The organism is Haemophilus parainfluenzae, from assembly GCF_014931375.1.
GTDB lineage: Bacteria > Pseudomonadota > Gammaproteobacteria > Enterobacterales > Pasteurellaceae > Haemophilus_D.
In genome coordinates, this window is record NZ_CP063117.1 from 1210280 (window position 1) to 1267950 (window position 57671).

Annotated in this window: 52 protein-coding genes, 4 tRNA genes and 1 pseudogene (1 of these 57 cut by a window edge); 33 read left to right on the plus strand and 24 right to left on the minus strand. The window is 40.3% G+C overall.

Translation table 11 applies throughout. The annotated features are described in order from the left end of the window. Positions 1–9: 9 nt before the first annotated feature. Both pth and INP95_RS05980 read right to left on the minus strand, forming a co-directional pair. A complete protein-coding gene (pth, locus tag INP95_RS05975; RefSeq protein ID WP_014065080.1) occupies positions 10–594 on the minus strand; it encodes an aminoacyl-tRNA hydrolase in 585 nt (194 codons plus the stop codon). A gap of 60 nt (positions 595–654) precedes the next feature. Continuing rightward, positions 655–1071 (minus strand): EamA family transporter, encoded by a 417-nt coding sequence (locus INP95_RS05980; RefSeq protein ID WP_197560316.1) that lies wholly within the window; start codon positions 1069–1071, stop codon positions 655–657. Positions 1072–1152: 81 nt separating this feature from the next. On the opposite strand from INP95_RS05980, the gene INP95_RS05985 reads away from it, so the two are divergent. The 6 genes from INP95_RS05985 to miaB all read left to right on the plus strand — a co-directional run bounded on the left by INP95_RS05985 (position 1153) and on the right by miaB (position 7204). Further along, positions 1153–1479 (plus strand): RnfH family protein, encoded by a 327-nt coding sequence (locus tag INP95_RS05985; protein WP_197560317.1) that lies wholly within the window; start codon positions 1153–1155, stop codon positions 1477–1479. A 4-nt stretch (positions 1480–1483) separates the two neighbouring features. Next, positions 1484–2695 (plus strand): ribosomal protein uL16 3-hydroxylase, encoded by a 1212-nt coding sequence (locus INP95_RS05990; RefSeq protein ID WP_197560318.1) that lies wholly within the window; start codon positions 1484–1486, stop codon positions 2693–2695. Next, positions 2695–4014 carry an exodeoxyribonuclease VII large subunit gene (xseA, locus tag INP95_RS05995; RefSeq protein WP_197560319.1) on the plus strand — a complete coding sequence of 440 codons (1320 nt, stop codon included), beginning with the start codon at positions 2695–2697 and terminating at the stop codon, positions 4012–4014. The genes INP95_RS05990 and xseA overlap by 1 nt, the downstream gene beginning before the upstream one ends. A gap of 159 nt (positions 4015–4173) precedes the next feature. Then, positions 4174–4797, plus strand: a complete 624-nt coding sequence (nudF, locus tag INP95_RS06000) for an ADP-ribose diphosphatase (protein ID WP_197561032.1) — start codon at positions 4174–4176, stop codon at positions 4795–4797. A 7-nt stretch (positions 4798–4804) separates the two neighbouring features. Continuing rightward, positions 4805–5629, plus strand: coding sequence for a 3',5'-cyclic-AMP phosphodiesterase (cpdA, locus tag INP95_RS06005; RefSeq protein WP_197560320.1), 825 nt, complete (start codon positions 4805–4807; stop codon positions 5627–5629). Positions 5630–5779: 150 nt separating this feature from the next. Further along, complete coding sequence (gene miaB / locus INP95_RS06010; RefSeq protein ID WP_197560321.1) at positions 5780–7204, plus strand: tRNA (N6-isopentenyl adenosine(37)-C2)-methylthiotransferase MiaB; 1425 nt, start codon at positions 5780–5782, stop codon at positions 7202–7204. A 140-nt stretch (positions 7205–7344) separates the two neighbouring features. On the opposite strand, the gene INP95_RS06015 is transcribed toward miaB, so the two are convergent. The 5 genes from INP95_RS06015 to INP95_RS06035 form a co-directional block, all read right to left on the minus strand. Beyond that, positions 7345–7420, minus strand: a tRNA-Lys gene (locus tag INP95_RS06015). Between the two features lie 18 nt (positions 7421–7438). Then, positions 7439–7525, minus strand: a tRNA-Leu gene (locus INP95_RS06020). 4 nt (positions 7526–7529) lie between these two features. Further along, positions 7530–7605 (minus strand) — tRNA-Gly (locus INP95_RS06025). Between the two features lie 155 nt (positions 7606–7760). Beyond that, positions 7761–8318, minus strand: a complete 558-nt coding sequence (pgsA, locus tag INP95_RS06030) for a CDP-diacylglycerol--glycerol-3-phosphate 3-phosphatidyltransferase (RefSeq protein WP_197560322.1) — start codon at positions 8316–8318, stop codon at positions 7761–7763. A gap of 90 nt (positions 8319–8408) precedes the next feature. After that, positions 8409–9011: a peroxiredoxin C gene (locus INP95_RS06035; RefSeq protein ID WP_197560323.1), complete on the minus strand. Its 603-nt coding sequence runs from the start codon at positions 9009–9011 to the stop codon at positions 8409–8411. A 141-nt stretch (positions 9012–9152) separates the two neighbouring features. On the opposite strand from INP95_RS06035, the gene metC reads away from it, so the two are divergent. From metC to INP95_RS06050, 3 genes are all read left to right on the plus strand, one after another. Beyond that, entirely contained in the window at positions 9153–10343 is a 1191-nt protein-coding gene (gene metC, locus INP95_RS06040) for a cystathionine beta-lyase (protein WP_197560324.1), read from the plus strand. A 90-nt stretch (positions 10344–10433) separates the two neighbouring features. Then, positions 10434–11789 (plus strand): UDP-N-acetylmuramate:L-alanyl-gamma-D-glutamyl-meso-diaminopimelate ligase, encoded by a 1356-nt coding sequence (gene mpl, locus INP95_RS06045; protein WP_197560325.1) that lies wholly within the window; start codon positions 10434–10436, stop codon positions 11787–11789. A 74-nt stretch (positions 11790–11863) separates the two neighbouring features. Then, complete coding sequence (locus tag INP95_RS06050) at positions 11864–12370, plus strand: DUF2301 domain-containing membrane protein (protein ID WP_197560326.1); 507 nt, start codon at positions 11864–11866, stop codon at positions 12368–12370. Between the two features lie 114 nt (positions 12371–12484). Here the strand turns inward: INP95_RS06050 and INP95_RS06055 are convergent. Continuing rightward, a tRNA-Met gene (locus INP95_RS06055) sits at positions 12485–12561 on the minus strand. Between the two features lie 191 nt (positions 12562–12752). Here INP95_RS06055 and mltA point away from each other — a divergent pair. From mltA to rlmKL, 4 genes are all read left to right on the plus strand, one after another. Continuing rightward, positions 12753–13880: a murein transglycosylase A gene (mltA, locus tag INP95_RS06060; RefSeq protein WP_049384451.1), complete on the plus strand. Its 1128-nt coding sequence runs from the start codon at positions 12753–12755 to the stop codon at positions 13878–13880. Then, positions 13880–14641: a tRNA cyclic N6-threonylcarbamoyladenosine(37) synthase TcdA gene (gene tcdA / locus INP95_RS06065; protein ID WP_197560327.1), complete on the plus strand. Its 762-nt coding sequence runs from the start codon at positions 13880–13882 to the stop codon at positions 14639–14641. Before mltA ends, tcdA begins: the two co-directional genes overlap by 1 nt. A gap of 168 nt (positions 14642–14809) precedes the next feature. Further along, positions 14810–15796 (plus strand): zinc ABC transporter substrate-binding protein ZnuA, encoded by a 987-nt coding sequence (gene znuA / locus INP95_RS06070; RefSeq protein WP_070868870.1) that lies wholly within the window; start codon positions 14810–14812, stop codon positions 15794–15796. 119 nt (positions 15797–15915) lie between these two features. Then, positions 15916–18051: a bifunctional 23S rRNA (guanine(2069)-N(7))-methyltransferase RlmK/23S rRNA (guanine(2445)-N(2))-methyltransferase RlmL gene (gene rlmKL, locus INP95_RS06075; protein WP_197560328.1), complete on the plus strand. Its 2136-nt coding sequence runs from the start codon at positions 15916–15918 to the stop codon at positions 18049–18051. A 35-nt stretch (positions 18052–18086) separates the two neighbouring features. Here rlmKL and INP95_RS06080 read toward each other — a convergent pair whose 3' ends face one another. Then, positions 18087–19991 (minus strand): monovalent cation:proton antiporter-2 (CPA2) family protein, encoded by a 1905-nt coding sequence (locus tag INP95_RS06080; RefSeq protein WP_197560329.1) that lies wholly within the window; start codon positions 19989–19991, stop codon positions 18087–18089. A gap of 133 nt (positions 19992–20124) precedes the next feature. On the opposite strand from INP95_RS06080, the pseudogene INP95_RS09945 reads away from it, so the two are divergent. From INP95_RS09945 to dcuC, 5 genes and pseudogenes are all read left to right on the plus strand, one after another. Next, positions 20125–20229 (plus strand): annotated as a pseudogene (locus INP95_RS09945) (divergent polysaccharide deacetylase family protein); the annotation flags it as partial. Positions 20230–20239: 10 nt separating this feature from the next. Beyond that, complete coding sequence (locus tag INP95_RS06085) at positions 20240–20692, plus strand: DUF441 domain-containing protein (RefSeq protein WP_197560330.1); 453 nt, start codon at positions 20240–20242, stop codon at positions 20690–20692. Beyond that, positions 20693–21082: a DUF423 domain-containing protein gene (locus INP95_RS06090; RefSeq protein WP_197560331.1), complete on the plus strand. Its 390-nt coding sequence runs from the start codon at positions 20693–20695 to the stop codon at positions 21080–21082. Next, positions 21079–24993 (plus strand): ATP-dependent RNA helicase HrpA, encoded by a 3915-nt coding sequence (gene hrpA, locus INP95_RS06095; RefSeq protein ID WP_197560332.1) that lies wholly within the window; start codon positions 21079–21081, stop codon positions 24991–24993. Before INP95_RS06090 ends, hrpA begins: the two co-directional genes overlap by 4 nt. A 220-nt stretch (positions 24994–25213) precedes the next feature. Then, positions 25214–26572, plus strand: a complete 1359-nt coding sequence (gene dcuC, locus INP95_RS06100; protein ID WP_197560333.1) for an anaerobic C4-dicarboxylate transporter DcuC — start codon at positions 25214–25216, stop codon at positions 26570–26572. 54 nt (positions 26573–26626) lie between these two features. Here dcuC and folK read toward each other — a convergent pair whose 3' ends face one another. From folK to dksA, 3 genes are all read right to left on the minus strand, one after another. Beyond that, a complete protein-coding gene (gene folK / locus INP95_RS06105; protein ID WP_197560334.1) occupies positions 26627–27130 on the minus strand; it encodes a 2-amino-4-hydroxy-6-hydroxymethyldihydropteridine diphosphokinase in 504 nt (167 codons plus the stop codon). After that, on the minus strand, positions 27130–28446 hold the full coding sequence (gene pcnB, locus INP95_RS06110; protein ID WP_080971717.1) for a polynucleotide adenylyltransferase PcnB: 1317 nt from the start codon (positions 28444–28446) through the stop codon (positions 27130–27132). Before pcnB ends, folK begins: the two co-directional genes overlap by 1 nt. A gap of 277 nt (positions 28447–28723) precedes the next feature. Continuing rightward, positions 28724–29161: an RNA polymerase-binding protein DksA gene (gene dksA / locus INP95_RS06115; RefSeq protein ID WP_049370154.1), complete on the minus strand. Its 438-nt coding sequence runs from the start codon at positions 29159–29161 to the stop codon at positions 28724–28726. 262 nt (positions 29162–29423) lie between these two features. On the opposite strand from dksA, the gene INP95_RS06120 reads away from it, so the two are divergent. From INP95_RS06120 to INP95_RS06150, 7 genes are all read left to right on the plus strand, one after another. Next, positions 29424–31826 carry a DNA internalization-related competence protein ComEC/Rec2 gene (locus tag INP95_RS06120; RefSeq protein WP_197560335.1) on the plus strand — a complete coding sequence of 801 codons (2403 nt, stop codon included), beginning with the start codon at positions 29424–29426 and terminating at the stop codon, positions 31824–31826. 50 nt (positions 31827–31876) lie between these two features. Continuing rightward, the gene (gene msbA, locus INP95_RS06125; protein ID WP_070591245.1) at positions 31877–33625 is read left to right on the plus strand and encodes a lipid A ABC transporter ATP-binding protein/permease MsbA; all 1749 of its coding nucleotides are present in this window, start codon (positions 31877–31879) and stop codon (positions 33623–33625) included. Positions 33626–33678: 53 nt separating this feature from the next. Then, positions 33679–34659, plus strand: a complete 981-nt coding sequence (gene lpxK / locus INP95_RS06130) for a tetraacyldisaccharide 4'-kinase (protein WP_197560336.1) — start codon at positions 33679–33681, stop codon at positions 34657–34659. Between the two features lie 17 nt (positions 34660–34676). Next, positions 34677–34856, plus strand: coding sequence for a Trm112 family protein (locus INP95_RS06135; protein ID WP_197560337.1), 180 nt, complete (start codon positions 34677–34679; stop codon positions 34854–34856). A 9-nt stretch (positions 34857–34865) separates the two neighbouring features. After that, entirely contained in the window at positions 34866–35624 is a 759-nt protein-coding gene (gene kdsB / locus INP95_RS06140) for a 3-deoxy-manno-octulosonate cytidylyltransferase (RefSeq protein ID WP_197560338.1), read from the plus strand. Between the two features lie 9 nt (positions 35625–35633). Beyond that, entirely contained in the window at positions 35634–37460 is a 1827-nt protein-coding gene (uvrC, locus tag INP95_RS06145) for an excinuclease ABC subunit UvrC (RefSeq protein ID WP_197560339.1), read from the plus strand. 69 nt (positions 37461–37529) lie between these two features. Beyond that, positions 37530–38249 (plus strand): TerC family protein, encoded by a 720-nt coding sequence (locus INP95_RS06150; RefSeq protein WP_014065115.1) that lies wholly within the window; start codon positions 37530–37532, stop codon positions 38247–38249. A gap of 37 nt (positions 38250–38286) precedes the next feature. On the opposite strand, the gene INP95_RS06155 is transcribed toward INP95_RS06150, so the two are convergent. From INP95_RS06155 to INP95_RS06165, 3 genes are all read right to left on the minus strand, one after another. Further along, entirely contained in the window at positions 38287–39339 is a 1053-nt protein-coding gene (locus tag INP95_RS06155) for an ABC transporter ATP-binding protein (protein ID WP_070591231.1), read from the minus strand. A gap of 12 nt (positions 39340–39351) precedes the next feature. Then, complete coding sequence (locus INP95_RS06160; protein ID WP_070591229.1) at positions 39352–40872, minus strand: ABC transporter permease; 1521 nt, start codon at positions 40870–40872, stop codon at positions 39352–39354. An 88-nt stretch (positions 40873–40960) separates the two neighbouring features. Beyond that, positions 40961–41959, minus strand: a complete 999-nt coding sequence (locus tag INP95_RS06165; protein WP_049365385.1) for an iron ABC transporter substrate-binding protein — start codon at positions 41957–41959, stop codon at positions 40961–40963. Positions 41960–42165: 206 nt separating this feature from the next. On the opposite strand from INP95_RS06165, the gene gshAB reads away from it, so the two are divergent. The 4 genes from gshAB to INP95_RS06185 all read left to right on the plus strand — a co-directional run bounded on the left by gshAB (position 42166) and on the right by INP95_RS06185 (position 46896). After that, positions 42166–44439, plus strand: a complete 2274-nt coding sequence (gene gshAB / locus INP95_RS06170; RefSeq protein WP_197560340.1) for a bifunctional glutamate--cysteine ligase GshA/glutathione synthetase GshB — start codon at positions 42166–42168, stop codon at positions 44437–44439. Positions 44440–44537: 98 nt separating this feature from the next. Continuing rightward, on the plus strand, positions 44538–45626 hold the full coding sequence (locus INP95_RS06175; protein ID WP_197560341.1) for a PhoH family protein: 1089 nt from the start codon (positions 44538–44540) through the stop codon (positions 45624–45626). A 1-nt stretch (position 45627) separates the two neighbouring features. Then, a complete protein-coding gene (gene ybeY / locus INP95_RS06180; RefSeq protein ID WP_197560342.1) occupies positions 45628–46092 on the plus strand; it encodes an rRNA maturation RNase YbeY in 465 nt (154 codons plus the stop codon). A gap of 18 nt (positions 46093–46110) precedes the next feature. After that, positions 46111–46896: a Cof-type HAD-IIB family hydrolase gene (locus INP95_RS06185; protein WP_197560343.1), complete on the plus strand. Its 786-nt coding sequence runs from the start codon at positions 46111–46113 to the stop codon at positions 46894–46896. Positions 46897–46933: 37 nt separating this feature from the next. Here the strand turns inward: INP95_RS06185 and tpx are convergent, their stop codons facing one another. The 3 genes from tpx to serC all read right to left on the minus strand — a co-directional run bounded on the left by tpx (position 46934) and on the right by serC (position 49696). Continuing rightward, the gene (tpx, locus tag INP95_RS06190; RefSeq protein WP_197560344.1) at positions 46934–47431 is read right to left on the minus strand and encodes a thiol peroxidase; all 498 of its coding nucleotides are present in this window, start codon (positions 47429–47431) and stop codon (positions 46934–46936) included. A gap of 8 nt (positions 47432–47439) precedes the next feature. Continuing rightward, the gene (gene hisC, locus INP95_RS06195; RefSeq protein WP_197560345.1) at positions 47440–48549 is read right to left on the minus strand and encodes a histidinol-phosphate transaminase; all 1110 of its coding nucleotides are present in this window, start codon (positions 48547–48549) and stop codon (positions 47440–47442) included. Between the two features lie 64 nt (positions 48550–48613). Continuing rightward, complete coding sequence (gene serC / locus INP95_RS06200; protein ID WP_065243376.1) at positions 48614–49696, minus strand: 3-phosphoserine/phosphohydroxythreonine transaminase; 1083 nt, start codon at positions 49694–49696, stop codon at positions 48614–48616. Positions 49697–49874: 178 nt separating this feature from the next. Between serC and INP95_RS06205 the strand changes: the two genes are divergently transcribed. Next, positions 49875–50225 carry a DUF496 family protein gene (locus INP95_RS06205; protein WP_049362174.1) on the plus strand — a complete coding sequence of 117 codons (351 nt, stop codon included), beginning with the start codon at positions 49875–49877 and terminating at the stop codon, positions 50223–50225. Positions 50226–50301: 76 nt separating this feature from the next. On the opposite strand, the gene INP95_RS06210 is transcribed toward INP95_RS06205, so the two are convergent. Together INP95_RS06210 and rsmC are read right to left on the minus strand one after the other, a co-directional pair. Then, on the minus strand, positions 50302–50799 hold the full coding sequence (locus INP95_RS06210; protein WP_049362176.1) for a YbhB/YbcL family Raf kinase inhibitor-like protein: 498 nt from the start codon (positions 50797–50799) through the stop codon (positions 50302–50304). Positions 50800–50809: 10 nt separating this feature from the next. Beyond that, positions 50810–51802, minus strand: coding sequence for a 16S rRNA (guanine(1207)-N(2))-methyltransferase RsmC (rsmC, locus tag INP95_RS06215; RefSeq protein ID WP_197560346.1), 993 nt, complete (start codon positions 51800–51802; stop codon positions 50810–50812). 87 nt (positions 51803–51889) lie between these two features. On the opposite strand from rsmC, the gene INP95_RS06220 reads away from it, so the two are divergent. The 3 genes from INP95_RS06220 to rimI are packed head-to-tail and all read left to right on the plus strand — an operon-like array spanning position 51890 to position 53337. Continuing rightward, the gene (locus INP95_RS06220) at positions 51890–52483 is read left to right on the plus strand and encodes a hypothetical protein (RefSeq protein ID WP_197560347.1); all 594 of its coding nucleotides are present in this window, start codon (positions 51890–51892) and stop codon (positions 52481–52483) included. 3 nt (positions 52484–52486) lie between these two features. Continuing rightward, positions 52487–52891 carry a DNA polymerase III subunit psi gene (locus tag INP95_RS06225; RefSeq protein ID WP_197560348.1) on the plus strand — a complete coding sequence of 135 codons (405 nt, stop codon included), beginning with the start codon at positions 52487–52489 and terminating at the stop codon, positions 52889–52891. A 5-nt stretch (positions 52892–52896) separates the two neighbouring features. After that, a complete protein-coding gene (rimI, locus tag INP95_RS06230; protein WP_197561033.1) occupies positions 52897–53337 on the plus strand; it encodes a ribosomal protein S18-alanine N-acetyltransferase in 441 nt (146 codons plus the stop codon). Between the two features lie 55 nt (positions 53338–53392). Here rimI and fdhE read toward each other — a convergent pair whose 3' ends face one another. The 4 genes in view from fdhE to fdnG are tightly spaced (at most 60 nt apart) and all read right to left on the minus strand, a layout consistent with a single transcriptional unit that may run on beyond the window. Then, positions 53393–54301 carry a formate dehydrogenase accessory protein FdhE gene (gene fdhE, locus INP95_RS06235; protein WP_197544433.1) on the minus strand — a complete coding sequence of 303 codons (909 nt, stop codon included), beginning with the start codon at positions 54299–54301 and terminating at the stop codon, positions 53393–53395. Positions 54302–54361: 60 nt separating this feature from the next. After that, positions 54362–55078 carry a formate dehydrogenase subunit gamma gene (locus tag INP95_RS06240; protein ID WP_049365400.1) on the minus strand — a complete coding sequence of 239 codons (717 nt, stop codon included), beginning with the start codon at positions 55076–55078 and terminating at the stop codon, positions 54362–54364. Further along, positions 55071–56006: a formate dehydrogenase subunit beta gene (gene fdxH, locus INP95_RS06245; protein WP_049365401.1), complete on the minus strand. Its 936-nt coding sequence runs from the start codon at positions 56004–56006 to the stop codon at positions 55071–55073. Before fdxH ends, INP95_RS06240 begins: the two co-directional genes overlap by 8 nt. Position 56007: 1 nt before the next feature. Continuing rightward, positions 56008–57671, minus strand: the 3' portion of a protein-coding gene (fdnG, locus tag INP95_RS06250; protein ID WP_197560349.1) for a formate dehydrogenase-N subunit alpha. 1420 nt of this gene lie beyond the right edge of the window; the window shows 1664 of its 3084 coding nt (coding positions 1421–3084); its start codon lies beyond the right edge, outside the window; the stop codon is at positions 56008–56010.

Here is a 57671-nt window from a genome sequence, read left to right on the forward strand (position 1 = left end):
ACTTTTGAGTTAAATTTTAAAACTGTTTAAGCGATTGGTGGCTTTCACCATGCCTTCTTTGAAAAGCAATTCAATGCAATCGGTGGCTTCGTCTAACGCTTTATCGAGTGCTTCTCTTTCTGCAGGCGCAGGTTTGTTAAGCACAAAGCCTGAAACTAAATCACGGTGTCCAGGATGGCCAATACCAATGCGTAAACGATAAAAATTGTTGCTATTACCAAGCTGAGCCACAATATCTTTTAAACCATTGTGTCCGCCATGTCCGCCACCTTGTTTTAATTTTACGGTGCCTGGCGGTAAATCTAATTCATCGTGTAGCACTAAAATTTCTTCTGGTTTGATGCGATAAAAATTAGCAAGTGCACCCACTGCTTTTCCGCTTAAATTCATAAACGTCGTTGGCACTAAAAAACGGACTTCTTTGCCGTTAATCAGTGTTTTTCCTACATAACCGAAGAATTTATTTTCTGCATTAAGCGAAACATTAAAGCGACGAGCCAAACGCTCAATCAACCATTCACCTGCATTGTGGCGGGTTTCCGCATATTTATCGCCAGGGTTTCCCAGCCCCACGATGAGTTTAATTTCAGACATAGTTTTCTGCTTGAATAAAAATAGTGGCGTATTGTAGCGAAAAAGGGCTAATTTCTCAATCTATAAGGCTAAGACTAAAACGCCTGAGAGAATTAATAGACTTCCTATCACTAATTTCATACTTAAAGGTTCGCCTAACAATACCACGCCTAAAATAATGGCAATCACGACACTGAGTTTATCTATAGGGGCAACCCAAGAGGCGGGCGCCATTTGCAACGCACGATAATAACAAAGCCAAGATAGACCTGTAGCAATACCGGAAAGAATTAAAAAGGTGAGAGGTTTTGCCGCAATATGTTGTGGCAGTTGCCATTCGTTACGTGCGCTAATGATACCCGCTGTAACGAGTAACACCACAATTGTGCGGATAAAGGTCGCGAGATTGCTGTTAATGCCTTCAACCCCTAATTTTCCTAAAATAGCGGTAAGCCCAGCGAAAAAGGCTGAACCAATGGCAAAAAATACCCAATTCATGATGAACTCCTGATTTTATCGTTAATATTGACCGCACTTTTCCGCTATAATAACGGAAAACTCATCAAGACAGAATAAGACATGAACCAAATTAATATTGAAATCGCCTATGCCTTACCGGATCGTTATTATTTGAAATCCTTCAAAGTGGATGAAGGCACGATGATCCAAACGGCTATTTTACAATCAGGCATTTTGCAACAGTTTACCGAGATCGATTTACGTGAAAATAAAGTGGGGATTTATTCCCGTCCAGCCAAATTAACGGATCAGTTAAAAGATGGTGATCGTATTGAAATTTATCGTCCATTGTTAGCGGATCCTAAAGAAATTCGTCGTAAACGTGCAGCAGAACAAGCCAAAGCTGCACAAGAAAAAGCCCAACAAGAAAAAAAGGAAAAGGAGTAAAAAAATGACCGCACTTTCCAACCAATATTGTCTGCCTGATGGCATTACCCCTGAAATTTTCCTGCGTGATTATTGGCAGAAAAAACCATTGATTATTCGTAATGGTTTACCTGAAATTGTTGGCCAATTCGAGCCTGAGGATATTATCGAATTAGCACAAGGCGAAGAGGTGACCGCGCGTTTAGTGAAAACCTTTTCAGAGGATAATTGGAAAGTGTTTTTCAGTCCGCTATCCGAAGAAGATTTTGCAGATGTACCCGAAAAATGGTCGGTGCTCGTACAAAATCTAGAACAATGGAGTACAGAATTAGGTCAGCTTTGGAATAAATTTGGCTTTATCCCACAATGGCAACGCGACGATATTATGGTGTCCTATGCACCTAAGGGTGGTTCCGTAGGTAAGCATTATGACGAATATGATGTGTTCTTAGTGCAAGGCTATGGCCATCGCCGTTGGCAGTTAGGCAAATGGTGCGATTCTTCCACTGAATTCAAACCGAATCAGCCGATTCGTATTTTCGATGATATGGGCGATTTGGTGATTGATGAAGTGATGAATCCAGGCGATATTCTTTATATTCCGGCTCGTATGTCACATTATGGTGTGGCAGAAGATGATTGTTTGACCTTTTCTTTTGGCTTGCGTTACCCGAATTTAGCTGACATTTTTGATAACGTGAATAAAGCGTTTTGTCATCAAGATCCTGAATTGAATTTAAGCGAATTCCAATTACCGTTACGCTTAACGCAATCAGAGCAAAGTACGGGCAAATTGGCGGATGAAAATATTCAAGCAATGAAAAAGCAATTCTTAGCGAAATTGGCAGAGTCAGAAGCCTTTGATGCCTTGTTCAAACAAGCAGTAGCAGGCACAGTGAGTTCACGTCGTTATGAAATGTTGGTATCCGATGAAATGTCCGATCCTGACGACGTGCGGTCAATTTTAGAAGAGGAACAAGGTGTATTAATGCAGGACAATAACTGCAAATTGCTTTACACCGAAAATCCGCTCCGCATTTATGCGAATGGCGAATGGTTGGATGAAGTAAATGTCATTGAAGCAGAAGTGTTGAAACGTCTTTCCGATGGTGAAGCGCTAGATTGGGCATTCTTAAATAATTTAGTGAATGATACGGAAGATCCTGAAAGTACAATGGAATTATTGCTCGATTCGATTTGTAACTGGCTGGATGACGGTTGGGTGTTGATTGAATAATGTCTGAAAACATTTACTCCGTTTCCCAGCTTAACAGCGCCGCTCGCCAAATGTTGGAAGGGAATTTTTCACAGATTTGGCTTACAGGGGAGATTTCTAATTTCACTCAACCGGTGTCAGGGCATTGGTACTTAACGTTGAAAGATGAAAATGCCCAAGTCCGCGGTGCGATGTTCCGCATGAAAAATTTGCGGGTGGGATTTCGTCCGCAAAATGGTATGCAGGTCTTGGTGCGGGCAAATGTCAGTTTATATGAGCCTCGTGGTGATTATCAGCTGATTATTGAATCCATGCACCCTGCTGGCGAAGGATTATTGCAACAGCAATTTGAAGCACTAAAAATGAAATTGGCGGCTGAAGGGTTGTTTGCACAAAACTTAAAGAAAAGCTTACCGGAATTTGCTAAAGCAGTAGGTATTGTGACCTCTTCGACTGGTGCCGCGTTGCAAGATATTCTGCATATTTTGGCTCGCCGAGATCCAAGTTTAAAAGTGGTGATTTACCCAACGGCAGTGCAAGGAAAAGAAGCAACGGCTGAAATCGTCCAAATGATTGAACTCGCTAATGCGCGTCAAGAAGTGGATGTATTGATCGTCGGTCGAGGTGGTGGTTCCTTAGAAGATCTTTGGTGCTTTAATGAAGAAGAAGTGGCACGTGCGATTTTCCGTTCTAATTTACCGATTATCAGTGCAGTCGGTCATGAAACGGATGTTACCATTGCAGATTTTGTAGCTGATTTACGAGCGCCGACGCCGTCTGCAGCGGCAGAGTTAGTGAGTCGCAATCAGCAGGAATTACTTCAACAGTTAGCCTATAAACAACAGCGTTTGGAGATGGCGTTAGATCGTATTTTTAGTCATCAACAACAACGTTTACAACAGTTACGTTTACGTCTGCAAAATCAACATCCGCAAAATCAATTATTGATGCAGAAAGCCAGAACAGAACAATTACATCATCGTTTAGTTTTGGCAATGCAACGCCAAATGGATAAAACGCAACAAAAATTGACCGCACTTTCAGCGCGCTTAAAACAAAATCCGTTGCCTTATCGCTTGCAAAAACAATCTCAATATTTAGCCCAGTTACAAGTGCGGTTAAACTTAGGGGCGAATCGTCAAGTCACGGAACGTCAAAATAAATTAGCAACATTGTGTGGTAAGTTAGATGGATTAAGCCCATTAAAAGTATTAGCACGAGGGTATTCCATCGCAGAAGATGCCAAAGGACATGCCATTGTGAGTGTGAAGCAAGTCAAAACAGGCGATACCATTAAAACGAAAGTGGCCGATGGGGTAATTACCAGCCGCGTTTGTTAATTCAATAGATTCTTAATGTAAACCTATGATGAATAAGAAATCATCATAGGTTTTCTTTTTTTGTGACCGGCTTCAAAGTTTCGACAAAAAAATAGAGGGTTCAGTTTTTTTTATTTTTTTAGGGGAGTATTATGCGACCTCGATACTAGGAGAGTAATGATGTCAGAAATTCAACAGTTTAGTCAGCATGATATAGAAGTTCTTAATGAAGAAACTGTTTATAAAGGTTTTTTTACACTTAAGAAAGTACAGTTTAAACATAAGCTTTTTGCCGGTGGTGAAAGTGGTGTCGTGACAAGGGAGTTGTTGGTCAAAGGTGCCGCTTCTGCAGTGATTGCTTACGATCCGGAAGAAGATGCCGTGGTTTTAGTTGAGCAAGTACGTATTGGTGCATATCAACCTGAATCAGCTCGTTCCCCTTGGTTATTAGAATTGATCGCCGGCATGGTAGAAGAGGGTGAACAACCTGAAGAAGTCGCTTTGCGTGAAAGTGAAGAGGAAGCAGGCGTATCCGTTCAAGATCTCACACATTGTTTAAGCGTGTGGGATAGCCCAGGTGGTGTCGTCGAGCGTATTCATTTGTTTGTCGGTCGAGTAGATAGCTCGCAAGCTAAGGGACTTCATGGTTTAGCTGAAGAGAATGAAGACATTCGTGTTCATGTGGTGAAACGTGAGCAAGCCTATCAATGGATGTGTGATGGCAAAATTGATAATGGCATTGCAGTAATGGGCTTGCAATGGCTTCAATTAAATTACGCCCAATTGCAGCAATGCTGGCAATAGGAGTCCCATGAACAATAGATTTGAATACGAACCCGCGAGTGAAGTTGTCAAATTATTACAAATCACCGATCCTCATTTATTTAAGGATACAAGCAAAGACTTATTAGGTATCAACACGCACGAAAGTTTTTCTCAGGTGTTAAAAGAAATTCAGTTGGAGCCTTTTGAGTACGATGTCGTGCTTGCAACAGGGGATTTGGTACAAGATAGTAGCGACGAGGGCTATCTGCGATTTGTTGAAATGGTTAAACCGTTAAATAAGTCAGTATTTTGGCTTCCGGGTAACCATGATTTTCAACCCAAAATGGTCGAGCATTTAAGCCAATCGCCGATTAATGCATCAAAACATTTACTTCTAGGCAAACATTGGCAAGTGATTTTGTTAGATAGCCAAGTATCCGGTGTGCCTCATGGTGAATTGAGCGCTTATCAGTTAGATTGGTTAAAAACAAAATTAGCTGAAAATCCAGCACGTCATAGCTTAGTCGTATTGCATCATCATTTATTACCAACGAATTCAGCATGGCTTGATCAGCATAACTTACGTAATGCGCATGACTTTTCAGCCGTTCTTGCTCAATTCAACAATGTAAAAGGGATCTTATACGGGCATATTCATCAACAGGTTGATGGCTATTGGCAGGGGTATCAAACCATGGCAACGCCAGCGACTTGTATTCAATTTAAGTCAGATAGCAATCATTTTGCGTTAGATACCTTACAACCAGGTTGGCGTGAAATTGAACTACACCCAGATGGACGAATTGAAACGAGAGTAAAACGAATCAAACAAAAAACATTCCTACCCAATATGGAAGAAGAAGGATACTAAACAAAGTGCGGTTAAAATTTAGATGATTTTAATCGCACTTTTTCTATACCGAAATAGGTAAAAGTCCATTTTACACTAGCCAGAATTGCCACAAATCTGTACAATAGCCGACCGATTTTATCTTTTTACTAATCTTTATTTTTAAGCAATATGACGCAAAAATTACATATTAAAACATGGGGCTGTCAGATGAATGAGTATGATTCATCAAAAATGGCCGATCTTCTCTTAAATACACATGGTTTGGAATTAACTGATATTCCAGAAGAAGCAGATGTGTTACTTCTTAACACCTGTTCTATCCGTGAAAAAGCACAAGAAAAAGTGTTCCATCAGCTAGGTCGTTGGAAAGAATTAAAAAAACAAAATCCAAAATTAGTGATTGGTGTGGGCGGTTGTGTGGCTTCTCAAGAAGGTGAACATATTCGCCATCGTGCGCCTTATGTGGATATCGTATTTGGTCCGCAAACTTTACATCGTTTGCCTGAAATGATTAACCAAATTCGTGGCGGTAAAAGTTCGGTGGTGGATGTGAGTTTCCCTGAAATTGAGAAATTTGACCGTTTACCGGAACCTCGTGCAGAAGGCCCAACCGCGTTTGTATCTATTATGGAAGGCTGTAATAAATATTGTACTTACTGCGTAGTGCCTTATACTCGTGGTGAAGAAGTCAGCCGTCCTGTTGATGATGTATTATTTGAAATTGCGCAGTTGGCCGATCAAGGTGTACGTGAAATCAATTTATTAGGCCAAAACGTAAATGCGTATCGTGGCCCTACATTTGATGGCGGTATCTGTACATTTGCGGAATTATTGCGCTTAGTGGCATCTATTGACGGTATCGACCGTTTACGTTTTACCACGAGCCACCCCATCGAATTTACTGACGATATTATTGACGTGTATCGCGACACGCCTGAGTTGGTAGACTTCGTACACTTACCAGTACAAGCAGGTTCTGACCGTATTTTAACCATGATGAAACGTGGTCATACGGCGTTAGAATATAAATCGATCATTCGTAAATTACGTGCAGTGCGTCCAAATATTCAAATCAGCTCAGATTTCATTGTGGGCTTCCCAGGTGAAACTAAGGAAGAGTTTGAACAAACCATGAATCTCATCGCACAAGTGAACTTTGATATGAGCTTCAGCTTTATCTATTCCGCACGTCCAGGCACACCTGCAGCAGATATGCCAGATGATGTTACTGAAGAAGAGAAAAAACAACGTCTTTATCTTTTACAAGAGCGTATCAACCAACAAGCGGCACAATATAGTCGCCGTATGCTTGGTACAGAGCAACGTGTATTGGTAGAAGGTCCATCTAAGAAAGATATTATGGAATTAACAGGACGTACTGAAAACAATCGTATTGTGAATTTCCAAGGCTCACCAGATATGATTGGTAAGTTTGTCGATATCAAGATTACGGATGTTTATACTAACTCTCTACGTGGTGAAGTAGTGCGTACAGAAGATCAAATGGGATTACGTATTGCACAATCTCCACAAGAAGTGATGAATCGTACTCGTAAAGAAGATGAATTAGGTGTAGGACGTTATCACGGATAATCGTTTAAAGTGAATATGAATAAGTAACCGTACGAAAGTGCGGTTATTTTTTTTATGTGTTTTTTTAGAAAAGAGAGTGGGAAAGTCTTTATCTTAAATTTTAGGTATAAAAAAACACCCGTTAAGGTGCTGATTTAAAGTGGTGGGTCGTGAAGGATTCGAACCTTCGACCAACGGATTAAAAGTCCGCTGCTCTACCGACTGAGCTAACGACCCACTGGTATGATTTTAAAATGGTGCCCGAAGCCAGACTTGAACTGGCACGCCTCGAAAGGCGAGGGATTTTAAATCCCTTGTGTCTACCGATTCCACCACTCGGGCAAATTGGAGCGGGAAACGAGGCTCGAACTCGCGACCCCGACCTTGGCAAGGTCGTGCTCTACCAACTGAGCTATTCCCGCATTTGCTTGTTGCCAAACAACGGGGCGTATTTTACGGATTTATCTTATTGTGTCAAATAAAATTCGTAAAAAATTTTTTTGATTGGTTAAAAATAATTCAAAAACAAAAGGTGCGATTAAAATAACCGCACCTTTTATTTAAAATTTAGTCAATTCTATAATTCAATGTTATCTAACAAGCTACCTTTCGCTGCTTTCAAGTATTGGAGCATTGACCAAACCGTTAAAATGGCCGCTAAATAAAGCAGTACAATTGCCAGCGTTTCCATATAAACGTTATATCGCCAGAGTAATCCACCTAAAGCGAGCATTTGGGAGGTAGTTTTTACTTTTCCAAGCCATGAAACTGCTACTTTATTTCGTTCGCCTAATTCCGCCATCCATTCACGCAAAGCTGAAACAATAATTTCACGTGAAATTACAATAATAGCTGGAATGGTAATCCAGAAAGAATGTTGATATTCCACAATTAATACAAGCGCAGTAATAACCATCACTTTATCGGCAACAGGATCAAGGAAAGCACCGAAACGGGTTGTTTGTTTTAATTTTCGAGCGAGATAGCCATCAAACCAGTCGGTGACACCAGCAATAAAGAAAATAAGCGTTGTAATAAAAGGTGCTGAAGGGATGGGCAAATAAAATGCCACGACGAAGAATGGAATTAAAATCACTCGGAGAATCGTCAGGAAAATAGGAATATTATATTTCATAAAAATAACCGCACTTTGGTTAAAGATACGTTCATTCTAAAGGATCTACAAAAATAAAAAAAGCCACTTAATGTGGCTTTTTCTTAAAAATTAAAGTTTGTCAGCGTTTTGTTTCAAGTATTTAGCAACACCTTCAGGGCTGTCTTTCATACCTTCTTTGCCTTTTTCCCATTGAGCAGGGCAAACTTCACCGTGTTCTTCGTGGAATTGTAATGCATCTACCATGCGTAACATTTCATCGATGTTACGACCTAATGGTAAGTCATTAACCACTTGGTGACGAACAATGCCGTTTTTGTCAATTAAGAAAGAACCACGTAGTGCAACACCTTCTTCAGGGTGTTCGATACCGTATGCTTTAGCAATCTCGTGTTTAACGTCTGCAGCTAATGCATATTTAACTGCACCGATACCACCATTTTCAGTTGGGGTATTACGCCATGCATTGTGAGTGAATTCTGAGTCGATAGATACACCAACAACTTCAACACCACGTTTTTTGAACTCTTCGTAACGGTGGTCGAATGCGATTAACTCAGATGGGCAAACGAAAGTAAAGTCTAATGGATAGAAGAATAATACTGCCGCTTTACCATTGATGTGTTTCTTGAAATTGAAGTTATTAACGATTTCCCCGTTGCCTAAAACTGCAGCGCAAGTAAAATCTGGAGCTTGACGAGTTACTAATACCATAGTCATAATTCCTATATGAAAGTGAATAAAAATTTTGCGGATGCAAAAAGTCGCCGATTATTCTAAGAAAATTAATCGCACTTTAACAGCTGTTTTTATCTATTGAATTAATTAATATTGTCTAAGTTACAGGTGAAATATATGTCAGAACATCATACTTTATCGACCACACTGGTTCATGCAGGGCGTAAAAAACGTTTTACTCAAGGCTCAGTTAACCCCGTGGTTCAACGCGCATCTTCTTTAGTATTTGAGACCATTGCGGATAAAAAACATTGCACAAAAAATCGTTACAAAGGAGAACTTTTTTACGGTCGTCGTGGCACGTTAACGCACTTTGCTCTTCAAGATTTAATGTGTGAAATGGAAGGCGGGACAGGTTGTTATCTTTATCCTTGTGGGGCCGCAGCCGTAACAAATGCTATTTTATCCTTTGTGGAAACAGGCGATCATGTCTTAATGACAGGTGCGGCGTATGAGCCGACACAAGATTTTTGCAATGTGATTTTGAAAAAAATGCATATTGATACGACCTATTATGATCCCATGATAGGCGCAGATGTTGCTAAACTCGTGCAGCCAAATACAAAAGTTTTATTTTTAGAGTCACCAAGTTCTTTAACGATGGAAGTACCAGATATTCCAGCGATTGTTAAAGCGGTTCGAGAAGTAAGCCCTGAAATCGTCATTATGATCGATAATACATGGGCTGCAGGGGTATTATTTAAAGCGTTAGAGCACGGTATTGATATTTCTATTCAAGCAGGAACGAAATATTTAGTAGGGCATTCTGATATTATGATTGGTACAGCCGTGGCTAATGCACGTACTTGGGATAAATTGCGTGAGCATTCTTATTTAATGGGACAAATGGTTGACGCCGATTCTGCTTATACGACAGCACGCGGTATTCGTACCTTAGGTGTGCGATTAAAACAACATCATGAAAGTAGTTTAAAAGTGGCCAAATGGTTAAGTGAACAACCACAAGTTAAAGCAGTGTATCATCCTGCGCTACCAAGCTGTCCAGGCCATGAAAACTTTAAACGTGACTTTACCGGCGCAAGCGGTTTATTCTCTTTTGAATTACATAAACGTTTAAACGATGAAGAGCTTTCCGCCTTTATGGATCATTTTGAGCTTTTCACAATGGCTTATTCTTGGGGCGGGTTTGAATCTCTCATTTTATGCAATCAACCAGAAGAAATTGCAAAAATTCGCCCAGGTATTGAGCGTAAATTAACAGGTTCATTAATTCGTGTGCATATTGGATTTGAAGACACGGATGAATTAATTGCTGATCTTCAAGCAGGCTTTGACCGAATCAAATAAGAAAGGGGCTGTTTATGTAAACAGCCCTTATTTACTCAATCTTTGAGTTGATTTATCATAGTCAGCATTTTTAGTCACTAGAGAAGAACAATGAAACATATTCATATTTTAGGCATCTGCGGTACCTTTATGGGCGGCGTTGCGATGATTGCCAAACAAATGGGCTATAAAGTAACGGGTTCCGATACCAATGTTTACCCACCGATGAGCACTTTTTTACAAGAACAGGGCATTGAAATTATTCCTAATTATGATGTAGCTCAACTTCAGCCTGCGCCAGATATGGTGATTGTCGGAAATGCCATGAAACGCGGTAATCCTTGCGTGGAATATGTTTTGGATAATGCCTTGCCTTACACATCAGGACCTCAATGGTTACACGACCATTTATTGCGTAACCGTTGGGTGTTAGCGGTTTCAGGTACACATGGTAAAACCACAACAACGGGTATGTTGACTTGGATTTTAGAACAAAATGGGTTAAAACCAGGTTTCTTAATCGGTGGGATTGCGGGGAATTTTGGCACCTCTGCTCGTTTAGGGGAAAGTGAATTCTTTGTAATTGAAGCGGATGAGTATGATACGGCGTTCTTTGACAAGCGTTCTAAATTTGTACATTACAATCCGAAAACATTGATTATTAACAATATTAGCTTCGATCATGCTGATATCTTCGATGATCTTCATGCGATCCAGCGTCAATTCCATCATATGATCCGAACCATTCCTTCCACAGGACGCGTTCTTTCTTTTGCAGATGAACAGAGCGTGAAAGAAACCCTCAATATGGGTTGTTGGTCAGAACAGCAATTTATCGGTAAAGATAAAGAATGGTTTGCGGAACGTATTACCAATGATTGTTCAGAATTTGCTGTATTCCATCATGGTAAAAAAGTTGCTGAAGTGAAATGGAATATTGTCGGACAACACAATATGCACAATGCTTTAATGGCGATTGCGGCGGCTTACCATGCGGGTGTCAAAATTGAAGATGCATGTCATGCATTAGGTAGCTTTATCAATGCAAAACGTCGTTTAGAAGTGAAGGGGGAAGTAAACGATATTACGGTTTATGATGACTTCGCTCACCATCCAGAAGCCATTCTGGCGACACTTACTGCGTTGCGTGACAAAGTAGGTGGTGGCGTACGTATTCTTGCTGTATTAGAGCCTCGTTCAAACACCATGAAAATGGGTGTGCATAAAGATGAAATTGCACCAGCACTTGGGCGAGCTGATGCGGTGTTTATGCTACAACCAGATAATATTCCATGGGATGTAGCTGAAATTGCGGGAGCATGTGTTCAACCAGCACATTACACAGGAAATATTGATAAATTAGTGGATATGATTGTGGCTGAAGCGAAACCAACGGATCAGATTCTTGTGATGTCAAACGGTAGCTTTGGTGGCATTCATCAAAAGATTTTAGATCGATTAAAATAATCTCAATGCAAAGTGCGGTCAAAAATGAGAGTGTTTTTGACCGCACTTTTTATCATCAAAAATAAGGAAATAGCATGGCTGATCCACATATTGAATCTCCAATGGATGTTTGGGATAAACTCACCGTCATTATTTATCGCACAGGCTTTGTGATTGCGGCATTTAGCATCTTGGCTTTAACTTGGTATCCTCAACAGGCTCAAATTGGCGTATTGATTGCAGCAACTTGTTGTGCATCATCGCTTCATATTTATTTAAAGCATTTCCGCTTAACATTTCAATTTGCCACGTGGCTTGCACTCTTATGTGCGCTTTTAGGTTGGCATGAATTAGCGTTAGGTGGTGCATTAGTCACACTGGGCGGTTTATGTTTTAAAGAATACTTCTGTTTTAGAGTACCGCTATTAAATTTACAACCTGCATTTGTCGCCGCACTTTGGTTTGCTTGGGTATTTGAGAGTGGTTGGATTGCTCGAATTTTATCGTTGATTGTCGGCGGATTATTATTAATTCTTGCTGTTCAAAAATGGCGAATGCCATTGCATTTTGATATCGGTGATAAGACAAAGTATCAAATCTAATAAGATTGATAGATAAAGGCATAATGTTTCAGGAGGTTGTGCCTTTTTATTTCGATTCAATTTTATCTTTATCTAAAAACGAAAAAAGCACCGAAATTTCGGTGCTTTGTAATTTGGTTGCGGGGGCCGGATTTGAACCGACGGCCTTCGGGTTATGAGCCCGACGAGCTACCAAGCTGCTCCACCCCGCGTCTGATGGCGCGTAATATACTCGTTTCAAAAATTATTGCAAGATTTAAACTGAATTTGACTTTCCGTTTGTTAAGAAAATAAACAATGTGAATATTAATTAATCATTTTATGAAATAGTGCTAGTCCTAAAAGGGAATTTTTGATAGCGTATGCAACTTTGTATTAGTTAGTTTAATTTAGGAAAATGAGAATGAAATTTCGTCAAAATCTCGCCGTAAAAATACTCTCTGTAATGGCGGCAGTTTCGGTGCTTGCGTCATGTGGTTCAGCACCAAGTAAAGTCTCTTCAAAAAATAATTCTAGCTTGCCGCGTACTGCGACAGGCGATGATCCACAAAAATTTGGGGCAAAGTATAGTGGACGTAATTATCAACAAGCTATTTTAAGCCCAGTGGCATCCGTGGAGAACAAAGGTGCGGTTGTAAACCAAGGTGATTTTTTAACGCAGTTGACGAATGTTCGTGATTATTCAAGTTCATTAACAAATCGCTTTGCTGCTAATTATGGCAAAATCACTAACTGGGTACTTGCAGGAGCCAATGTGAATGAATTAGCACAATACGGCATTAACCCACAGATTATGAAAGGTTTTGATGGTTATCAAAACGTGTTAATGACAGGTTATTATTCACCTGTGATTCATGCACGCCGTACTGCACAAGGTCAATATCAACACCCAATTTATGCGATGCCAAGCTATAAACGTTATAGCCGAGCAGAAATTTATAATGGTGCATTGGCAGGACAAGGCTTAGAGCTCGCTTACAGTGATTCAATGATGGATAACTTCTTATTAGGCGTGCAGGGTAGTGGCTATGTTGATTACGGTGATGGCAATTTAAATTATTTAGCCTATGCTGGCCAAAATGGCTATAAATATCAAGCTGTTGGGCGTTTGTTGGTAGAAGATGGTGAAATTCCAAAAGAAAAAATGTCTATCCAAGCGATTCGTGAATGGGGGAAAGCAAACCCATCTCGAGTACGAGAATTGTTAGAACGTAATCCATCTTATGTTTTCTTTAAAAACGATCCAACAGGTGAAGTGAAAGGTTCTGCAGGCGTGCCTTTAGTACCTATGGCAGCAGTTGCTTCTGATCGCAATGTCATTCCTTCTGGTACCGTATTATTGGTTGAAGTGCCAGATATTGATAATGATGGTAACTGGATGGGCACGCACAAATTACACTTAATGGTGGCACTTGATGTGGGCGGCGCGGTAAATGGTCACCACTTTGACTTATATCGTGGTATTGGTGATCAAGCAGGCCATATCGCGGGTTTATCAAAACACTATGGACGCGTTTGGGTACTACAATAATGGCTCGTGTCGATAACTACGAACAACGTTTTGGCGGCATTGGTCGCCTTTATACCCCAGAAGGCTTGGCGCGTTTGCGTCAGACTCATGTGTGCGTTATTGGTATTGGCGGCGTAGGTTCGTGGGTAGTGGAAGCGCTTGCGCGAAGTGGCGTAGGGCAGATCACCATGATTGATATGGATGATATTTGTGTCACCAATATTAATCGTCAGCTTCCTGCATTAAGCGGCAATATTGGCAAGCTTAAAACGGAAGTAATGGCAGAGCGCGTTAAGCTGATTAACCCAGAATGTGCGGTGAATATTATCGATGATTTCATTTCACCGGATAATCAAGCAGAGTATTTAAATCGCGGTTATGATTATGTCATTGATGCCATTGATAATGTGAAAATCAAAGCGGCGATGATTGCCTATTGCAAACGTAATAAAATCAAGATTATCACTATTGGTGGCGCAGGTGGTCAGACAGATCCATCCAAAATCCAAATTGCTGATTTAAGCAAAACGATCCAAGATCCATTATTGGCGAAAGTGCGGTCAGTTTTACGTAAGGATTTTAATTTTAGCCAAAATCCACAACGTAAGTTCGCAGTTGATGCTGTGTTTTCCAGTCAGCCTCTGATTTTCCCTAAAATGGGCGAGGGCTGTGAAGTATCAGCCACCATGAATTGTGCAAATGGCTTTGGTGCAGCAACCATGATAACTGCAACTTTTGGATTTTTTGCCGTTTCCAGGGTAATAGACAAGTTATTAAAATAAAGAAATGAAGCAACGTGAAAACGTTGCTTTTTCTTTATGAATAAAAGTATTCAATAAGATGAAGAAATATCACTTCATTTTTTTAATTTGAAATGTTGCAATTTTATCAAAAAGGCGTAGTCTATGTTGGCTTTGAGAATAATTCCCAATAAAAGTAAGGAAACAAAAATGAAACAAGTATTAAAAATGAGTGCAATTTCTACCGCACTTTTAACGCTTCCAATGATGGCAAATGCAGATGTATTGGCATCCGTGAAACCCCTCGGTTTTATTACATCGTCTATTGCTAATGGTGTAACAGATACGCAAATTTTAGTGCCAGCAGGTGCTTCTCCACATGATTACAGCTTAAAGCTTTCAGATGTGCAAAAAGTGAAATCGGCGGATTTAGTGGTTTGGGTTGGTGAAGATATTGATGCTTTCTTAGCAAAACCAATTAGCCAAATTGATAGCAAAAAAATCATCAATATTTCTGAGATTCCAGAAATTAAACCGCTTTTAAGCAAGGTCCATCATGAACATTATCATGAAGGCGATGAAGATGAGCACGGGCATGATCATAAGCATGGACACGATCATAAGCACGAGCATGGCCATGACCATGAGCATCACCACCACGATGTAGATGAAAATGGGTTAAGCGTGAACTGGCACTTATGGTATTCACCAGCCATCAGCCAAATTGTGGCACAAAAAGTGGCGGATAAATTAACGGAACAATATCCGGATAAAAAAGAGCTCATCGCGAAAAACTTAGCCGATTTTAACCGCACTTTGACCGAGCAAAGCGATAAGATCAAAGCGCAATTAGCCCCACTCAAAGATAAAGGCTTCTTTGTATTCCATGATGCTTATAGCTATTTCAACGATGCTTATGGTTTAAATCAAACCGGTTATTTCACCATTAATCCATTAGTGGCACCTGGTGCAAAAACCATTGCTCACATCAAAGAAGAAATTGAAGAACATCGTGTAAATTGTCTTTTTGCGGAGCCTCAATTCACACCAAAAGTGATTGATACGCTTGCGCAAAGTACAAAAGTTAATGTTGGTCGTTTAGATCCTATTGGTGATAACGTACAGCTTGGTCCAAATTCCTATGCGAATTTCCTTCAAGCCACCGCTGATAGCTATGCTCAATGTTTAAGTAAATAATCAAAAATCTCCCCCTTACCCCCTCTTTATAAAAGAGGGGGAATATTCTTGAAATATCCCCAAATTTAACCGCACTTTCGTGCTATAATTCGCCCAATTTTTCCCTATCGAGAAAACACATGAAACAACTATTTGCCACAACTGCCCGTGGTTTTGAAGAACTATTAAAAGTCGAACTCACAGAGCTTGGTGCAACGGAATGTAAAATTGCACAAGGCGGCGTACATTTTCAGGCTGATGATGAAACACTTTATCGCAGCTTATTATGGTCACGTTTGTCTTCGCGTATTTTGTTACCGATTGTAAATGGAAAGGTATATAGTGATTTAGACTTGTATTCAATTGTGACAGGGCAGGATTGGTTAAGTTATTTTGATGAGAAAGCCACATTTTTTGTTGATTTCAATGGGACAAACCAAGAAATTCGTCACACCCAATTTGGTGCGATGCGAGTGAAAGATGCCATTGTGGATTATTTTGAACGCCAAGGGAAAGCGCGTCCAAATGTGGATAAAGACTATCCAGATGTGCGAATTCATGCTTATTTAAATAAAGAAGAACTCGTCGTTTCACTCGATTTAAGTGGCGAAGCATTGCATTTACGTGGCTATCGTGAAGATACAGGCCAAGCGCCTTTACGTGAAACCTTAGCCGCTGCGATAGTGCTTCGTTCAGGTTGGAAAAAAGGGACACCATTAGTGGATCCAATGTGCGGTTCGGGTACTTTGTTAATCGAAGCTGCACAAATGGAAGCACAAATTGCACCGCAATTACATCGTTTACATTGGGGCTTTGATTGCTGGAAAGGGCATAATCAAGATGCTTGGGATGAGGTGAAAGCAGAAGCGGTACAGCAAGCTGAAGCTTATTTTAATCAAAATCTAAAACCGCATTTTTATGGCTTCGATCTCGATCATCGCGTTCTGAAAAAAGCGCAAAAGAACGCACAAAATGCAGGCGTAGCACACTTAATTCACTGGAAACAAGGTGATGTCGCCGCATTAAAAAATCCAAGTCCAGATGAAGTGGGAACAGTGATTTGTAACCCACCTTACGGTGAGCGTTTAGGTACAACTCCTGCTTTGATTGCACTATATTCAGTCTTTGGGCAACGTCTTAAAAATGAATTTGGTGGTTGGAATGCGTCGATTTTCAGTAGTGAATCTACGTTGCTTGATTGTTTGCGTATGCGTTCACATCGTCAATTTAAAGCAAAAAACGGTCCGTTAGATTGTGTTCAGAAGAATTATCAAATTTCAGAACGTAAAGAAAGTGTGGCTGAAAATCCGCTTGAATTTGACCGCACTTCAACGGTAGCGGTGGATTTTGCGAATCGTTTGCAGAAAAATATCAAGAAAATTGAAAAATGGGCGAAGCAGCAAGGTCTTGATGCGTATCGTTTATATGATGCCGATTTACCGGAATATAACGTGGCAGTGGATCGTTATGGTGATCATATTGTGGTGCAAGAGTATGCCGCACCCAAAAATATTGATGAAAATAAAGCGCGTCAACGTTTATTAGATGCAGTGACTGCAACCTTGCAAGTCACTGGTATTGAAACCAATAAACTGATTTTGAAAGTGCGTCAAAAACAAAAAGGTACGAATCAATATGAAAAATTGGCCAATAAAGGCGAATATTTCTATGTGAATGAATACGGCGCTCAGCTTTGGGTGAATTTGACGGATTACTTGGATACAGGATTATTTTTAGATCATCGCTTAACCCGTAAAATGCTTGGCGAAATGGCAAAAGGCAAAGATTTCCTCAATCTTTTTGCTTATACCGGTTCCGCAACAGTGCATACGGCATTAGGCGGGGCAAAATCGACGACGACCGTGGATATGTCTAACACCTATTTAAACTGGGCAGAACAAAACCTGATTTTAAATGATATTGAAGGCAAGCAGCACAAGCTCATACAAGCAGATTGTTTGCAGTGGTTAGAGAAATGTGATCGCCAGTTTGATTTAATTTTCGTGGATCCGCCAACATTCTCGAATTCTAAACGTATGGAAGATAGTTGGGATGTACAACGTGATCACATCAAATTGATGCGTAATCTTAAACGTATTTTACGCTCTAACGGCACCATCGTGTTCTCGAACAATAAACGTGGTTTTAAAATGGATTTTGAGGCGTTAGATGAATTGGGATTAAGTGCGGTCGAAATTTCAGCTAAAACCTTACCGCTTGATTTTGAGCGTAATAAACAAATCCATAATTGCTGGTTTGTGACAATGAAAGCTTAAAAAAAAGCCCGATAATGATTTATCGGGCTTTTTTATTATTCAACTTCTTTTTGTTTCTCTGTTTCTGAATCATCATGAAGAAGGATTTCAACCACTGCTTCGTCATTGGTGTCATCTTCTTTTTCTAAGATCTCAGCCGTTTCTTCATTGAGTGCTTCAGCATCAGAATGTGGTTTAACGAAAGGTTTTGGCATCCAATATTTTCGAATGATGTCTGTAGAAAAACCATGTAAAACTTCTTCATTCAATCGTTCTTGATCTAAGTAACGAACTTCAGCAATGACCTCATCAGCTTCAATTTTATTGATACCTAATTGCATTAGTGTTGCACGACTGAGCGTCAATGCAGATTCAAAGGTTTCACGCACGATAAAGTCTACATCTTGCTTAATAAGACTCACGGTTGTTTGGCGGTCATAAGTTCGCGCCAAAATTGGGAGTTTCGGATAAGCATCTTTCAAATTCTGAACGATGTTTTCAATACGTTGTGTATCGTTAATCCCGATGACAACACATTTGGCTTTTTCGATACCCGCTGCACGTAAAACATCAAGGCGAACACCGTCACCGTAATAAACTTTAAAACCGAATTTCGCTGCCGCACGGATGTTTTCGATGTTACGGTCAATCACCGAGACGTTAATGCCACGAACCAGAAGCGATTGACACACGATTTGGCTGAAACGACCAAAACCAATCACGAGCACGCTATCTTCTAAATCCACAATTGGATCAAGATCGCTAGTATCGACTTTTTCCTCTTGATTCGCTGATTTGCGTTGGTTAATTTTACGCATCAATAAACCAATCAATGGGGAGAATAGCATCGAAATAATGACAGCTGCAGTAAAAGTCGCATTTTGATCTTTTGTCATCACGCCTGCAGTCGTCGCAGCAGAGAAGAGTACGAATGCAAATTCACCACCGTGCGCCATAATGGTCATTCGCCCAACTGATTCGGTGCGGTCTAGTTTTGTAATACGTGCCACGGTATAAACGGCTAAGGCTTTGCCGACGATGTAAAGGCATACAATACCTAACAACCAAACCGCATCATTGAAGACTAAACTGAGGTCAAGCGACATTCCCACGCCCATAAAGAAGAGACCAAGCAATAAACCACGGAATGGTTCAATATCGGCTTCTAATTGGTGGCGGAATGCGGATTCTGAAAGCATTACACCCGCAACGAATGCGCCCATCGCCATTGAAAGGCCACTCGCTTCCATGGCTAATGCAGCACCTAACACCACAAGTAAGGCGGCAGCTGTCATCATTTCGCGAATATGAGCTTTGGAAATCAAACGGAAAATTGGGTTCATTAACCATTTACCCGCAACCACTAAACCGACAACGGCACCGAGTGCAATAGCAATAGATGTCCAGTTTGTGTGATGTTCAATATGTTTGGTTTCAGGCGTTAAAAAGGCAATAGAAGCCAATAATGGCACAATGGATAAATCTTCAAAAATTAAGGTAGAAATAACGCGTTGGCCTTTTGGTGTATTCGTAATCCCGCGTTCTTCTAATACCTGCATAACAATAGCGGTGGAAGAAAGGGTAAAGCCCATACCCGCAATAAATGCGACCTCTTTAGGAAGATTTAAAATATAGATACCAGCAAAGGTAAGCAGAACACCACATAGCCCGACTTGTAAAAGACCTCGCCCGAAAATAGCTTTTCGCATTGCCCATAATCGTTCGGGGTGCATTTCTAAGCCGATAATAAATAAGAACATGACTACGCCGAGTTCTGCCATATGTAGCACTGATTCCGCATCTTTAATAAAACTAAATACGGAAGGTCCAATTAAACAGCCTGCCACTAAATAACCCAACACGCTACCTAAGCCAATACGCTTAAAAAGTGGCACGATAGTGACACTGGTAGCAAGCAGGACAACAGTTTTAATTAATTCAGGGCTGACGACATTCGACATAGGGCAAAAAACCTTAGTAAAAACAGGGAGTATGAGAAGAAAGTTGAGTTGTATTCTAGCCTTTTTTCACTAAATAAAAAACACAGAAAAGCAAGAAATTGGTATAATTTACAAAAACTTTACACGCATAAAAATGGTCAGTTTTTTATTCACAAGCTCACTCGTTCGCTTGTTCACCCCTTGTGGGGCCGTTGGCAAAGCCAACGTTGAAAAACCTACGTTTTTTTTGACCGCACTTTAGAGGTATTATGACATTACAATTCAATATGGTCGCGTTGCTATTGGTTTTCTTAATTGTTTTAGGTTTAATTAGCCAAAATAGCGCGATTACCATCTCAGCCGCTGTGCTGTTAATTATGCAGCAAACCTTATTATCCAAATACATTCCTATACTCGAACAATACGGTGTCAAAATTGGGATCATCATTTTAACGATTGGTGTTCTTGCACCGTTAGTGTCGGGAAAAATTCAGTTTCCAGATTTAAGTTCATTTTTAAACTGGAAAATGGGGGTGTCGATTGCAACGGGAATATTAGTCGCATGGCTCGCGGGGAAAGGCGTGCCATTAATGAGTGAACAACCTGTTTTAGTCACAGGGTTATTAATTGGTACGATTATTGGTGTATCTTTCTTAGGCGGTATTCCGGTGGGACCTCTCATCGCTGCAGGGATTTTATCGGTATTAATAGGAAAATTTTAAATGAAAAACAAATGGTTATTTATCGCGGGATTAAGCGGTTTTTTGTGTGTGGCGATTGGTGCTTTTGCGGCACATGGATTAAGCAAGGTTTTAGAACCTAAAGAATTAGCCTGGATTGAAACGGGTGTGAAATATCAAATGTTCCACACCATTGCGATTTTAGCGATTGGCATTTTGCAATTATGCCGTGAATCATTGGTTGTAAATAAAATGGCTAATTTCGCTGCAGGGGCTTGGGCGTACGGCATTCTTCTTTTTAGTGGCAGCCTTTATGCACTTGCACTTGGTGCAGGCAAATTCCTCGTTTGGGTGACACCGATTGGAGGCACGCTCTTTTTAATTGGTTGGCTTTGCTTGGCTTACGGTGGTTTTAAAAGTAAATCAGTATGAAGAACAAATCAGTCAAACGTGAATTAAATCCGATACAACAATCTCTCTTTTCGAAACTAAACGATATTATGCTGGTGGATCAACGTCGTTTATCTGCCCGCATTCATGGTATTGGAAAAATTAAAAGCCCAGAGGCACAACAAGCCGTTGCCGCAGAAATCCAGCTGCAGATTGAACAGGCTCAATTACGTGTAGAAAATCGTAAAAGTGCGGTGCAAAATCCCATCATTTTTCCAGAGAGTTTGCCCGTTAGCCAACGCAAAGCAGAAATTCAAAAACTGCTTTCTGAACATCAGGTTATTGTGGTGGCAGGGGAAACGGGGTCGGGTAAAACCACCCAATTGCCGAAAATGTGTTTGGAATTAGGTTTCGGCAATTTGGGCATGATTGGTCATACCCAGCCACGCCGTATTGCTGCTCGTTCGGTGGCGGCACGTATTGCGGAAGAGCTGGAAACGGAACTTGGCGGTTTAGTCGGTTATAAGGTTCGTTTTAACGATCAAATCAGTGATGATACACAAATCAAATTGATGACCGACGGGATCCTGCTAGCAGAAATTCAAAACGATCGTTTTCTCAATCAATATTCTTGTTTGATTATCGATGAAGCCCACGAACGTAGCCTAAATAACGATTTTATTCTCGGTTATCTGAAACAGCTTTTACCACGTCGTCGTGATTTAAAACTTATCATCACATCCGCGACTATTGATGTGGAACGTTTTTCTAAACACTTTAACAATGCCCCGATTATTGAAGTCTCGGGCAGAACCTACCCTGTTGAAGTACGTTATCGACCCGTAGTGGAAGAAGACGATCAAGATCAGCTACAAGGCATTCTTAACGCGGTGGATGAACTGCAAGCAGAAGGTCGGGGCGATATCTTGATCTTTATGAACGGTGAGCGTGAAATTCGCGATACCGCCGAAGCTTTACAAAAACAAAATCTAAAACACACGGAAATTCTACCGCTCTTTGCACGCTTGTCTGCGCAAGAACAAAATAAAATCTTCCATCCGAGCGGATTAAATCGCATCGTGTTGGCGACCAACGTCGCAGAAACCTCATTGACCGTGCCGGGCATTAAATATGTGATTGACCCAGGTACTGCACGAATTTCCCGTTATAGTTATCGCACCAAAGTACAACGTTTACCGATTGAACCTATTTCACAGGCATCTGCTAATCAGCGTAAAGGTCGTTGTGGTCGTGTGAGCGAAGGGATTTGTATTCGTTTATATTCGGAAGAGGATTTTAATTCTCGTCCAGAGTTTACCGATCCTGAAATTTTACGTACCAATTTAGCCTCCGTTATTTTACAAATGACAGCGTTGGGTTTGGATGATATTGAAGCGTTCCCATTTGTTGATGCACCGGATAAACGCCATATTCAAGATGGTATAAAACTGTTGGAAGAATTAGGTGCGTTTGAACTGGTTCGCACCAAAGCGGGCGAGAAACGTCAATTAACGGCTGCAGGTCGTCAATTATCTCAACTCCCTGTGGATCCACGTTTAGCGAAAATGTTGCTGAGCGCAGTCTCACAAGGTGCGTTACATGAAGTGATGATTATTGTTGCCGCGTTATCCATTCAAGATCCGCGCGAGCGTCCACAAGAAAAACAGCAAGCTTCCGATGAAAAACATCGTCGTTTTGCGGATAAAAAATCAGATTTCTTGGCTTTCCTCAATCTTTGGCGTTATCTACAAGAACAACAAAAAGAATTGAGTAAAAACCAATTCCGTCGCCAATGCCAAAAGGATTTCTTAAATTATTTACGTATTCGTGAATGGCAGGATATTTATCATCAAATTCGTTTAACTGTGCGTGAAATGGGCTTGCCGATTAATTCCGAAAAAGCAGAATATCAGCAAATTCATACCGCACTTTTAAGTGGTTTGCTTTCTCATATCGGTTTAAAAGAAGCGGAGAAACAACAATATCTTGGCGCACGTAATGCCCATTTTGCAATTTTCCCCAATTCTGTGCTTTTCAAAAAACAACCGAAATGGGTGATGGCGGCAGAGTTAGTGGAAACCTCCAAACTTTGGGGGCGTATGGTGGCGGAAATCGAGCCAGAATGGATTGAGCCACTTGCCGAGCATTTAATAAAAAAATCCTATTCAGAACCGCGTTGGTCAAAATCTCGTGGCACTGTGATTGCTGATGAAAAAGTCACGCTTTACGGTGTGCCGATTGTGGCAGCACGACCAGTGAATTACGGTGCTATTGATCCAACGGTAAGCCGTGAGATCTTTATTCAATCTGCCTTAGTGGAAGGGGATTGGAATACCAAACATAAATTCTTCAAAGAAAATCAACGACTCGTTCGAGAAGTAGAAGAGTTAGAACATAAAAGCCGCCGCCGCGATATTTTGGTGGATGATCGCACGCTTTTTGAATTTTACGATCAGCGTATTGGTACGGAAGTGGTTTCCCAAAAACATTTTGATACCTGGTGGAAAAAGGCGCAGCAAAAAGATCCGGAATTGCTTAATTTTGAACGTTCATTCTTGATTAATGATGATGCGGAACAAGTGAGCAAGCTGGATTTCCCGAATTTCTGGCATCAAGGCAATTTGAAACTCAAACTGACGTATCAATTTGAACCGGGTACCGATGCAGATGGTGTGACCGTGCATATTCCATTGCCATTGCTCAACCAAGTGGAAATGACAGGCTTTGACTGGCAAATTCCAGGTTTGCGTGAAGAATTGGTGATTGCGCTGATTAAATCTCTGCCGAAATCTTATCGCCGTAATTTTGTGCCGGCACCTAATTATGCCCAAGCTTTTTTAAGTCGCGCCGTGCCGTTGGAAAAACCGTTATTAGATACGCTGATTTATGAATTACGTCGTATGACGGGCGTTACCGTAGAAGCGGAACATTGGAATTGGGAACAAATTCCAAGCCATTTGAAAATGACTTTCCGTGTGGTGGATGAGAACGGCAAGAAAATTGCCGAATCCATGAATTTGGATGAGCTAAAATTCAACTTAAAAGATCGAGTGCAGGAAAGTATTTCTGCTGTGGCAGATGATGGCATTGAGCAAAGCGGGCTGCATATTTGGAGCTTTGCAGATTTACCACAATGCTACGAACAAAAACAACGTGGTTTCAGCGTCAAAGCGTTCCCAGCCATCGTAGATGAAAAAGATGCGGTAGGCATTAAACTGTTTGAAACAGAATTTGAGCAAGCGGTGGCGATGCAACAAGGTTTACGCCGTTTGTTATTGCTCAATGTTCCGTCACCAATTAAATATCTGCATGAAAAATTGCCGAATAAGGCTAAATTAGGTCTGTATTTTACCCCGTTCGGTCGTGTGTTGGATTTGATTGATGACTGTATCGCTTGTGCGGTGGATAAACTGATTGCCGATTTTGGCGGGTTTGTTTGGGATGAAGCAGGCTTTGAAAAACTACGTGATTTCGTGCGAGAAAACCTTAATGAAGTGACCGTGGATATCGCACAGAAAGTGGAGCAAATCCTCTCTCTCAATCATGCCTTAAACCAACGTTTAAAAGGTAAAATGGATTTCACCATGGCCTTTGCGTTTTCTGATATTAAGGCGCAATTAAGCGGGCTGATTTACCCAGGTTTTGTGCAAAAGAGCGGTTATGATCGCCTACCAGATTTACAGCGCTATCTGCAAGCCGTTGATAAACGTATTGATAAACTGGCTCAAGATATAAATCGAGACCGTGCGGCTATGCTACGCGTAGAACAAGTACAACAAGCTTACCAACAATTGCTGGCTAAACTGCCGAAATCTAAACCAATTTCCGATGAAGTCGCGGAAATTCGCTATATGATTGAGGAATTGCGTGTGAGTTTATTTGCGCAGCAATTAGGCACAAAGTATCAGGTGTCGGATAAGCGGATTTTGAATTTGATTGAACAGTTCAAATAGAATAACGCCATAGTGATGATAGCGTAAAGTTGTACTTACGCTATCATTTTTCTTTTGAAAGCATTACTATTTTTCAGATTTAAAACATTTCCAAAACCAACCGCACTTTCTCCCAAAAATCTTTTTGTGATCTACCTCAAATTTTCGTATTGAACTGATTTACAACTGCCAATTCAATCGCTATCTTGCTGATATTATTATTTTAATAAAGAGGTAAATTATGGATCTGATTATAGGTTTGATTGCCATTGTCTTGGTGGCATATTATATCGTGAAAGGCTATTCAGCGACCGGCGTATTGATGTTCGGTGGCTTGGTATTGTTATTCATTTCAGTGCTGATGGGACATTCGATTTTACCGGAAGGCGTGAAAAGCACCGGTTCCACCTATTTTGATATTTTAGAATATGTGAAATATCTACTCGGTAATCGTGGCGGCGGCTTAGGCTTGATGATTATGGTGTTATGTGGTTTCTCCGTGTACATGACTCATCTTGGCGCGAACGATGTGGTGGTGAAATTGGTGTCAAAACCACTGAAAAATATCCGTTCACCTTATATTTTAATGGTGTTTGCTTACTTTCTTGCATGTTTGATGTCTTTTGCCGTGTCATCTGCAACAGGTTTAGGCGTGTTATTAATGGCGACATTATTCCCTGTGATGGTCAACGTGGGGATTTCTCGTGGGGCTGCGGCAGCAATCTGTGCGTCACCAATTTCCATTATTCTTTCCCCAACATCAGGCGACGTGGTGCTTTCGGCTGAAATTTCCAAAATTCCTTTAGGTGAATTTGCATTTGGCACCGCATTGCCGGTTTCGATTTTTGCGATTTTAGGGATTGCTGTAGCACACTTCTTCTGGCAGCGTTATTTAGATAAAAAAGAAGGTGTGCAAGTAGAACGCATTAATGCAGATGACATTAAAACTACAGCACCAAACTACTACGCGATTTTGCCATTATTACCCATTATTGGCGTGTTGATTTTTGACGGTAAATGGGGTTTACCAAATTTACACATTGTTACCGTGATGGTGCTTTGTTTTATCATTACTGCTACGGTAGATTTTTTACGTAGCTTTAACGCAAAACAAACCTTCGATAATCTCATTGTGGCATATCGCGGTATGGCAGATGCCTTTGCGGGCGTGGTAATGCTTTTAGTGGCGGCTGGCGTATTTGCGCAAAGTTTAAGTACTATCGGCTTTATCACTAATTTAATCGCCTCTGCACAATCATTCGGTGGTTCAGCGTTCTTTATGATGTTAGTGCTTGCGGTGATTACCATTTTAGCCACTATGGCGACAGGTTCTGGTAACGCGGCGTTCTATGCTTTTGCAGAATTAATTCCAAAATTAGCCACTCAAATGGGCGTCAACCCAGCGTTCTTAACCATTCCAATGTTACAAGCTTCTAACTTAGGTCGTGGTTTATCACCGGTTTCTGGTGTGGTTGTAGCGGTATCCGGTATGGGAAAAATCTCACCATTTGAAATCGTAAAACGTATGTCTGTCCCAATGTTGGTTGGTTTTATTTGTGTGATTATCGGCACTGAAATCTTTGTTTCCGTTGCCGCCTAATTTGATAGGTAAAAAAGAAGGGCTGATAGTGAATATCAGCCCTTTTGTTTTGAGTTAAGTGCGGTCAATTTTCTCGCTGTTTTTGATTTTATGCATATGATGATGTTCAAAGGCTTTCACCAAATCTGCGACTTTTTCGCCTTCCGGTAAAACCAAATCTTGTGCGATATCATTAAGCGGCACAATCACGAATTCGCGATTTTTCATATCGTAATGAGGCACGGTTAAGCGTTCATTTTGAATGATTTGATCACCATAAAGCAGAATATCCAAATCCAGTGTACGCTCACCCCAACGACGTAAACGCACGCGACCTTGTTCATTTTCGATACGTTGCAATTCATCGAGCAAAGCTAAAGGTGGGCGAGTGGTTTCGATCATCGCCACCGCATTCACATAATCCGGTTGATCTTGCGGGCCTAATGGTTTACTTTGATAAAATCCGCTGACCGATTTTAATTCGGTATTAGACAGCGAAGAAATTGCCTCTAATGCGGAATTTAATTGTTCTGTCGGCGTATTTAAATTGCTGCCAAGGGCGATATATACTTGAACCATTAGTTAGCCGCCTTAGGTTTACGTCTGCGGTAATATTTTTTCTTTGGCGCTGGATGCAATTTTTGTTGCTCTTGAACCAATTGGCGACGTTGTTCTTGATTGCTGAGTTGGTACTCATGCCACCATTTTGCGAGTTCAACGGTTTCGCCACCTTCCACTTCAGCACGCATCGCCAATAAATCAAAGGCTGCACGGAATTTTTGATGTTCCATCGTGCGAGCAGGGTGAGAACCGGTACGTTTAAGCAGTTGTAATTGCAACATCCAAATATCACGAATGACGGATGTATGACGACGAGGTGCGGCTAATGATCGGCATAATTGGTCAAGCACTTCATTTCCCGCAAGGGCATAAGCATCGTGATTGTTTAAGCCACCTTCATTTTTCAACACATCCACTTTTTCGCGTAATGGATACCAGAAGAAGGCCGCAAATAAAAAGGCTGGATTAATGCGTAATTTATCGGCAATACGTTCATCCGTTGAATTTAATGAAGTTAAAATCATGCGTTCCGCAAGGCTGTCTTCTTTTTCGGTGAAATAAGGCGTTAAGCTTGGGAAAAGCTGTTCAAATAAGCCATATTGGCGAAGTAATTTGTAGGTTTTTACGCCATTGCCAGACTGCAATAATTTTAAGCTTTCATCGAATAAACGCGCTGGTGGAATATTTTTAAGCAATGGCGCAAGCTCACGAATTGGCTGTTCACTTGGTTTTTCCAAGAACATATCCAATTTCGCCATAAAGCGCACAGAGCGTAGCATACGCACAGGATCTTCTTGATAACGGGTTACAGGATCGCCAATCAGACGTAATTTTCCGTTTTTCAGGTCATCAATTCCGTTGAAGTAATCACGCAACGTATTATCTTGCGGGTTGTAGTAAAGGGCGTTTACGGTAAAGTCACGACGCTCCGCATCTTGTTCAATGGTGCCATACACGTTATCACGTAATAACATCCCTTCATCACTTTGTTTCGCTTGATTTTCGCTGCGCGCATCCGAATGGCTAGCACGGAATGTGGCTACTTCGATCACATCGCGTCCAAACATAATATGAGCAAGACGGAAACGACGACCAACTAAACGGCATTGACGTTGGAATACCGCTTGAATTTGGTCGGGACGTGCATTGGTTGCCACATCAAAATCTTTTGGGTGTTTACCTAACAATAAATCACGCAAACAACCACCAACGATATAAGCATCATAACCTTGACGTTGCAATTTTTCTACCACGGTAATGGCATTACGGCTAAACATGCGTGGGTTAATACCAAAATGAGAGGCTTTAACGATATGTTTGTCGTGACGATGCACTTGGGTGTGCGTTTTTTTGTGGTGAGAAGAGGACGGGGCGATCTTGGGTTGTGAACGCTCTGCTTTTGAAACCTTTGGTTTTTCAGTTTTTGGCGCCGTTTTTGGGACAGGCGAATTTATATTGGTTTCAGTTTCTTTTTTAGTTTTTTTACCAAATAAATTTTTTATATAAGTAAGAATAATTTACTCCATTCTCTGTGTTAAATGCACATTTGATAAAAACACGAAAAGTGCGGTTGTTTTTGACCGCACTTTTTCATTGGGTTATTTGAATCAATTAACCTGCGACTTGTTTTTCACGAATTTCAGCAAGGGTTTTGCAATCGATACAAAGATCAGCAGTAGGGCGAGCTTCTAAACGACGAATGCCAATTTCTTCCCCACAAGAATCGCAATAACCGAAATCATCGGTGTCCAATTTTTTCAATGTGTATTCAATCTTTTTCATTAATTTACGCTCGCGATCGCGGTTACGTAATTCAAGACTGAATTCTTCTTCTTGGGTCGCACGGTCAGCTGGATCCGGGAAGTTTGACGCTTCATCTTGCATATGAGCAACAGTTCTTGATGCTTCTTCCACAATTTGCTCGTGCCATGCAGTTAAAATTTTTCTGAAATGAAGAATTTGATCTTCATTCATGTATTCTTCACCTTTCTTTGGTTGATAAGGTGTAACACCGGCTAAATCCAGCAAACTTAGAGATGCCTTAGACATTGATAACTCCTAATGTAGTAAAGATTTTAACGACTTCCTGTCTTGTTGTTTTGATTGATTCTTATCGGCTAAAAAATAGCTGACATAAGAACCCTGTTTTTTAAGGGCGATATAAATAGCAGAACTTCACCTATTTAGCAAATAAATTTAGCTTAGAAATTTCAAATTTGCGATCGTGATCGCAAAAAACAGTATGTTTATTTGCTTATCTGTGAGGTTAAGGCTAGTTTGCCTTACTTTCTCGCTATAAATCATACTTAACATGAAAATCACGCTATTTCAGCTGTGCATGATGCTCATTGTCTCAGCCTTATCCTTGCTTGTTGTGCCAGATTTTTTACTGGTCACTTGGCAACAGGCAGGGTTGAGCATTTTAATGTTGGTTATGACCGCACTTTGTTTCCATTGGTTCAATTATTTTAAAGCCAGAAATTTTTGCATGAGCACTATCTTGTTTGTGATTACTTTGGCTTATGCGCATTCACCAGCTTTATCGTTATTGGGACAAGCAGAGAGAATTTCAAGTTTACCGAATAAAATCACTTTAGATCTTCACATTTCAGAAATTCTTCATCAGCAAGATTATCAAACATTGGTTGCAATAACGTCTTTATTTGATGGAAAAGCACAACAAATTTTTATTAATTGGAAAGCGCTAGAAAAGCCACAACTAGGCGAAGTTTGGCGAGCAGATGTAAAGCTTCGTCCTATTTCGGCGAGATTAAATCATGGAGGATTTGATCGACAGCAATGGTATTTTTCCAAAAGAATTATTGCCGTAGGGAATGTGAAAAGTGCGGTCAAAATTGGAGACGATTTTTCTTTCCGCACACATTTTTTACAGAATAGCCTCAAGCAGACGGAAGGTCTTTCTTTACAAGGTTTACTTATCGCATTGGCATTTGGCGAGCGGGCTTGGCTGGATAATAAAACGTGGCTGATTTACCAACAAACGAATACAGCACATTTAATTGCTATTTCAGGGTTACATATCGGTTTAGCAATGGGGATAGGCTTTTTCTTTGCTCGATTATTGCAAATACTCTTACCAACACGCTTTATTTCGCCATGGTTTCCGCTTTGCTTTGGCGTGTTGATTGCCTTAGGTTACGCCTATTTAGCCGGATTTAGTTTACCGACATTTCGTGCAATGATGGCATTGCTTTTTATTGCCATCCTTCAATGTTCTCGACGATACTACGCGCCTTCGCAAATGCTGTGTTTGGTAGTGGCATTTTTGTTGTTTTGCGATCCGCTTATGCCACTTTCGGTGAGCTTTTGGCTTTCAGTTGGTGCTGTTACCTGTTTGATTGTATGGTACCGATATGTTCCCTTATCAATAATAGAGTGGCAACATAAAAAATTATCCAGCAAAGTGCGGTGGATTTTTGGCTTGTTTCATTTGCAGCTTGGGCTGCTGGTTTTATTTACGCCCATTCAGCTTTTCTTTTTTAATGGTTTGGCATTAAATGGGTTCTTAGCAAATTTAATTGCTGTGCCCTTGTATAGTTTCTTACTTGTGCCATTGATTCTCTTTGCTGTATTAACCCATGGTGCATTTTCTTCTTGGCATCTTGCAAATGTGATTGCTCAAGGTATTACACAATGCCTCAGTTTTTTCCAAGGCTCGTATGTTCCGATTTCGATTAATTTATCTCTTATTCTGACCGCACTTTTAAGCCTTGTTTTTGGCGGAGTGTTATATGGATTGTATTTTGCATCTCAAGGGAAAACAAAAAATACACTGTTAAAATCGAGTCGATTTTTCACGTTAAACAGCACAAAAATCTTATCACCAGAAGAGTATAAACAAGCGCTTCGTAGTGTCATTTTTATTTTTTGTTTTTGTATTGGCACGCTTGGGTATCGATATATCACGAAACCCAAATGGCAGTTAGATACGTTAGATGTGGGACAAGGTTTAGCAACATTAATTGTGAAAGAGAGGAAAGGTGTGTTGTATGACACTGGCCCCGCTTGGCAGAGTGGAATAGGTAGCTCTTCTATGGCGGAATTAGAAATATTGCCTTATCTTCAACGAGAAGGTATTGAACTTGAAACCTTGATTTTAAGCCATGATGATAACGATCATTCAGGCGGCGCTAAAGCGATTTTAGCCGCCTATCCAGAGATTGAACTGATTACACCTTCTCGTAAAAACTATGGCGAAATGCACCGCACTTTTTGTCTTCAGGGGAAACAATGGCAGTGGCGAGGGCTTGATTTTAAAGTTCTTTCACCAACGCAAATAACAGATAGGGCGGAGAATCCCCAATCTTGCGTGATTTTATTCACGGATGGACAGTATCAGATTCTGTTAACCGGTGATGCGGATGTGGCAACAGAAAGATCTTTTGCTGAAAACCTCGGCAAAATTAACGTGTTACAGGTAGGACATCATGGTAGTAAAACTTCAACTGGAGAAATTTTACTAGCACAGACAAAACCGGATATAGCCTTAATTTCAAGTGGACGATGGAATGCGTGGAATTTTCCTCATCCAACCGTGATTGAACGATTAAATCGTTATCAAAGTGCGGTCGAAAATACGGCTATTTCAGGTCATATAAGGTTAAATTTTACTGAAAAGGGCATTGAAATTGAAAAGGCGAGAGGAGATTTTTTACCTTGGTTTGTCCGTGTAATTGGATTATCCACAAAATAACAGGTACAATGCAGCCAATTTTTTTAAGATAACATGATGTAAGACAAGCTATGCAAGATAAAGATTTTTCAACTACACAAACTTTTAAGCGTTTATGGCCGATGATTTCACCTTTTAAATCAGGTTTGTTAGTCGCTGCCTTTGCTTTAATTTTTAATGCTTTGGCTGATTCAGGTTTGATTTATCTGCTTAAGCCTTTGCTCGATGACGGTTTTGGTAAAGCCGATCATTCTTTCTTGAAAATGATGGCGTTTGTTGTAGTTGGCATGATTATATTGCGTGGTGTGACTAACTTTATTTCTAGCTATTGCTTGGCGTGGGTATCCGGTAAAGTAGTGATGATTATGCGCCGCCGTTTGTTTAAACATTTAATGTTTATGCCAGTGAGCTTTTTTGATCGTAATTCAACAGGCAAATTGCTTTCTCGTATTACCTATGATTCAGAAATGATAGCGAACTCTTCATCTAGCTCATTAGTGACGATTGTTCGCGAAGGAGCCTATTTAATTTCGTTGCTTGTTGTGATGCTCTATACCAGTTGGGAATTAACACTTGTACTTTTCGTGATTGGCCCGATTATTGCAGTGCTGATTCGCATGGTGTCTAAGATTTTTCGTAAGCTCAGTAAAAATATGCAAGACTCTATGGGGGAATTAACCTCTGCAACGGAACAAATGCTGAAAGGGCATAAAGTGGTACTTTCTTTTGGTGGGCAATTAGTGGAAGAAGAGCGTTTCGATAAAGTCAGTAACGATATGCGTCGTAAAGGTATGAAGATGGTGACTGCCGATGCGATTTCAGATCCTGTTGTGCAAGTGATTGCCTCTTTAGCGTTAGCTGCGGTACTTTATTTGGCGACCACGCCTTTAATTGCTGATCATAATTTAACAGCGGGTTCTTTTACGGTGGTTTTTTCTTCCATGTTAGCGATGATGCGTCCGTTAAAATCTTTGACGAATGTGAACTCACAATTCCAACGCGGTATGGCGGCTTGTCAGACATTATTTGCGATCTTAGATTTGGAAACAGAGAAAGATAATGGCACGTATAAAGCCGAACCCGCAAAAGGTGATTTAGAATTTAAAAATGTGAGTTTTGCTTATGATGGTAAGGAAGAAAAAGCCTTAAATAATATCTCTTTCTATGTGCCCGCAGGCAAAACTGTGGCATTAGTGGGGCGCTCAGGTTCGGGGAAATCAACGATTGCCAATTTGGTGACGCGTTTCTACGATATTGACGAAGGCGAGATTTTATTAGATGGCGTGAGAATTCAAGATTATCGTTTATCTAATTTACGTGAGAATTGCTCTGTTGTTTCTCAACAAGTGCATTTATTTAACGATACGATTGCCAATAATATTGCTTACGCAGCAGAAAATAAATACACGCGTGAAGAAATTATCGAAGCAGCAAAAGCAGCTTATGCCCTAGAGTTTATCGAGAAACTTCCACAAGGTTTTGATACCGTTATTGGTGAGAATGGTGCAACTCTTTCAGGTGGTCAACGTCAGCGTTTAGCGATTGCTCGTGCATTACTACGTAATTCACCAGTTTTAATTTTAGATGAAGCCACATCGGCATTAGATACAGAATCTGAACGAGCGATTCAGTCTGCATTAGAAGAGCTGAAAAAAGATCGTACAGTATTGGTGATTGCCCATCGTTTATCAACCATTGAAAATGCCGATGAAATCTTAGTCATTGAACACGGTGAAATTAAAGAGCGTGGTACACATCAAGATTTATTAGCGCTTGATGGTGCGTATAAACAATTACACAGTATGCAGTTTAGCGGCTAAAATAATAAGGGCGAACCAATGTGTTCGCCCAAAATCAATATAGGATAAATGAAATGCCTTTTTGGTACTCTAATTCAAAGCTTGCTTGGTTGCTTCTTCCTTTTTCACTGCTATTTTGGTTGATTAGCCAAATTCGCCGAGCACTATTTTCTCTGAATATCTTATCCTCTTATAAATCCCCGAAACCAGTCATTATTGTCGGCAATCTTTCTGTTGGTGGAAATGGTAAAACCCCTGTTGTTGTCTGGTTAGTTGAAGAGTTGCAAAAACAAGGATTGCGTGTAGGCGTGATTTCTCGTGGCTATGGTAGCCAATCTAAAACCTATCCTTTACTTGTTACACCAGAAACAGATCCCGTTCAAGGTGGCGATGAACCTGTTTTAATTGCCAAAAGAACAGGTGTGCCTGTTGTGATCTCACCGAATCGTCAACAAGCTATTGAATTACTTTTGAAAACACAGGATTGCGATCTGATTATTTCGGATGATGGATTACAACATTATAAGTTGCAACGTGACATTGAAATTGTTGTGATGGACGCAGAACGCGCTTTAGGGAACGGATTTGTGCTACCAGCAGGGCCTTTGCGTGAATTGCCAAGTCGTTTAAAAAATGTGGACTTTGTGATTACTAATGGCGGAAAAAATGCTTATTCTGATGCCATAATGCAATTGGTTCCTCATTACGCAATTAATTTAGTGACGGCAGAAAAACGCTTGTTAAGTGAATTTACTCAAGGTTCAGCCATCGCAGGAATTGGCAATCCTCAACGTTTTTTTACGATGTTGGAAAATTTAAATATTCGTTTAGAAAATACGAAAGCTTTTCAAGATCATCAACATTTTGAGCCGCAATTATTAGAAAAACTCGCTGAAAACCAACCGCTCTTTATGACCGAAAAGGACGCAGTAAAATGCCAAGCTTTTGCTAAAGAGAATTGGTGGTATGTTCCAGTTGATGCGGAGATTGTTGAGGCTGAAAACCAAGGTCAAAAACTTCCACAATTGTGGGAAAAAATCCGTCATTTAGTTTAACTCTATTCGAGTGAAATATGCGTGAGAAACTTAATCCTCGATTATTAGAAGTGATCGCTTGCCCGCGGTGTTTGGCAAGATTGAAATACGATCAAGAAAATCAACGGTTCATTTGCCCTTTTGAGCAAGTGGCGTATCCTATTGAACACGGCGTGCCGATTTTGTTGGCAGAAAAAGCCGAAACATTGAAAGAATAAGGAATACTTATGTCATTTACAGTTATTATCCCTGCTCGTTTTGCATCGAGTCGCTTACCTGGTAAACCTTTAGCGGATATTGCCGGTAAACCCATGATTCAACATGTTTTTGAGAAAGCTCAACAATCAGGTGCGAGCCGAGTAATTATTGCCACAGATAACGAACAAGTTGAAAAGGCAGCAAAAGCTTTTGGGGCAGAAGTGTGTATGACATCAGAAGCGCATAATTCTGGTACAGAGCGTTTAGCAGAAGTGGTAACTAAGCTTGGTATTGCTGATGATGAAATTATTGTAAACATTCAAGGGGATGAGCCGTTAATTCCGCCTGTTATTGTGAGTCAAGTGGCAGAGAATTTAGCAAAATTTAACGTGAATATGGCAACGCTTGCGGTAAAAATTCATGAAGCGGAAGAGTTATTTAATCCAAATGCCGTGAAAGTCGTTACGGATAAAGATGGCTATGTGTTGTATTTTTCCCGTTCAGTAATCCCTTACGATCGTGATCAATTTATGCAATTAGAGGATATCTCAAAGGCACAACTTGCAGATGTGTATCTTCGCCATATTGGTATTTATGCTTACCGTGCGGGCTTTATTAAACAATATGTGCAATGGGCACCAACGCAGTTAGAAAACTTAGAGAAGTTAGAGCAACTCCGTGTATTGTGGTATGGTGAGCGTATTCACGTGGAATTGGCTAAAGAAGTCCCTGCTGTTGGTGTGGATACAGCAGAAGATTTAGAAAAAGTGCGGTCAATTTTGGCATAGTTTTTACTGATGTTTGATTCCAAGAAGTTTCTCTCAGACGTTTCTCATGAACCTGGTGTTTATCGTATGTATGACGATAAAGATCAGGTTATTTATGTGGGCAAAGCGAAAGATCTCAAAAAGCGACTTTCCAGCTATTTCCGCAAAAACTTAAGCAGCAAAAAAACAGAAGCCTTAGTGTCGTCAATTCATCATATCGACACAACCATTACGTCTTCTGAAACAGAAGCGTTATTGCTTGAGCATAACTTTATTAAACTTTATCAGCCTCGTTATAACGTATTATTGCGAGATGATAAATCCTATCCTTTTATTTTACTGACGAAAGAACGTCATCCTCGTATTACTTCTTATCGCGGAACGAAAAAAATTGCAGGCGAATATTTCGGCCCTTATCCTCATGCGGGGGCAGTGCGTGAAACCTTGTCGTTAATGCAAAAATTATTCCCTGTTCGTCAATGTGAAAATTCGGTTTATAACAATCGTTCCCGTCCTTGTTTGCAATATCAAATCGGACGTTGCTCAGCACCTTGTGTGCCAGGTTATGTGACAGATGAAGAATATAACCAACAAGTGGAATTAGCGCGATTATTTTTGCAAGGAAAAGATCAGCAAGTATTAGATTACCTCATTGGCAAAATGGAACAGGCGAGCCGAGACTTGGATTTTGAAGGGGCGGCACGCTATCGTGATCAAATTCAAGCCGTTCGTGCAGTTATCGAAAAACAATTCGTATCCAATGAACGTTTGGACGATATGGATATTATGTCTATTGCGTATCAGCATGGTTTAGCTTGTGTTCAGGTGATGTTTATTCGTCAAGGTAAAGTATTAGGCAATCGTAGTTATTTTCCAAAAGTGCCTGCTAATACTGATTTATCTGAATTAACGGCGACGTTTGTTGGGCAGTTTTATTTGCAAGGTCATCAGGGCAGAAGTATTCCTAATAGTATTATTGTGGATCATAAATTAGATGAAAAAGCTGAGCTTGAGTCCTTATTAACTGAACAAGCCGGTCGAAAAGTAGTGATACAAGAATCCGCTAAAGGCGATAAAGGTAAATATCTACAACTAGCACAGATTAATGCTAAAGCGGCTTTAGCGACTCAACTTAAACAATCTTCCCGAATGCACGAACGTTATCAAGCCCTTTGCGAATTGCTCGATATGCCTGAAATTAAACGTATGGAATGTTTTGATATTAGCCATACGATGGGAAATCAAACCGTGGCATCTTGCGTGGTATTTAATCAAGAAGGCCCACTGAAATCAGATTATCGCCGTTTTAATATTGAAGGCATTACAGGTGGTGATGACTATGCAGCGATGGAGCAAGCCTTAAAGAAACGTTACGATCGTGATCTTGATGAAGATAAAATTCCCGATATTATTTTTATTGATGGTGGTAAAGGGCAGCTTAATCGTGCCTTAGAGGTTTTTCATCACCTCAACGTAAAATGGGATAAAAATCGACCGCACTTAATTGGTGTAGCAAAAGGAGTGGATCGTCGAGCAGGACAAGAGGTGTTGATTATCAGCAAACAAGATCGTGAAATCCATTTGCCGGATGATAGCCTTGCACTGCATTTAATCCAACATATTCGAGATGAAAGCCATAATCATGCAATTAGCGGCCATCGTCAAAAACGCCAAAAAGCCTTTACCCAAAGTGGATTGGAAACCATTGAAGGGGTAGGCGCTAAACGACGCCAAGCCTTGTTGAAATATTTAGGTGGATTACAAGGTGTCAAAAATGCCACATTGGATGAAATCGCCTCTGTACCCGGTATTTCTAAAGCGTTAGCGGAAAAGATTTTCGAGACCTTAAAAAGTTAGGAAAAATCTTGATTTTCTACGCGAACTGTCTATTATTTCAACCTTTCGGATTTTATATAGGAATATATTATGTTTGAATGGCTTGTTGATCCCGAAGCATGGATTTCATTGCTTACTTTGACCGCACTTGAAATCGTCTTGGGTATCGATAACATTATTTTTATTAGTATTTTAGTGGGACGTTTACCCGCAAATCAACGTCAATCTGGTCGTATTATCGGCCTTGGATTAGCGATGATTACCCGTATTTTACTTCTAGTTTCCCTTTCTTGGATGATGAAATTAACGGAGCCGTTGTTCACGTTAGTCGGTCAGGAAATTTCGGGTCGAGATTTGATTTTATTCCTTGGAGGCTTATTCCTAATAGTGAAAAGTACAGGCGAAATTAAAGAAGCGATGCATCCTGAAGCACATCATGAAGAAGAGAATAACAAGAAGAAAGTCAGCTATTTGGGCGTGTTAATCCAAATTGCAATTTTAGATATTGTATTTTCTTTAGATTCAGTGATCACCGCGGTAGGGATGGCAAATCACCTTCCTGTGATGATCTTGGCAATTATGATTGCAGTTGGTGTGATGATGTTTGCCGCGAAACCAATTGGTGATTTTGTAGATACTCATCCAACATTGAAGATTTTAGCCTTAGCCTTCTTAATTTTAGTGGGCGTAAGTTTAATTGCAGAAAGCTTAGATATTCATATTCCGAAAGGCTACATTTACTTTGCTATGGGCTTCTCTGCAGTGGTGGAAATGCTCAACATCAAGATGCGAAAATCACTTGGACATTAATTATATAAAAAGGGCGGAACAATGTGTTCCGCCTTTTTTAATCATTATAGAACACGCCTTTTCCATATAAATACAGGGTGACTTGTTCTCCAATTTGGTAATGATTAATGAGATCTTCATTAAGATTAAATTCATAACCGCCGACATCAATACAAAGATTAATAGCGCGTCCTCTCGATTCAATCCGTTTAATCTCACCTTTAAAAGACGCAGTCGGATCTTGGATTTTTTTTGCAAGAGAGAATTGCTCAGGGCGGAATAAAACCTTCCCTTGCGTATGACCATTTCCTTTATTTTCGACAGCGACCTCACCTAATTGACAGGTCGCGATAGCATCATTTTTTAATGTTGTAGGGAAAATAATACTTTCTCCGATAAATGTGGCGATGGATAAATGCTGCGGTGACCAATACAGTGTTTTAGGTGTCGCAATTTGGAGGATTCTTCCTTCTTGAATCACCGCAATTTTATCTGCATAACAGAGCGCTTCATCACGATCATGGGTCACAAATATAGCGGATGAGCCACTTTCTCTTAATACTTGTAACATATCGTAACGAATTTGATTTCTTAGATGCTCATCTAATGCACTGAATGGCTCATCAAACAGGATGAGTTCAGGGCTTGGTGCGAGGGCTCGAGCAAGTGCAACACGCTGTTGTTGCCCGCCTGAAAGCTGATGAGGAAAACGATCAGCTAAGCTGCTAATGCCGGTTAGTTTCATTACTTCCTGTATGCGTTGTTTTTCCGCCTCTGTTTTTCCTTTGCCATCTCCTAAGCCATAAGCAATGTTGCGGTAAACATTTAAATGGGGGAATAACACACCTTCTTGTACCACATAACCTAATTTGCGCTGTTGGGTTGGCACATTGATATTGTCGTTAAAAATAGGTTGATTTTTTAACCAAATCTCACCGCTTGTTGGTTGTTCAAAACCAGCAATGCTACGCAATAAGGTGGTTTTCCCACAACCAGATGCACCAAGAAGAAACAAAATTTCACCTTTCTCTAATTGTAGCGAGATATTGTGTAAAACCTGTTGTCCATTAAAGGATTTATTCAAATTTTTAATATCGAGTAATGTTGTCATTTTATCTTTTCGTTATTTAAAACCGTATCGTTTCAGTAAAAATACAGGAATCCCGGAAAATAGCACTAACATAATGGCATAAGGCGTGGCTGCCGCATATTGTGCATCGGATGTATATTCCCACACTGCGGTTGAAAGCGTTTTAATATCATTCGGTGTGAGTAATAGGGTTGCGGTGAGCTCTTTCATTAAGTTTAAAAAAACTAAAGCAAATGCGGCAGCAATTCCAGGTAACATAGCGGGGATGACTAAGGTACGGAAAATATAAAAGTTGCTACGGCCTAAACTTTGTCCCACCTTTTCGATGTTATCAGACATCTGTTCAAGCGATCCTCGTAAGGTCGTTTGTGCCATTGGAAGATAAAGCATAAAGTAGGCGACCACAACCATAGCAAAGGTTTGATAAAGGGAATACGCATAGTTGATGGTAAAGAAAACTAACGATAATGCGATCACGAGCCCTGGTACTGCATGAAGTAGATAAGGGATGCGATCAAGCCAAATCGTCAATTTACTGCGATAGCGTACTGCCGCCCATACTAATGGTAAGGCACAAATAACGGTAAGCGCAGCACCCAGTGTTGATATGGTGAGTGAGTTTGTGAAAGCGGTAAAAAATTCCCCAAAATCGACCGCACTTTCAATGGAATTTCCTACTTTTAGCCAATAAATCAGCATGGTAATCGGCACTCCAATACTGAGCACAAAAATGGTTGTAAAGAAACTCACGACTAAAATTTGTTTTCCAACAGAGAGCGTTTTTAATGGATAGGGGCGTATTACGCCTTTGCCGCTTTGATAGAGTGTTTGTGTGCCTCTAAAACGAATTTCGCCCATCACCACAAGGATACAAATGACCATTAACACACCAGAAAGTAAGGCAGCGGTATTGTTATTAAAGGCCATTTCATATTCTTGGAAAATGGCGGTGGTGAAAGTTTGGTAATTTAAAATGGATACCGCACCGAACTCCACTAACATATGAAGGGCAATTAATAATACGCTACTGCCGATAGCGGGTTTGAGTTGCGGGAAAATCGCATGCCAAAATGTGTAAGCCTGGCTTTTCGCCAGTGAAAGACTCACTTCTTCTAAAGATCGGTCGAGTCTTTTTAAAGTTGCTGCCACAGGAAGATAAGCGAGTGGGAAAGAACTCAGCGTCATAATGCCGATAGTTCCCCATAAGCCCTCTACTCTAAAGGTGAGACTGATCCAGGTAAAACAGCTGACAAAGGCAGGAATACAAAGCGGAAGCGTCATGGCAACTTGGAAAAAGCCTTTTCCACAAAAGCGATAACGTTCTAATAAAAACGCACATAGTGTGCCGAGAATAATGGCAAAAAGCGTGACAAATACCATTAAAAGTAGGGTATTACTGAGCAGTTCCCACATTCTTGGGCGCCAAAGTAATTCAATGCTGCGAGCTAATCCAACATCTGCAGCTCGTTCAATAACATACAAAAAAGGGAGTAATAATGGCAAACTAATCAGCACGATTAAGGCAACAAGCCAGCGAGGAGGGCGATTAGACACAAAAAATCCTTTGAAAGTATTAGTGTAGAGTAAATAACAGAAGGGCGTGTATTACACGCCCTATATTGCATAGCATAGCAAATTAAACTTATTTCAAACCAGCTTCTTCAATAAGTTTGTTTGCATTGTCTTTGTCTTCAGAAGTGGTTGCCGAAACAACAGGCGCTTCTAATTTTGCATAAGGTTCCATGTTAAATGGAGAAACCACATCGGTACGAAGTGGGTATTCTGCACGTACTGAAACAAACGCTTCTTGTCCTTCTTTACTTGCTAAGAAATCAACGAATTTTTTCGCTTCTTCTTTATTTTTAGAACCTTTTAATACAGCTGCACCAGAATAGGTCACTAATGCACCTGGATCTTGATGACGAATGAAGTAAAGACGTGTTTTGAGGTTATCAGCACCTTTTTCTTTTGCAAGTGCATACCAGTAATAGTTGTTAATTAACGCTGCTGGTACTTCGCCATTTTCAACGGCTTGAAGGGCAACGCTGTTTTTTGCATAAAGTTTACCGTTTTCTTTCAAACCTTTTAACCATTTAAGTGCCGCATCTTTACCTTTTAATTTAGTAATCGCAACAACTTGCTCTAAGAATGCACCTGAAGTCGGAACATAACCAATTTTGTCTTTCCATTTTGGTGTTGCATAATCTAACACGGATTTTTCCATGTCTTTTTCAGATAATTTGGTGTGATCATAAACCACAACACGAGAACGGCCGCTTAATGCGATCCAGTCTTTTTTCGGTGCAACAGGCACACCTTTGTGTGCAGTTTGTTTAATGGTGTCTGCTGAAAGCGGTTCTAACAAACCCGCATCAGAGAGTGCTGCGAAAGGTGCAGTTTGTTCGGAATAGAATACATCTGCAGGGGTTTTATCTCCCTCTTCTTTCAATTGGCCCGCAAGTTGATCGCTTTTCGCACTGTTTAAGGTCACTTTAATGCCCGTTGCTTTTGTAAACGCATCGGCAACGGCTTTTGCACCTTCTTTATGTTGTCCGTTGTAAACGGTAATATCTGCAGAAGCGAAGCCTGCAAATGCCATTAAGCCGGTAAGGGCTGCAATTTGGAAATGCTTAATTTTCATGAAAACTCCTTTATGTGATTGGACAAATTGTCCATTTTTCTAAAAATAAGAATCGTCCCATTCTAATAATCTATAATAGATAATGCAAATAATTCTCAGATATTTTTCTCTTATATCAAAATTTCATATTCCATTCTATTTTCTTACTTCGCTCTACGTTGTTTTTTCTCCATAATGTCAGGTGGAAATTTCTAATAAGGACGGATATGAATATTCAGCAAATCATTAAACAACATCACCTAGAGCTCTTATTTCAGCAAGGGTCATTTGGGATTGAAAAGGAAAGTCAACGGGTGCATGCAGATGGTTCAATAGTGACATCATTGCACCCCAAAGCTTTTGGTAATCGTCGTTTCCACCCTTACATTCAAACAGATTTTGCAGAAAGTCAGTTGGAATTGGTGACTCCTCCGATGAAAAAATTAGAAGATACATTGCGTTGGCTTTCAGCTATTCATGAAGTAACTTTACGTACTTTACCAGAGGATGAATTTATTTTTCCTTTTAGTATGCCTGCAGGGTTACCGCCAGAAGAGCAAATTAAGGTTGCACAATTAGATAATCTGGAAGATGTGGCTTATCGTGAGCATTTAGTTCAGTCTTACGGTAAATATAAGCAAATGGTCAGTGGTATTCATTACAATTTTCAAATTGACCCTAAGTTTATTGATGCCTTATTTCATGCGCAAAATGAAACACAAAGTGCGGTTGATTTTCAAAATAATTTTTACCTAAAAATAGCGAAGAACTTCTTACGCTACCAATGGATTTTACTTTACTTGTTTTCTGCAACACCGACGGTAGAGGAAAAATATTTCAGAGACAATTCCCCTCTTAAACTGCATCAATATGTGCGGAGTTTACGTTCAGGGAAATATGGTTATGTGAATGATCCGAAGATCCACGTCTCTTATGACAGTTTGCAAGAGTATGTTGAGACGTTAGAATACTGGGTTAAATCGGGTGATTTGATTGCGGAAAAAGAGTTTTACTCAAGCGTACGTTTACGTGGTGCTAAAAAAGCGCGAGATTTACTTGAAAAAGGAATTCAATATTTAGAATTTCGTTTGTTTGATCTCAATCCGTTTGCACCTTATGGAATGGAACTTGCTGATGCGAAATTCATTCATTATTTTATTTTGTTAATGGCATGGCTTGATGATACCGCTGATCAAGAAGGCATAAAATTAGGCAAAGCACGTCTTGCTGAAGTGGCATGGGAAGATCCAAGAGAGCAAAGTGTTTATGCGGTAGAAGGGGAATTAGTCCTCCTTGAAATGCTCAAAATGCTTGAGCAACTCAATGTAAGTGATGAGATTAAAACAATTGTTAAAGACAAATTAGGACAATTTGCGGATCCAAGCCAAACGCTTTGTGCAAAAGTCGTCGCGGCAATTGAACAGGTCGGTAGTTACCAACAATTAGGGGCAGATATCGCGCAATCCAATAAAGCAAAAGCCTTTGAACGTTTTTATGCATTAAGTGCGTTTGATAATATGGAGCTGTCTACACAGGCGTTATTATTTGATGCAATTCAAAAAGGATTAAAGATTGAGATTTTAGATGAACGCGATCAATTTATCAGTCTTCAATTTGGCGACCATTTGGAATATGTGAAAAACGGTAATATGACTTCTCACGATAGCTATATTTCCCCACTCATCATGGAAAATAAAGTAGTGACGAAGAAAGTGTTAGCGAAAGCAGGCTTTAACGTACCGCAAAGCCTTGAGTTTACCGATGTGAAAAGTGCGGTCGAAAATGTCCCACTTTTTGAAAATCGAGCTGTCGTGATTAAGCCAAAATCAACGAATTTTGGTTTGGGGATCAGTATTTTCCAACAAGGTGTAACGAATAGAGAGGATTTTGCAAAAGCAGTAGAAATTGCTTTCCGTGAAGATAAAGAGATCATGGTTGAAGATTATCTACTTGGCACCGAATACCGTTTCTTTGTGCTAGGCGATCAAACGTTAGCTGTCTTATTACGTGTTCCAGCAAATGTCATTGGAGATGGTGTACATACTGTTGCTGAATTAGTTGCGGCTAAAAATGATCATCCTTTACGGGGCGATGGTAGTCGAACACCATTGAAAAAAATTGCATTAGGGGATATTGAGCAGTTGCAGCTTAAGGAACAAGGCTTAACTGTAGATTCTATTCCAGCGAAAGATCAACTTGTCCAATTACGTGCGAATTCCAATATTAGTACAGGCGGCGATTCTATTGATATGACGGATGAAATGCATGCCAGTTACAAAGAAATTGCGGTCGGGATTAGCAAAGCAATGGGGGCGGCAGTATGTGGCGTAGATTTGATTATTCCTGATTTGAAAAAGCCGGCAGAACCGAGCCTACGTTCGTGGGGCGTAATTGAAGCAAACTTTAACCCTATGATGATGATGCATATTTTCCCATTTAGTGGACAATCTCGACGATTGACAATGAATGTGATTAAGATGCTTTTCCCTGAATTGCCTTAATTTTGTTATGGGGCTTCATCAGTTGGTGAAGCCCGTTTTACATTCATCGTAATTAGGCTAAAATGGAGACAGTATTCACAATTCTAAAATGAAATTTAATGACAACTTTTACCTTAGAACCTCAAGAAAATGATCGTCTGCAATCCCTTTGCGGTGCATTCGATGAAAATATCAAACTGATTGAAAAAGAATTTAACCTCAATATTTCCCGCAATAATTTCACTTTCACCGTGAAATCAAATGATGAAAATCCAAAATCTCACCATGAACAATTAATTGAGCGTGCGGCTAAATTAATCCAAGCATTATATGTGGATACAGCACCAATTAAAGGGAAAGTGAACGAACTTGATTTGGAAGATGTGCATATTGCCTTACAAGAGAGCAGAATGTTATTGCAAGAAGGAAGTGAGTCACGCAGTGAAAATCACGTCTATAGCACCACAATTAAAACTAAGCGAGGTTTGATTAAACCACGTGGTGAAAACCAAATTCAATATTTACACAATATTCTTACGCACGATATCAGTTTTGGGATTGGACCCGCTGGAACAGGGAAAACCTTTTTAGCCGTAGCGGCTGCCGTTGAGGCTCTAGAGCGTCAAGAAATTCGTCGCATTTTGCTGACTCGTCCTGCGGTGGAAGCGGGCGAAAAATTAGGTTTCTTGCCGGGTGATTTAGGCCAGAAAATTGAGCCTTATTTACGCCCACTTTATGATGCATTATTTGAAATGTTAGGCTTTGAACGGGTACAAAAATTGATGGAGCGTAATGTGATTGAAATCGCGCCATTGGCTTATATGCGTGGGCGTACACTTAATGACAGCTTTATTATTTTAGATGAAAGCCAAAATACGACGGTTGAACAAATGAAAATGTTTTTGACCCGTATTGGTTTTAATTCCAAAGCCGTGATTACAGGGGATGTGACTCAAATCGATTTACCACGCAGCACAAAATCAGGTTTACGCCACGCCATGGAAGTATTAAGCAAAGTATCGGAATTAAGCTTTAACTACTTTGAAAGTAAAGATATTGTGCGACATCCTGTGGTGGCAAAAGTAGTGCAAGCTTACGAAGAATGGGAAGCCCAAGATGAAATTCGCCGTCAAGAAATCGCTGCGCAGCGTCGAGCTGAACGTGAGCAAAAAGTGCGGTCAGAAAATGAAACGAATTTAGGAGAATAACATGGGCAATATGATTATTGATTTGCAACTGGCAAGTGAAAATACAGAAGGCTTGCCATCAGAAGAACAAATTCTGCAATGGGCAACTGCCGCAGTTCAACCAGAAAGTGATAATGTGGAAATGACGGTGCGTATTGTGGATGAAGCGGAAAGTCATGAGTTAAATTTAACTTATCGTGGTAAAGATCGTCCAACCAATGTATTGTCTTTCCCTTTTGAATGTCCCGATGAAGTGGAATTACCACTGTTGGGCGATTTGGTGATTTGTCGTCAGGTGGTGGAACGTGAAGCTATCGAGCAAGAAAAGCCTTTAATGGCACATTGGGCGCATATGATTGTGCATGGTAGCTTACATTTACTGGGTTATGATCATATTGAAGATGATGAAGCCGAAGAAATGGAAAGTTTAGAAACTGAAATTATGCAGGGTTTAGGCTTTGCCGATCCTTACCTTTCCGAAAAATAATGACGATTTGGAGCAATTATGTATAAAGCCGTATTCAGCGATTTTGATGGTACTTTATTAACTTCCGATCATCGAATTTCGCCTAAAACCTTAGATGCAATTCAACGTATTACAAACCAAGGTATTCCATTTACACCAATCTCTGCGCGTTCGCCGCTTGGTATTTGGCCTTATGCGAAACTCATTGAAAATTACAATATCATTGTGGCATTCAGTGGCGCCTTGATTTTAGATAAAAACTCAACGCCTATTTACTCGGTTCAAATTGATCCAGCTGATATCCAAGCCATTAACCAAGTATTGGCAGACCATCCTGCGCTGGGTGTCAATTATTATACCTATGATGATTGCGTCGCTCGCGATGTGGATAATAAATGGGTGATTTACGAACGTAGCGTAACAGGCATTCAGATTGATCCTTATGATGAAAGTGCGGTCTATTCTCCGCATAAAATTCAAATCATCGGTGAAACAGATGAAGTGATTGGTATTGAGCAAATTTTGAAAGAGAAATTCCCGCATTTAAGTATTTGCCGTTCTCATGCGAATTTCCTTGAAGTGATGCATAAATCGGCAACAAAAGGTAATGCGGTACGCTTTCTCGAAGATTTCTTTCATGTGAAGATGGAAGAATGTGTCGCTTTTGGTGATAACTTTAACGATTTAGATATGCTAGAAAGTGTGGGATTAGGCGTTGCAATGGGCAATGCGCCGGATGAGATTAAACAGGCCGCCAATCGAGTCACTGCTTCGCATAATGATGATGGGATTGCATTGATATTGAATGAGATTTTCCCTGAATAAATAAAAAGGCGCTTTTTATGAAAAAGCGCCTTATTCATTATAGTGTGGCTAGCGCAGCTTCATAATTTGGCTCATTTTTAATTTCAGACACCAGTTCACTATGTAACACGTTGTTGTTTTCATCTAAAACAATCACTGAACGTGCGGTTAAACCTGCGATTGGACCTGTTGTGATGTTTACCCCCAAGTTTTCATGGGCTTCTTTATGGCGGAAAGTAGAAAGTGTTTCTACGTTCTCAATACCTTCCGCACCACAGAATCGTGCTTGAGCAAAAGGTAAATCAGCGGAAATACAAAGCACCACGGCATTCTTTAAATTAGCCGCTTGTTGATTGAATTTACGGACAGAAGTTGCGCATACACCTGTATCAATACTCGGGAAAATATTTAAGACCTTGCGTTTTCCTGCATAAGTATCAAGGGTTACGTCAGCAAGTTCTTTATTGGTGAGCGTAAGTGCGGTTACTTTTTCCCCTTTTTGGGGAAAGTTGCCGCTTACTTCAATGGGATTACCCATCATTGTTACTTGGGTCATAAAAGCTCCTATTTTTTATTTCCTAACTTCAGCACTTTTTTAAGTGCAGTAAAAAATTTGTCATTTTCTTGTGGTAAGCCAATGCTGATGCGCAAGTGATTTGGCATGCCATAACCCGCAATTGGGCGTACAATCACGCCTTCACGCAATAATGCATCATAAATTGGTGCGGCAGGCTGTTTAAAATCAATGGTAATAAAGTTACCTTTAGACGGAATAAAGTCTAAGCCATATTGTTGACAGAAGGCTTCATAACGTTTCATTTCTTGGCGATTATTCTCAGCCACTTTTTCTACAAAAGCATCATCATTCATCACTGCAATCGCGCTGGTTAAAGCAAGACTATTACAGTTAAATGGCTGACGAACACGGTTTAATAAGTCTGCGATTTCAGGATTAGAGACCGCGTAGCCAATACGTAAACCCGCAAGTCCATAAGCTTTTGATAGGGAGCGAGAAACGATAAGGTTCGGGTATTTTTCCAGTAATGCAAAAGAATTAACGCGTTCGCTAGGATGAGTAAATTCAGTATAAGCTTCATCTAATACCATAATCACGTTTTCAGGGACTTTTGCTAAGAAAGCATCCAATTCTGCTTCCGTTAAGAAATTCCCCGTTGGATTGTTTGGATTGGCAATAAAAATCAGTTTGGTTTTATCTGAAAGTGCGGTCAAAAATCCGTTTAAATCATGTCCCCAATTCTTAGCGGGGATTTCTTTTGCGACAGCATTAATAGCTTTCGTCACTAAAGGGTAAACAATAAAAGCATATTGTGAATAAATCACTTCATCGTATTCACCCGCAAAGGTATGGGCAAAAAGTTCTAATAAATCGTTCGAACCATTCCCAAGGGTAATTTGGTTTGGTTGCACACCAAATTTTTTCGCAATAGCCGCTTTAAGTTCAAAACCGTTAGCATCAGGATAGCGAGTTAGGTGATCCAGTTGGGCTTGAATGGCTTTTTTCGCACTTTCAGGAAAACCGAAAGGGTTTTCATTCGAGGCAAGTTTAACGATATCAGTAATGCCTAACTCGCGTTCGAGTTCTTCGATGGGTTTTCCGGCTTGGTAAGGTGAAAGAGATTTTACGCCTTGATTGGCAACGTTGATGTATTGCATATGCTTTCCTTATAAAGACGAGCGGGCCTTTCAGCCCGCACGTTGAGTTTAATTAACCAGATAATTAGCTGTTTTCAGCTTCAAATTTTTTCATGAATTCAATGAGCGCTTGTACACCTTCTAATGGCATCGCGTTATAGATAGATGCACGCATACCACCTAACACTTTGTGACCTTTTAAGGCTTGAAGACCGGCTGCTGTAGATTCTGCAACAAATTTAGCATCAAGTTCAGGATTGCCTGTCACAAATGTGACATTCATGGTTGAACGGTTTTCTTTAGCTACTACGTTACGATAGAGTTTGCTGCTATCAATATAATCGTAAAGAGTTTGTGCTTTCACTGCGTTACGTTTTGCAATTTCTTTTAAGCCGCCAATCGCTTGAATGTGTTTGAAAACTAATGAACAGAGATACCACGCAAAGGTGGGCGGGGTATTGATCATGGAGTCAGCATCACGCTGTGTGGCGTAATTCCAAATTGATGGGGTTGCTTGGCGAGCATGACCAATTAAATCATCGCGAATAATCACGAGCGTAATCCCTGCTGGACCAAGATTTTTTTGTGCACCGGCGTAAATGACACCAAATTTGCTAATATCAATTTCGCGAGAGAGAACATTAGATGACATATCCGCTACAAGCACCGCATTGCCCACATTTGGTACATCAAAAATTTCAACACCGCTGATGGTTTCATTTGGGCAATAGTGAACGTAATCGTATTGTTCCGCAATATCGCTGAAATCAAGGTTGGTAATGCGTGTGTGATCACCATTTTCCACAATGGTAATTTCATCAATTTCAGCAAAGTTACGCGCTTCTTTCGCTGCGGTTGCAGACCAGTGACCGCTATTTAAGTAAAGTGCTTTACCTTTCTCACCAATTAGGTTCATCGGTAATGCCGCAAATTGACCACGAGCCCCACCTTGTAGGAATAACACGCGATAATTATCTGGAATGTTATACACTTCACGCAGATCTTTTTCGGCTTGAGTAATCAATTCCATAAAATATTTGCCACGGTGGCTGACTTCCATCACTGACACACCTTGACCAAGCCAGTTAGTTAGCTCAGCTTGTGCTTTGTGTAGTACCTCAGGGAAAATCATGGCTGGACCAGCACTAAAATTAAAGACTTTTGACATTGTGTTTCCTTATTTTATTTTGAATAGATTCTTCATTTTTACCACTACCGAATAGGATAATCAACTAAATCAAACAGTTTTTTGATCTAATCCATTAATTTAAATTTAAGCTTTTGACGGGGACGAAAAAAAAGGCTACATTACCCGAAGTTTATTTTTAACTTTGAGAGAGTCGATCATGGGAAATGTAAATAAATCCTTCCAAGAAGTATTAGAGTATGTGCGTTTATATCGTTTAAAAAATAAACTTAAGCGCGACATTGAAGACAACAACCGTAAAATTCGTGATAACCAAAAACGTGTCTTATTATTAGATAACTTAAATCAATATATCCGTGACGATATGAGCATTGAAGATGTTCGTGCAATTATTGAAAATATGCGTGACGACTATGAAGGTCGTGTAGATGATTACAACATTCGCAATGCGGAACTTTCTACTCAACGCCGTGAAACGAGCAATAAGATGAAAGAACAGAAAAAAGCACATGCGAAATTAGTGCAAGACGCGAATAAAATCACGTTATAAAATTCTAAAAGAAATGACCGCACTTTGTTGAAGTGCGGTCATTTTTTATGGTATTTTTAGGGTGAACTATTAATGATTAAACATCATAAGTGCCCATCACCACAGCTTGATCTAGAATATGCCCTTGCATCGCAAAATGTAGATCATTAAAACGGAATCCCGGTTTGAGGTTTAGTTTGGTATCAAGTGCATACACAATAAGCTCGTAACGATGTAAGCAGTTTGGTGGGGCCATACCACCATAGAATGAGGCTTCTTCGATATCAAATTGACCTAATTTACTTGCCCAAGTATTTGCACCTTGTACATAATCTGTTGCGGTTTGGCTTTCATTTTCGTGGATAACCGTACGTTCAAGATCTGCAATGAGCCAATGAATCCACACAAAACCACTCGCCGTAATCGCATCTTTATCCTCTAAGACAACGGCAAAGGATTTAGTGCCTTGAGGTGCATCGTGAATTTCAAATGGAATAGAGTAGGTTGGCATACCATTTGGGCTAAATTGTGTGCCGCGTTTGCCATATTTATCTTCAAAGGCACCATTTTGAATGGCAGAACTGGTTACAAACATTGTTTTCTCCTTAATTTCTCACAGAATACACTTTAAATTTGGTGGTTTGAGCAAGGACTTCGAATTTCCCGAAATGTTGCGCTAATAAATCGGGATAGGGGAGAAATGCATTAGCAACGATACGCAGTTCTCCGCCTGCCGTTAAATGCCATTTTGCTTGTTGAATAAGTTCTTTCACCGCACGATAAGCGGTATCAACTCCATCGTGGAAAGGCGGGTTTGAAATGATTAGATCAAATTTTCCCTCAATGTGGGAAAACACATCGCTTGCGATAACCTGACCTTCAAGTTGATTTTCAGCAAGCGTTTGGCGAGCGGATTGAATTGCCATTGCATGAATATCAGTCATTGTGACATCCGCTTTAGGGTGATGTTTTTTGATCATGGAACCAATGACACCCGCACCGCAACCAACATCTAATACTTTGCCTTGAATTGGCGATGTTAGGGTGGAAAGTAGAAGTGATGTTCCGCTATCAAGTTCATTGGCACTGAATACACCCGGCAAGCTGTAAATACGGAGATCGCCTAATGCATCATTTTGGTAGCATTTCCAATAAGATTGAAGATCGAAGAGCGGTTGTTTTTGTAAGGAAAAATGGTATAAACCGCAACGACGAGCAGAGTCGATTTTGCCGATTTCACCGTAAGGTTCAAGCAGTTTTTCAGCTGAACGGACGCCGCAACGATTTTCACCGATAATTAACACTTCTTGACCAATTTTACTTTTGGCGAGTAGTTGCATCAGCTGAAAATTCACTTCTTGTTTATTCTTCGTCCAATAATAAATAATCAAATCGGCTTGTGGCTGAAATTCAACCTCAAAATTGACCGCACTTTGGGTTTTGGCATAATCAAAATACCAACTCCAAACCTGCACGGATTGGCAATGTTTTTGCAATGTTTGAGGAAAATCATCATTAATGCCGCCGGCAAGAAGAATTGATTTACCGCTAAAAAGGGGAAGATGGCGTTGTAAAACTTCGCTTTCGAGAGAAATCACGCTTTAAATCCTGTGGTTTATTGGTTAAAATTACATGTTATTCTAACAAAAGAAAACGATTTAAACGTATTTATTAAGGAATTATTTATGAAAAAAATCATCACCGCAGTCGCAATGGCAAGTTTATTGTCTGGCTGTCAATTAATCGAACAACTTCAAGGTAGTAGCAAACAAAAAACTTCAACCTTACCAACAAGCTCAAAAGTTGAATTACCTGCTGCACAAGCGCAAAGCTTAGATGCGCAGTTTGAGCGCATCAAAAAAGGTAACCAAGAAGTCACATTCAACGGTGAGAAATTCTATAAACAAACAAAAGCCTTTGATAAATCAGAAGATCCGCGTTTCTTAAGTGGAGCGGCGAATGTAGATCGTAGCAATCGTAAATTCATTATGAGCGAAACCTATTATTTAAAAGATGTTTCTCATGTTCCTGAATTAACGACAAAATATCTTGATGCAAACAAAAAAGTATGTGAGTTAAAAACAATTGGTAACGCTTCAGATGTTTACTATGCTTGTGATGGCAAAGATTTCCAACGTTTTATTGCCGTGGTTTATCAAGCGAAAAACATTCTTTCTTTCCGTAGTTTAAGAGCGTATCAAGAAAAACCAACCGAAGCGCAAGAACAAGCGATTGTTAATGGTTTAAGAGATTATCCGCTAGATACTATCGCTCGTTAATCTATGGATAGACGCAATCTTCTTTTAAATGAAATGGGAATAACCCGTTGGCAGCTCCATCGCCCAGAAGTATTGCAAGGGGCGGTAGGTGTGAGTGTTTCAGAACAAGTGAAATTTATTGTGGTGGCTAATGATAATCTCTCGAGTTCACCGCTTTTTGCAGATATTCGACTTGCGCTAGAGCTCAAAAAAGAAGATTGCCTTTGCTTGAATTTTGATCAAATTCAACATATCACGTTACAACATTCTGTACGGTATTGGTTATTAGCTGAAAATACTGATGAAATCGACCGCACTTTGCCTTATTGCTTAAATGCAGAGCGAGTATATCGTTCTGTTGATTGGCAACAATTCCAGCAAGATAGTCAAGCTAAGCGTGAGCTTTGGCAACAAATCCAACAAATTTAATCATGATGCCTTCTCTTTTTCCTATTAAAGAATGCGATATGGATCGCTTATATGAAATTGAACAAGCAGCACATCTTGTGCCTTGGTCATTGGGAACATTGAAAAATAATGTCGGCGAGCGTTATCTCAATTTGAAATTAGTGGAAAAGGAGCAAGTACTGGGATTTGCTATTTGCCAAACGGTATTAGATGAAGCCACATTATTTAATATTGCGATTGACCCTGCTCAACAAGGAAAGGGCTACGGTTCGTTTTTATTGCAAGGTTTAATGGATAAGCTTAAAGAGAAAGGTATTCAAACGCTTTGGCTTGAAGTGCGTGAATCGAATCCTGCTCGATTCCTTTATGAAAAGTTGGGATTTAATGAGGTTGATATTCGTAAGAATTATTATCCCAAACCAGATGGTGGACGAGAAAATGCCGTTGTGATGGCATGTTATCTCTAGAATGAAAAAGTGCGGTCAATTTTGACCGCACTTTGTTTATCTGAAAAATAAGACATTACACTTCTTCTGCAGGGAAGACAAATGGATTTAATCCACTGCGTGCGAAGCCTTTTTCTTCCATTTCAATATCTAAGAAAATTGATGCTAAATCATCCGCTACTGCTTCAACATTCGGATCTTTTTCTTGGAACATGATTTTTAAATAGCTTTGGCAATCGCCACAGGTTTCAGCACGAACAAGAGCAAGCTCTTCATTTAATGACCACATTTCAAGATTTTTGTGTTCATTGCAGTTTGTGCATTGTGCGCGCACTAAATTCCACTCACTTTCACAGAGATTGCAGTGCAAATAGCGTAAACCTTGTGAAGTACCGATATGGACAACACTCGCAACAGGGGCAGAACCACAAACAGGGCAGTAATGCAAATTATCGATACCTTCTTGGCGGCTGTTATGAGGAATTTGTTGAGCCAGTTGTAACCAATAAAGAGAAAGCGCAGCCCAAATAAAGACGGCTTTATCGGTGCTTACTAAGTTATATTCTTGGCTTAAAAGATGGGTAGCCATTTCCTCAAGCTCTTTCTCTGAAGCTTTTTCTAGATTTTCAATGGTAGCAACAACCTGTTCATTCGCTTTGGGTTTAATGCTATGTAAAATTTCTTTCAGGTATTCAATCCAGATGCCAGAACGTTTAAATGTTTTAGCATTTAACGGTTCGATCTCACTTAAGTTATCGAATGACTGTTTTTCTAATGGATTTTTTTCAAATACGCTTAATTGGCTTTCCACAACATCTGCAGCAAAGAGTAAATAATCAGCCAATGGATGATCTTTCGCTAATTCTCTTAAACGTTTTGCACGACGTTGATAAAGATTTTTAGGGTTAGCAAACAAAACAGGTGGAATATCATATGAATTCTTTTTTTGTTTGATTTCGTCTGCAGATAAGATTTTGATACTCATAATAGTCTCTTAAGTATTGATAAGAAAAAGTGCGGTCAATTTTAACCGCACTTTTTGATTTTAGCCATTGATACCTTTGAACAATGCTTTGGTTTTTACTTTTTTACCTTCAGCTTCATTTTCAAGGTCTTCTTCTAGCTTAGGAAGTACTTCATCACGATACCATTTCGGGTGGTGTTTTTTCGCCCAGCGAACGGTTACCCAACCCTCAACGATTCCGCGGATTGAACCTTTAATCCAGAATGCCATATACATGTGTACCAAAATACCGGTGAACAACATGAATGCACTTAAAGAGTGAAGGAAAATCGCAAAACGTAATACCGGAATAGAGAAGTAGTGCGAGAAATACTGACGCCACATAATGATACCGGTTACAAGTAAAGTGACCATCGCCAAGTTCAATGTCCAGAATAACATTTTTTGACCAAGGTTATACTTGCCGTTATCTGCAACAGCGTGCTCATTCCCTTTTAATACTTCAACAATACCTTTTAACCAACGAATATCGTTTTTCTCTGGAATGTTGTGATCCCAGTAAAGATAGCCGAGGAAAATAAAGGCAACGAACATAATGATACCGGTGAACGGGTGAATTGCTCGAGCCAGTTGCGGAGTACCTAAAATTTCAGTTAACCACGCAAAATCTGGGAAGAAGAATGCCACACCAGTGAACATCGTCATAAAGAAGCAGATTACGAGTAACCAGTGGCTAAAACGAGCAGGCGTTCTATGACGAATGATTCGAGTATCATTGCTAATCTCAATCTTACTCATCTTTGCCCCCTTTTTTATCTTCTTCTTCAAATTCATGGTGATGATCTTCTACGTCTTCTTCAACGTTTGGACCCACAGCTAAGTAGTGAGCGATTTCAGCAAGTGCTAGACCACCCATTGCTACAGCCGCTACTGGTTTCAATACATCTTTCCAAAGGGTGACGGTGAGGTCAACTTTTGGATCTTTTGGAAGACCAGAATAAAGCTCAGGTTTATCCGCATGGTGTAATACATACATTACGTGAGTACCACCTACGCCTTCAGGGTCGTAGATACCTGCGTTTTCGTAACCACGTGATTTTAAGTCAGCAACACGTTGTTCTGCGTAGAGTTTCATCTCTTCTTTAGAACCGAAACGAATTGCACCGGTTGGACAGGTTTTCACGCAAGCCGGTTCTTGGCCCACAGAAACACGATCTACACAAAGGGTACATTTGTACACGCGGTTGTCTTCTGGGTTCATACGTGGAATGTTGAACGGACAACCTGCGATACAGTAACCACAACCGATACATTTATCAGATTGGAAATCCACGATACCGTTCGCATATTGGATAATTGCGCCTGGTGCAGGACAAGCTTTTAAACAGCCTGGTTCTGAACAGTGCATACAACCATCTTTACGGATTAACCATTCTAAACGATCATTTTCTTCAACTTCGTTAAAGCGCATTACCGTCCATGCTTTTGCATTAAGATCTACTGGGTTATCGTAGATCCCCACACATTGAGCATTAACATCAGAACGGATGTCATTCCACTCTGAACAGCCCACCTGACAGGCTTTACAACCGATACAGGTGGATACATCGATTAATTTTGCTACTTCAACTTTATGATCACGCGCTTGAGGTGCTGGTGTTAAACCAGACGTAGCGGAGACCTTGATAATGTCTTGCGATTGAACGCCTTGACCACTTCCTGCCATATTATGCCTCCGCTTTCTCAATGTTTACCAAGAATGTTTTATATTCTGGTGTTTGAGTGACTGCTTCACCCCAAGATGGTGTTAAGGTGTTGGTGGAGAAACCACGATTACCTTTACCATTTAAGGCTTTCATATTCCAGTGAATTGGAATACCCACGTGATGTACGGTACGTCCGTCGACTTCTAAATCTTTCAAACGTTTTGTTACCACTGCAACGGCTTTAATGTAGCCACGGCGAGAAGTAATTTTCACCATATCACCTTTTTGGATGCCTTTTTCTGCTGCTAATTTCTCACCAATTTCCACGAATTGTTGTGGTTGAGCGATGATATTTAACGCAGATTGAGCTGTCCAACTGTGGAAGTGCTCGGTCAAACGATAAGTCGTTGCCACATAAGGGAAGTCTTTGTTTGAACCGATAAATTCACGGTCTTCTTTGTAAATACGAACAGTCGGATCAGAGACGACACTTGGATGTAGTGGGTTAGTGTCAATCGGACTTTCAATTGGTTCATAGTGCTCAGGCATAGGACCATTCGCAATTTTATCTACAGCGAATAGACGGCCCACACCTTCCGCAGACATAATAAATGGACCTGCGTCAGAACCTGGTGGCTGTGTACCATAGTCAGCGACATCTAACCAGTTCCAGTTTTTACCGTTCCATTTGATTAATTGACGGTGTTTATCCCAAGGGTTACCGTTAATATCAAGTGAAGCACGGCTATAAAGGATACGACGGTTTGCTGGCCATGCGAAGCCCCAACCTAATGTACAACCTAAACCTGATGGGTCAGAGTTGTCACGGTTTGCGGTTTGGTTACCTTTTTCAGTCCATTGACCCACATAGATCCAGTTACCTGCAGAGGTTGTACCATCATCACGTAAGTGAGCGAATCCGTTAAGTAATTGACCTTTTTTATACATGACGTTGCCATCAGCATCGAGAAGATCAGCAAGCGCGTAGCCGTTTAATTCTTTCGCTAATTCTACTGAGCTTGGTGAATGTGGTTGTGCATAGTTCCAAGTCATTGCTTCGAAAGATTCGATACCACGACCACCTTCTTTTTGGTAAAGACGGTGCATCTCTTCACGAATCATAGAAAGAATTTCAACATCCGGTAACGCTTCACCTGGTTGGTCACAGCCTTTCCAGTGCCATTGAGCCCAACGACCAGAGTTAGCAATCGAACCATCTTCTTCAGCGAAACAGGTGGTTGGTAAACGGAATACTTCAGTTTGAATATCTGCTGGAGTTACATTGTTTGATTCACCAAAGTTTTTCCAGAATTCAGAAGATTCAGTTTGAAGCGGATCCATTACGATTAAGTATTTCAATTTGCTCATACCCGCAACAGTTTTGTTTTTATTCGGTAATGAGTTTAATACGTTGAAACCTTGTAAAATCCAACCGTTCAATTTGCCATCATTCATTAACTTAACATGAGTGATAGGGTCGTATAAGCGGTCTGCTTTTGGTAAGAAATCGAAACCCCAACCATTTTCTTTGGTGGCTTTATCACCATAGAACGTTTTCATCATACTCACGAAGAATTTCGATGTATTACGATAGTAGTTCACCTGGTTTGGTACGATATCTTTTGGCGTAATCGCATTAATGTATTGTTCGTAGGACGTATCTTTATCATTCGGCAAACGCATAT

Excerpts from the sequence above, each read along its gene's own strand:
- pth (WP_014065080.1), bottom strand. The coding sequence starts at position 594 with ATGTCTGAAATTAAACTCATCGTGGGGCTGGGAAACCCTGGCGATAAA.
- INP95_RS05980 (WP_197560316.1), bottom strand. The coding sequence starts at position 1,071 with ATGAATTGGGTATTTTTTGCCATTGGTTCAGCCTTTTTCGCTGGGCTT.
- INP95_RS05985 (WP_197560317.1), top strand. The coding sequence starts at position 1,153 with ATGAACCAAATTAATATTGAAATCGCCTATGCCTTACCGGATCGTTAT.
- INP95_RS05990 (WP_197560318.1), top strand. The coding sequence starts at position 1,484 with ATGACCGCACTTTCCAACCAATATTGTCTGCCTGATGGCATTACCCCT.
- xseA (WP_197560319.1), top strand. The coding sequence starts at position 2,695 with ATGTCTGAAAACATTTACTCCGTTTCCCAGCTTAACAGCGCCGCTCGC.
- nudF (WP_197561032.1), top strand. The coding sequence starts at position 4,174 with ATGTCAGAAATTCAACAGTTTAGTCAGCATGATATAGAAGTTCTTAAT.
- cpdA (WP_197560320.1), top strand. The coding sequence starts at position 4,805 with ATGAACAATAGATTTGAATACGAACCCGCGAGTGAAGTTGTCAAATTA.
- miaB (WP_197560321.1), top strand. The coding sequence starts at position 5,780 with ATGACGCAAAAATTACATATTAAAACATGGGGCTGTCAGATGAATGAG.
- pgsA (WP_197560322.1), bottom strand. The coding sequence starts at position 8,318 with ATGAAATATAATATTCCTATTTTCCTGACGATTCTCCGAGTGATTTTA.
- INP95_RS06035 (WP_197560323.1), bottom strand. The coding sequence starts at position 9,011 with ATGGTATTAGTAACTCGTCAAGCTCCAGATTTTACTTGCGCTGCAGTT.
- metC (WP_197560324.1), top strand. The coding sequence starts at position 9,153 with ATGTCAGAACATCATACTTTATCGACCACACTGGTTCATGCAGGGCGT.
- mpl (WP_197560325.1), top strand. The coding sequence starts at position 10,434 with ATGAAACATATTCATATTTTAGGCATCTGCGGTACCTTTATGGGCGGC.
- INP95_RS06050 (WP_197560326.1), top strand. The coding sequence starts at position 11,864 with ATGGCTGATCCACATATTGAATCTCCAATGGATGTTTGGGATAAACTC.
- mltA (WP_049384451.1), top strand. The coding sequence starts at position 12,753 with ATGAAATTTCGTCAAAATCTCGCCGTAAAAATACTCTCTGTAATGGCG.
- tcdA (WP_197560327.1), top strand. The coding sequence starts at position 13,880 with ATGGCTCGTGTCGATAACTACGAACAACGTTTTGGCGGCATTGGTCGC.
- znuA (WP_070868870.1), top strand. The coding sequence starts at position 14,810 with ATGAAACAAGTATTAAAAATGAGTGCAATTTCTACCGCACTTTTAACG.
- rlmKL (WP_197560328.1), top strand. The coding sequence starts at position 15,916 with ATGAAACAACTATTTGCCACAACTGCCCGTGGTTTTGAAGAACTATTA.
- INP95_RS06080 (WP_197560329.1), bottom strand. The coding sequence starts at position 19,991 with ATGTCGAATGTCGTCAGCCCTGAATTAATTAAAACTGTTGTCCTGCTT.
- INP95_RS06085 (WP_197560330.1), top strand. The coding sequence starts at position 20,240 with ATGACATTACAATTCAATATGGTCGCGTTGCTATTGGTTTTCTTAATT.
- INP95_RS06090 (WP_197560331.1), top strand. The coding sequence starts at position 20,693 with ATGAAAAACAAATGGTTATTTATCGCGGGATTAAGCGGTTTTTTGTGT.
- hrpA (WP_197560332.1), top strand. The coding sequence starts at position 21,079 with ATGAAGAACAAATCAGTCAAACGTGAATTAAATCCGATACAACAATCT.
- dcuC (WP_197560333.1), top strand. The coding sequence starts at position 25,214 with ATGGATCTGATTATAGGTTTGATTGCCATTGTCTTGGTGGCATATTAT.
- folK (WP_197560334.1), bottom strand. The coding sequence starts at position 27,130 with ATGGTTCAAGTATATATCGCCCTTGGCAGCAATTTAAATACGCCGACA.
- dksA (WP_049370154.1), bottom strand. The coding sequence starts at position 29,161 with ATGTCTAAGGCATCTCTAAGTTTGCTGGATTTAGCCGGTGTTACACCT.
- INP95_RS06120 (WP_197560335.1), top strand. The coding sequence starts at position 29,424 with ATGAAAATCACGCTATTTCAGCTGTGCATGATGCTCATTGTCTCAGCC.
- msbA (WP_070591245.1), top strand. The coding sequence starts at position 31,877 with ATGCAAGATAAAGATTTTTCAACTACACAAACTTTTAAGCGTTTATGG.
- lpxK (WP_197560336.1), top strand. The coding sequence starts at position 33,679 with ATGCCTTTTTGGTACTCTAATTCAAAGCTTGCTTGGTTGCTTCTTCCT.
- INP95_RS06135 (WP_197560337.1), top strand. The coding sequence starts at position 34,677 with ATGCGTGAGAAACTTAATCCTCGATTATTAGAAGTGATCGCTTGCCCG.
- kdsB (WP_197560338.1), top strand. The coding sequence starts at position 34,866 with ATGTCATTTACAGTTATTATCCCTGCTCGTTTTGCATCGAGTCGCTTA.
- uvrC (WP_197560339.1), top strand. The coding sequence starts at position 35,634 with ATGTTTGATTCCAAGAAGTTTCTCTCAGACGTTTCTCATGAACCTGGT.
- INP95_RS06150 (WP_014065115.1), top strand. The coding sequence starts at position 37,530 with ATGTTTGAATGGCTTGTTGATCCCGAAGCATGGATTTCATTGCTTACT.
- INP95_RS06155 (WP_070591231.1), bottom strand. The coding sequence starts at position 39,339 with ATGACAACATTACTCGATATTAAAAATTTGAATAAATCCTTTAATGGA.
- INP95_RS06165 (WP_049365385.1), bottom strand. The coding sequence starts at position 41,959 with ATGAAAATTAAGCATTTCCAAATTGCAGCCCTTACCGGCTTAATGGCA.
- gshAB (WP_197560340.1), top strand. The coding sequence starts at position 42,166 with ATGAATATTCAGCAAATCATTAAACAACATCACCTAGAGCTCTTATTT.
- INP95_RS06175 (WP_197560341.1), top strand. The coding sequence starts at position 44,538 with ATGACAACTTTTACCTTAGAACCTCAAGAAAATGATCGTCTGCAATCC.
- ybeY (WP_197560342.1), top strand. The coding sequence starts at position 45,628 with ATGGGCAATATGATTATTGATTTGCAACTGGCAAGTGAAAATACAGAA.
- INP95_RS06185 (WP_197560343.1), top strand. The coding sequence starts at position 46,111 with ATGTATAAAGCCGTATTCAGCGATTTTGATGGTACTTTATTAACTTCC.
- tpx (WP_197560344.1), bottom strand. The coding sequence starts at position 47,431 with ATGACCCAAGTAACAATGATGGGTAATCCCATTGAAGTAAGCGGCAAC.
- hisC (WP_197560345.1), bottom strand. The coding sequence starts at position 48,549 with ATGCAATACATCAACGTTGCCAATCAAGGCGTAAAATCTCTTTCACCT.
- serC (WP_065243376.1), bottom strand. The coding sequence starts at position 49,696 with ATGTCAAAAGTCTTTAATTTTAGTGCTGGTCCAGCCATGATTTTCCCT.
- INP95_RS06205 (WP_049362174.1), top strand. The coding sequence starts at position 49,875 with ATGGGAAATGTAAATAAATCCTTCCAAGAAGTATTAGAGTATGTGCGT.
- INP95_RS06210 (WP_049362176.1), bottom strand. The coding sequence starts at position 50,799 with ATGTTTGTAACCAGTTCTGCCATTCAAAATGGTGCCTTTGAAGATAAA.
- INP95_RS06220 (WP_197560347.1), top strand. The coding sequence starts at position 51,890 with ATGAAAAAAATCATCACCGCAGTCGCAATGGCAAGTTTATTGTCTGGC.
- INP95_RS06225 (WP_197560348.1), top strand. The coding sequence starts at position 52,487 with ATGGATAGACGCAATCTTCTTTTAAATGAAATGGGAATAACCCGTTGG.
- rimI (WP_197561033.1), top strand. The coding sequence starts at position 52,897 with ATGCCTTCTCTTTTTCCTATTAAAGAATGCGATATGGATCGCTTATAT.
- fdhE (WP_197544433.1), bottom strand. The coding sequence starts at position 54,301 with ATGAGTATCAAAATCTTATCTGCAGACGAAATCAAACAAAAAAAGAAT.
- INP95_RS06240 (WP_049365400.1), bottom strand. The coding sequence starts at position 55,078 with ATGAGTAAGATTGAGATTAGCAATGATACTCGAATCATTCGTCATAGA.
- fdxH (WP_049365401.1), bottom strand. The coding sequence starts at position 56,006 with ATGGCAGGAAGTGGTCAAGGCGTTCAATCGCAAGACATTATCAAGGTC.